Annotated in this window: 55 protein-coding genes and 2 pseudogenes (1 of these 57 only partly in view); 11 read left to right on the top strand and 46 right to left on the bottom strand. The window is 36.4% G+C overall.

Annotation, left to right across the window (positions count from 1 at the left end; all coding sequences use genetic code 11):
* The 15 genes from AC3WTA_RS20885 to AC3WTA_RS20815 form a co-directional block, all read right to left on the bottom strand.
* A protein-coding gene (locus AC3WTA_RS20885) for an acyltransferase (protein WP_001255051.1) crosses the window boundary here: on the bottom strand, positions 1-302 show its 5' portion. 205 nt of this gene lie to the left of the window's left edge; the window shows 302 of its 507 coding nt (coding positions 1-302); the start codon lies at positions 300-302; the stop codon falls past the left edge of the window.
* A gap of 75 nt (positions 303-377) precedes the next feature.
* The gene (ppaX, locus tag AC3WTA_RS20880; RefSeq protein WP_001222397.1) at positions 378-1028 is read right to left on the bottom strand and encodes a pyrophosphatase PpaX; all 651 of its coding nucleotides are present in this window, start codon (positions 1026-1028) and stop codon (positions 378-380) included.
* A gap of 67 nt (positions 1029-1095) precedes the next feature.
* Positions 1096-1908 (bottom strand): prolipoprotein diacylglyceryl transferase, encoded by an 813-nt coding sequence (gene lgt, locus AC3WTA_RS20875; RefSeq protein WP_000924235.1) that lies wholly within the window; start codon positions 1906-1908, stop codon positions 1096-1098.
* 24 nt (positions 1909-1932) lie between these two features.
* The gene (hprK, locus tag AC3WTA_RS20870) at positions 1933-2862 is read right to left on the bottom strand and encodes an HPr(Ser) kinase/phosphatase (protein ID WP_001127246.1); all 930 of its coding nucleotides are present in this window, start codon (positions 2860-2862) and stop codon (positions 1933-1935) included.
* Positions 2863-3018: 156 nt separating this feature from the next.
* Positions 3019-3399 (bottom strand): phage holin family protein, encoded by a 381-nt coding sequence (locus tag AC3WTA_RS20865; RefSeq protein ID WP_001267307.1) that lies wholly within the window; start codon positions 3397-3399, stop codon positions 3019-3021.
* Positions 3400-3514: 115 nt separating this feature from the next.
* Entirely contained in the window at positions 3515-3931 is a 417-nt protein-coding gene (locus AC3WTA_RS20860; protein WP_000868200.1) for a DUF4275 family protein, read from the bottom strand.
* 245 nt (positions 3932-4176) lie between these two features.
* The gene (gene uvrA / locus AC3WTA_RS20855; RefSeq protein ID WP_033657707.1) at positions 4177-7047 is read right to left on the bottom strand and encodes an excinuclease ABC subunit UvrA; all 2871 of its coding nucleotides are present in this window, start codon (positions 7045-7047) and stop codon (positions 4177-4179) included.
* Positions 7048-7058: 11 nt separating this feature from the next.
* Positions 7059-9035 (bottom strand): excinuclease ABC subunit B, encoded by a 1977-nt coding sequence (uvrB, locus tag AC3WTA_RS20850; protein ID WP_000400986.1) that lies wholly within the window; start codon positions 9033-9035, stop codon positions 7059-7061.
* Positions 9036-9186: 151 nt separating this feature from the next.
* Positions 9187-9615, bottom strand: coding sequence for a DUF4362 domain-containing protein (locus AC3WTA_RS20845; protein WP_098098433.1), 429 nt, complete (start codon positions 9613-9615; stop codon positions 9187-9189).
* A 46-nt stretch (positions 9616-9661) separates the two neighbouring features.
* Complete coding sequence (locus AC3WTA_RS20840) at positions 9662-10282, bottom strand: hypothetical protein (RefSeq protein ID WP_492333009.1); 621 nt, start codon at positions 10280-10282, stop codon at positions 9662-9664.
* Positions 10279-11040 (bottom strand): MerR family transcriptional regulator, encoded by a 762-nt coding sequence (locus AC3WTA_RS20835; protein WP_000260361.1) that lies wholly within the window; start codon positions 11038-11040, stop codon positions 10279-10281. The genes AC3WTA_RS20840 and AC3WTA_RS20835 overlap by 4 nt, the downstream gene beginning before the upstream one ends.
* 100 nt (positions 11041-11140) lie before the next feature.
* Positions 11141-11368 carry a hypothetical protein gene (locus AC3WTA_RS20830; protein ID WP_000524127.1) on the bottom strand — a complete coding sequence of 76 codons (228 nt, stop codon included), beginning with the start codon at positions 11366-11368 and terminating at the stop codon, positions 11141-11143.
* 16 nt (positions 11369-11384) lie between these two features.
* Positions 11385-11777 (bottom strand): hypothetical protein, encoded by a 393-nt coding sequence (locus AC3WTA_RS20825; RefSeq protein WP_001000172.1) that lies wholly within the window; start codon positions 11775-11777, stop codon positions 11385-11387.
* An 11-nt stretch (positions 11778-11788) separates the two neighbouring features.
* Positions 11789-11986 (bottom strand): helix-turn-helix transcriptional regulator, encoded by a 198-nt coding sequence (locus tag AC3WTA_RS20820; protein ID WP_033659222.1) that lies wholly within the window; start codon positions 11984-11986, stop codon positions 11789-11791.
* Positions 11987-12255: 269 nt separating this feature from the next.
* Entirely contained in the window at positions 12256-13278 is a 1023-nt protein-coding gene (locus tag AC3WTA_RS20815; RefSeq protein ID WP_492333008.1) for a YeiH family protein, read from the bottom strand.
* A gap of 151 nt (positions 13279-13429) precedes the next feature.
* Here AC3WTA_RS20815 and AC3WTA_RS20810 point away from each other — a divergent pair, with 151 nt between their 5' ends.
* The 4 genes from AC3WTA_RS20810 (at position 13430) to abc-f (ending at position 17195) form a co-directional block, all read left to right on the top strand.
* A complete protein-coding gene (locus AC3WTA_RS20810; protein WP_492333007.1) occupies positions 13430-14323 on the top strand; it encodes a LysR family transcriptional regulator in 894 nt (297 codons plus the stop codon).
* A gap of 51 nt (positions 14324-14374) precedes the next feature.
* Entirely contained in the window at positions 14375-14743 is a 369-nt protein-coding gene (locus AC3WTA_RS20805; protein WP_046955576.1) for a MerR family transcriptional regulator, read from the top strand.
* A 4-nt stretch (positions 14744-14747) separates the two neighbouring features.
* The gene (locus tag AC3WTA_RS20800; RefSeq protein WP_088107476.1) at positions 14748-15293 is read left to right on the top strand and encodes a flavodoxin family protein; all 546 of its coding nucleotides are present in this window, start codon (positions 14748-14750) and stop codon (positions 15291-15293) included.
* A gap of 267 nt (positions 15294-15560) precedes the next feature.
* Complete coding sequence (gene abc-f, locus AC3WTA_RS20795; protein ID WP_492333006.1) at positions 15561-17195, top strand: ribosomal protection-like ABC-F family protein; 1635 nt, start codon at positions 15561-15563, stop codon at positions 17193-17195.
* Between the two features lie 113 nt (positions 17196-17308).
* Here the strand turns inward: abc-f and AC3WTA_RS20790 are convergent, their stop codons facing one another.
* The 23 genes and pseudogenes from AC3WTA_RS20790 to AC3WTA_RS20680 form a co-directional block, all read right to left on the bottom strand.
* Positions 17309-17620 carry a heavy metal-binding domain-containing protein gene (locus AC3WTA_RS20790; protein ID WP_000637523.1) on the bottom strand — a complete coding sequence of 104 codons (312 nt, stop codon included), beginning with the start codon at positions 17618-17620 and terminating at the stop codon, positions 17309-17311.
* Between the two features lie 65 nt (positions 17621-17685).
* Positions 17686-19401: an ABC transporter ATP-binding protein gene (locus tag AC3WTA_RS20785; protein WP_000944610.1), complete on the bottom strand. Its 1716-nt coding sequence runs from the start codon at positions 19399-19401 to the stop codon at positions 17686-17688.
* Positions 19402-19631: 230 nt separating this feature from the next.
* Positions 19632-20816 (bottom strand): PDZ domain-containing protein, encoded by a 1185-nt coding sequence (locus AC3WTA_RS20780; protein ID WP_000388641.1) that lies wholly within the window; start codon positions 20814-20816, stop codon positions 19632-19634.
* A 109-nt stretch (positions 20817-20925) separates the two neighbouring features.
* A complete protein-coding gene (locus AC3WTA_RS20775; protein WP_000830303.1) occupies positions 20926-22362 on the bottom strand; it encodes a S41 family peptidase in 1437 nt (478 codons plus the stop codon).
* 118 nt (positions 22363-22480) lie between these two features.
* Complete coding sequence (gene ftsX, locus AC3WTA_RS20770; protein ID WP_000645023.1) at positions 22481-23374, bottom strand: permease-like cell division protein FtsX; 894 nt, start codon at positions 23372-23374, stop codon at positions 22481-22483.
* On the bottom strand, positions 23364-24050 hold the full coding sequence (ftsE, locus tag AC3WTA_RS20765; protein WP_000594325.1) for a cell division ATP-binding protein FtsE: 687 nt from the start codon (positions 24048-24050) through the stop codon (positions 23364-23366). The genes ftsX and ftsE overlap by 11 nt, the downstream gene beginning before the upstream one ends.
* Before the next feature lie 314 nt (positions 24051-24364).
* Positions 24365-24688, bottom strand: coding sequence for a cytochrome c551 (cccB, locus tag AC3WTA_RS20760; protein ID WP_000727965.1), 324 nt, complete (start codon positions 24686-24688; stop codon positions 24365-24367).
* Between the two features lie 438 nt (positions 24689-25126).
* Positions 25127-26225, bottom strand: a protein-coding gene (gene prfB, locus AC3WTA_RS20755; RefSeq protein WP_096001656.1) for a peptide chain release factor 2 whose coding sequence is annotated in 2 segments (ribosomal slippage) — positions 25127-26152 and positions 26154-26225 — 1098 coding nt in all. Because the reading frame shifts where the segments join, the coding sequence is not laid out codon by codon here.
* A gap of 144 nt (positions 26226-26369) precedes the next feature.
* Complete coding sequence (gene secA / locus AC3WTA_RS20750; protein ID WP_000579393.1) at positions 26370-28877, bottom strand: preprotein translocase subunit SecA; 2508 nt, start codon at positions 28875-28877, stop codon at positions 26370-26372.
* 505 nt (positions 28878-29382) lie between these two features.
* Positions 29383-29910 carry a hypothetical protein gene (locus AC3WTA_RS20745; protein WP_033657705.1) on the bottom strand — a complete coding sequence of 176 codons (528 nt, stop codon included), beginning with the start codon at positions 29908-29910 and terminating at the stop codon, positions 29383-29385.
* Between the two features lie 41 nt (positions 29911-29951).
* The gene (locus AC3WTA_RS20740; protein WP_000432939.1) at positions 29952-30590 is read right to left on the bottom strand and encodes an ATP-binding cassette domain-containing protein; all 639 of its coding nucleotides are present in this window, start codon (positions 30588-30590) and stop codon (positions 29952-29954) included.
* Between the two features lie 3 nt (positions 30591-30593).
* On the bottom strand, positions 30594-31358 hold the full coding sequence (locus tag AC3WTA_RS20735; RefSeq protein ID WP_002096202.1) for a hypothetical protein: 765 nt from the start codon (positions 31356-31358) through the stop codon (positions 30594-30596).
* A 71-nt stretch (positions 31359-31429) separates the two neighbouring features.
* On the bottom strand, positions 31430-32125 hold the full coding sequence (locus AC3WTA_RS20730; RefSeq protein ID WP_000466498.1) for a hypothetical protein: 696 nt from the start codon (positions 32123-32125) through the stop codon (positions 31430-31432).
* Positions 32112-32900, bottom strand: a complete 789-nt coding sequence (locus AC3WTA_RS20725; RefSeq protein ID WP_492333005.1) for a hypothetical protein — start codon at positions 32898-32900, stop codon at positions 32112-32114. Before AC3WTA_RS20725 ends, AC3WTA_RS20730 begins: the two co-directional genes overlap by 14 nt.
* Positions 32901-32931: 31 nt before the next feature.
* Positions 32932-33498, bottom strand: a complete 567-nt coding sequence (locus AC3WTA_RS20720; RefSeq protein WP_000864804.1) for a hypothetical protein — start codon at positions 33496-33498, stop codon at positions 32932-32934.
* Positions 33499-33615: 117 nt separating this feature from the next.
* A complete protein-coding gene (locus AC3WTA_RS20715; RefSeq protein WP_000023372.1) occupies positions 33616-34098 on the bottom strand; it encodes a DUF2712 domain-containing protein in 483 nt (160 codons plus the stop codon).
* 415 nt (positions 34099-34513) lie between these two features.
* Positions 34514-35056: a ribosome hibernation-promoting factor, HPF/YfiA family gene (gene hpf, locus AC3WTA_RS20710; RefSeq protein ID WP_000671193.1), complete on the bottom strand. Its 543-nt coding sequence runs from the start codon at positions 35054-35056 to the stop codon at positions 34514-34516.
* A 320-nt stretch (positions 35057-35376) separates the two neighbouring features.
* Entirely contained in the window at positions 35377-35574 is a 198-nt protein-coding gene (gene cspC / locus AC3WTA_RS20705) for a cold shock protein CspC (RefSeq protein WP_001990088.1), read from the bottom strand.
* A 126-nt stretch (positions 35575-35700) separates the two neighbouring features.
* Positions 35701-36405 carry a ComFC family protein gene (locus AC3WTA_RS20700; RefSeq protein ID WP_078183263.1) on the bottom strand — a complete coding sequence of 235 codons (705 nt, stop codon included), beginning with the start codon at positions 36403-36405 and terminating at the stop codon, positions 35701-35703.
* Positions 36405-37754 (bottom strand): ATP-dependent helicase ComFA, encoded by a 1350-nt coding sequence (gene comFA / locus AC3WTA_RS20695; RefSeq protein ID WP_000879432.1) that lies wholly within the window; start codon positions 37752-37754, stop codon positions 36405-36407. Before comFA ends, AC3WTA_RS20700 begins: the two co-directional genes overlap by 1 nt.
* Positions 37755-37881: 127 nt before the next feature.
* A pseudogene (locus AC3WTA_RS20690) lies at positions 37882-39292 on the bottom strand (C40 family peptidase).
* Positions 39293-39438: 146 nt separating this feature from the next.
* Positions 39439-39753 carry a winged helix-turn-helix transcriptional regulator gene (locus tag AC3WTA_RS20685; protein WP_000400858.1) on the bottom strand — a complete coding sequence of 105 codons (315 nt, stop codon included), beginning with the start codon at positions 39751-39753 and terminating at the stop codon, positions 39439-39441.
* A gap of 172 nt (positions 39754-39925) precedes the next feature.
* A complete protein-coding gene (locus AC3WTA_RS20680; RefSeq protein ID WP_000844761.1) occupies positions 39926-40768 on the bottom strand; it encodes a DegV family protein in 843 nt (280 codons plus the stop codon).
* Between the two features lie 239 nt (positions 40769-41007).
* Between AC3WTA_RS20680 and AC3WTA_RS20675 the strand changes: the two genes are divergently transcribed.
* Together AC3WTA_RS20675 and AC3WTA_RS20670 are read left to right on the top strand one after the other, a co-directional pair.
* The gene (locus AC3WTA_RS20675; protein WP_000926686.1) at positions 41008-41643 is read left to right on the top strand and encodes a YigZ family protein; all 636 of its coding nucleotides are present in this window, start codon (positions 41008-41010) and stop codon (positions 41641-41643) included.
* A 74-nt stretch (positions 41644-41717) separates the two neighbouring features.
* Positions 41718-42851 carry an LCP family protein gene (locus AC3WTA_RS20670; RefSeq protein ID WP_000392779.1) on the top strand — a complete coding sequence of 378 codons (1134 nt, stop codon included), beginning with the start codon at positions 41718-41720 and terminating at the stop codon, positions 42849-42851.
* Between the two features lie 40 nt (positions 42852-42891).
* Here the strand turns inward: AC3WTA_RS20670 and wecB are convergent, their stop codons facing one another.
* Together wecB and AC3WTA_RS20660 are read right to left on the bottom strand one after the other, a co-directional pair.
* Positions 42892-44007, bottom strand: a complete 1116-nt coding sequence (wecB, locus tag AC3WTA_RS20665; RefSeq protein ID WP_000140113.1) for a non-hydrolyzing UDP-N-acetylglucosamine 2-epimerase — start codon at positions 44005-44007, stop codon at positions 42892-42894.
* Between the two features lie 74 nt (positions 44008-44081).
* Positions 44082-45452 carry a UDP-glucose dehydrogenase family protein gene (locus AC3WTA_RS20660; protein WP_000287630.1) on the bottom strand — a complete coding sequence of 457 codons (1371 nt, stop codon included), beginning with the start codon at positions 45450-45452 and terminating at the stop codon, positions 44082-44084.
* A gap of 587 nt (positions 45453-46039) precedes the next feature.
* On the opposite strand from AC3WTA_RS20660, the gene tagO reads away from it, so the two are divergent.
* The 3 genes from tagO (at position 46040) to AC3WTA_RS20645 (ending at position 50838) form a co-directional block, all read left to right on the top strand.
* Positions 46040-47113 (top strand): UDP-N-acetylglucosamine--undecaprenyl-phosphate N-acetylglucosaminephosphotransferase TagO, encoded by a 1074-nt coding sequence (gene tagO, locus AC3WTA_RS20655; RefSeq protein ID WP_000378315.1) that lies wholly within the window; start codon positions 46040-46042, stop codon positions 47111-47113.
* Positions 47114-47320: 207 nt separating this feature from the next.
* The gene (locus AC3WTA_RS20650) at positions 47321-48058 is read left to right on the top strand and encodes a polysaccharide deacetylase family protein (RefSeq protein ID WP_000597166.1); all 738 of its coding nucleotides are present in this window, start codon (positions 47321-47323) and stop codon (positions 48056-48058) included.
* 104 nt (positions 48059-48162) lie between these two features.
* Positions 48163-50838 carry a sigma-54-dependent transcriptional regulator gene (locus tag AC3WTA_RS20645; RefSeq protein ID WP_097860406.1) on the top strand — a complete coding sequence of 892 codons (2676 nt, stop codon included), beginning with the start codon at positions 48163-48165 and terminating at the stop codon, positions 50836-50838.
* A 100-nt stretch (positions 50839-50938) separates the two neighbouring features.
* Here AC3WTA_RS20645 and exsM read toward each other — a convergent pair whose 3' ends face one another.
* The gene (gene exsM, locus AC3WTA_RS20640; protein ID WP_000207035.1) at positions 50939-51352 is read right to left on the bottom strand and encodes an exosporium regulatory protein ExsM; all 414 of its coding nucleotides are present in this window, start codon (positions 51350-51352) and stop codon (positions 50939-50941) included.
* A 189-nt stretch (positions 51353-51541) separates the two neighbouring features.
* On the opposite strand from exsM, the gene AC3WTA_RS20635 reads away from it, so the two are divergent.
* Positions 51542-52723 (top strand): chromate transporter, encoded by a 1182-nt coding sequence (locus tag AC3WTA_RS20635; protein ID WP_492333004.1) that lies wholly within the window; start codon positions 51542-51544, stop codon positions 52721-52723.
* A 39-nt stretch (positions 52724-52762) separates the two neighbouring features.
* On the opposite strand, the gene chbG is transcribed toward AC3WTA_RS20635, so the two are convergent.
* From chbG to AC3WTA_RS20610, 5 genes are all read right to left on the bottom strand, one after another.
* Positions 52763-53467 carry a chitin disaccharide deacetylase gene (gene chbG, locus AC3WTA_RS20630; protein ID WP_097860404.1) on the bottom strand — a complete coding sequence of 235 codons (705 nt, stop codon included), beginning with the start codon at positions 53465-53467 and terminating at the stop codon, positions 52763-52765.
* A gap of 48 nt (positions 53468-53515) precedes the next feature.
* A complete protein-coding gene (celF, locus tag AC3WTA_RS20625) occupies positions 53516-54841 on the bottom strand; it encodes a 6-phospho-beta-glucosidase (protein ID WP_000145765.1) in 1326 nt (441 codons plus the stop codon).
* 3 nt (positions 54842-54844) lie between these two features.
* Positions 54845-55168 carry a PTS lactose/cellobiose transporter subunit IIA gene (locus AC3WTA_RS20620; protein ID WP_000989050.1) on the bottom strand — a complete coding sequence of 108 codons (324 nt, stop codon included), beginning with the start codon at positions 55166-55168 and terminating at the stop codon, positions 54845-54847.
* A gap of 183 nt (positions 55169-55351) precedes the next feature.
* Positions 55352-56659, bottom strand: a complete 1308-nt coding sequence (celB, locus tag AC3WTA_RS20615) for a PTS cellobiose transporter subunit IIC (RefSeq protein WP_001168832.1) — start codon at positions 56657-56659, stop codon at positions 55352-55354.
* 16 nt (positions 56660-56675) lie between these two features.
* Positions 56676-56978, bottom strand: a complete 303-nt coding sequence (locus tag AC3WTA_RS20610) for a PTS sugar transporter subunit IIB (RefSeq protein ID WP_001023569.1) — start codon at positions 56976-56978, stop codon at positions 56676-56678.
* A gap of 397 nt (positions 56979-57375) precedes the next feature.
* Here AC3WTA_RS20610 and AC3WTA_RS20605 point away from each other — a divergent pair.
* A pseudogene (locus AC3WTA_RS20605) lies at positions 57376-57671 on the top strand (polyamine aminopropyltransferase); the annotation flags it as partial.

Below are 57671 nucleotides of genomic sequence, written 5' to 3'. Positions count from 1 at the left end.
TCGCGAATTAAATATTCATGTGCTAAAAGCGTTGTATTATAGCCGATAATCGAATTCTCTCCCACAGTTATTTTTTCTGGGAACATAATGTCTGGCATTACCATAAGCGCAAATGATGTTTTCTTTCCGACTTTCATCCGTAAAAATGTACGGTACAACCAATTCTTGACGGATAAAAATGGTGTATAACGCGCAATTTGGATAATAATAAAGTTTTTCATTACCTTCCAAAAAGAAACTGTTTTATACACATTCCATAATGAATTTTCTCCCGAAATAGGATAGCGCGTTGTCCGTCGCACTTAACTCGCTCCTCTACTAAAAAGTGAAACTGTAACTTAGTAGGGAAATACAACCCTACTAACTTACTCGGACCTTTATAAACGGTTCATATCAGACAAAATCGGTAGCAAATCACTCATTTTATCTAGCATAAAGTCCGGCTTGTAAGCCTCTAAATACGCTCTACCTTTCAACGTCCATGAGACAGCAGCTGTTTTCGTACCCGCATTTTGTCCACCAACAATATCATGATGGTTATCCCCAACCATCAATGCTTCTTCCGGTTTCGCATCTAATAACTCAAGCGCTTTTTGAAGTGGTTCTGGATGTGGTTTCACATGCTCTACATCATCAATTGTCACGACAACATCAAAAAATTCATCAAGCTTTGATAACCTTAATCCCATCTCAACTGTTTGTCTCGCTTTCGTTGTAACAATACCAACTTTATAGCCTTGCTTCTTCAACTCTTGAACTGTTTCATATACAGTTTCATATTCTTCCACTAATTCATCGTGATGATCATGGTTAAATTGACGATAACATGTAATCATCTCTTCAACCTTGTTGTCATCAATCTTGCTGAAAGTATCATGTAAAGAAGGGCCGATAAATGGCAATACATCTTCACGCTTATATTGATTTGGATAATATGTATGTAACGTATGTAAAAAAGAAGAAATAATAAGTTCGTTTGTATTAATTAAAGTTCCATCTAAATCAAATAACACTGTATTTATTCTCATTGCCTTAGTCCCTTCTCTTTCCTGAATATGAAAGAAGCAGCACCTTATAATAAGATGCTACTTTTCTCTAATTTTCCGAATATCTTTTATCAGCTTGCCCCATTTTTCGTCTCACAATAATGAAAATAATAGAAATAACAACAAGTCCAATTGACATTACTTGTGCGATACGAAGTGGTCCTAACATTAAACTATCTGTACGTAAGCCTTCTACGAAGAAGCGCCCTATTGAATACCAAATTAAATATGTGAAGAATAATTCCCCGCGTCGTAAATTCACTTTTCGTAATGAAAGTAATAAAATGACACCTGCAAAATTCCATAATGATTCATATAAAAACGTTGGGTGATAGTACACACCCTCAATATACATTTGATTAATAATAAAATCCGGTAAATGAAGTCCTTCTAAAAACTGTCTCGTTACTTCATCACCATGCGCCTCTTGGTTCATAAAGTTTCCCCATCGACCAATTGCTTGTCCTAGTAAAATACTTGGCGCAGCAATATCAGCCAACTTCCAGAATGAAACCCCGCGTCGTTTCGCAAAAAGAATCCCTGTAATAACAGCCCCGATTAAACCACCATGAATCGCCAAGCCACCTTGACGAATATTAATAATTTGACTCGGGTTTTGCGCGTAATATTCCCATTCAAAAATAACATAGTACATTCTCGCAAATAGAATAGCGATCGGTACTGCAATTAATACAAGGTCAACAAATGTATCTTTTGGAATACCTAGTCTTTCTCCCTCGCGAGTTGCTAGCCAAAGACCTAATAGCACACCTGTACCGATAATAATCCCGTACCAATAAACAGGAAACGGCCCAAGTTGGATCGCTACACGGTCAAGCTGTGGTACAGAACCTAACAGCATATGTATGACCTCCCTCTCCAAAGTTTACTCCTGATTTCCTAACTCAATCGCACTCATTAATCGTTCAGAGAACTGTTGTGCTGCATTGACTCCCATACGTTTTAAACGGAAGTTCATCGCTGCTACTTCAATAATAACAGCCAAGTTTCGACCAGGACGAACTGGAAGTGTAATCTTCGTAAGCTCTGTATCAATAATCTTCATCTTCTCTTCATCAAGACCTAAGCGATCGTAATTTTTCTTTTGATCCCAAATTTCAAGATTAATAACAAGCGTAATACGCTTATAATTTCGCACTGCCCCTGCACCGAATAACGTCATAACGTTAATGATGCCTAGACCACGAATTTCTAATAAATGCTCAATTAAATCTGGCGAGCTTCCGACTAACATGTCTTCATCTTCTTGGCGAATTTCTACACTATCATCCGCAACAAGACGGTGACCACGTTTTACAAGCTCAAGAGCTGTCTCACTTTTACCGACACCACTTTGACCTGTAATTAAAACACCAACACCGTAAATATCTACTAACACACCATGTACAGCTGTTGTTGGTGCTAACTTACCTTCTAAATAATTAGTTAAACGACTTGATAATCTTGTTGTCGTTTGAGAAGAACGTAATAAAGGCATACCTGATTCACGCGATGCGTGCAGTAACTCATCTGGTACATCTTGATTACGAGTTATAATAATACATGGCGTCTCCTCAGTACAAAGCGCTTTCATTCTCTCTTGCTTTTGCTCTGACGTTAATGTGTCAAAGAACGTAAGCTCCGTCTTTCCAAGAAGCTGCACGCGATCAGCTGGATAATATGTGAAAAATCCTGCCATTTCAATTCCAGGTCGTGATAAATCACTTGTATCAATCGGACGATGAATTCCTTCTTCACCACTTATTAACTCCAATTGAAATTGTTCAATTAAATCTTTTGTCCTTACTTTCGGCATATGTATAAACCTCCACTCCGCTGCGGGTTCAGTCTCATTTGATGTAAAATTCCATTCTACCGGATATTGTACCATTTTTTTCTGGAAACAAGAAATACGGTTTCTAATAAATAGAAAAAAACATTTCATATACATCATGAAATGTTTTTCTTTTTGTCATTTTCTCTTTTTTTCATATAGTGGCTCCACAATTGCCTTTTCAATAATCATATTAAAAATTGAAATACAAATTGCCGCAACGATTGCTACACCAAAACCTGATATATTAAACGCATCTCCTAATAATGAATCTGCTATTTTTAACGTAATCGCATTAATAACAATTAAGAAGAACCCGAAAGTTACAAGAGTAATCGGTAGCGTAATTAAAATTAAAAACGGTTTTACGAACACATTTAAAACAGCTAAGATAATACTCGCAATAATTGCAGTCTGTATATTTGCTACGTAAAACGCGTCTGGTGCAATCCCTTTTAAAAGTCCCGATACAGCGATTAACACAACGCTATTTACAAGAAGTGATACAATCCATCTCATTTCGTTACACATCCTTTTAAACATATATATTTCATCATACGCTAATAGATAAGAAACGCAAGTATCATACAAACACTTATATCAACTTATTCTACTCTTCATGCTTGTATACCTACTAACATTTCTTTGTAAAATAGGGACCACACCATCTATGTTCATGCGTTTTTACAAAAGTCCAAGTGAACTCTTTATCTACAATATAGATATCGCCTTTATACATATCGTCCCTCTCACACAATATATCCTCCGTATGTAATAAACTCGTATCTTTTATTAGCAGTACATCATCACAATGTTGATAGAATATATAGCAATCCTTTTTCACTACATTATGAAACGCGTTCTCCGCTTCTTCACCCTCTAAACACTTCTTTTTCTCATAACTAAATATGTGCCAAAGATACCCACATGCATACTTATCTCCATACAGGAAAATATCTTCTTTTTCCTCATCACTTAAATGGTTTGCAAAATGTTCCTCCCAGCGCTTGCGAAAATATACACCCCAATTTTGAAACTCTCTTACCTTCATATTTTTCTTTCTTAAAACATCTGTAAAGTGAAACTTTAATCAGTGGGGGTTTTGTTCATCCCCCACTGATTATTAGTTGAACCAATCGGGCTTTTACGGGCAGTTGATCTCCCACCTAACTTCTTGGCTTCCGCTGAATTTTGAGGTGGGGATCTTACTGCCCGTTAATGCGGGATAAACTCCATCTTCTCCCCCTATGAACGAAAAACCGAGTGTCATTTCCACTCGGTTTTTTAGTAATACCCTTATTGTGATAGCTCTACTTCTTTTATTTTCTCTTTCATTCTCGCTTTATCACGAACTAAAATATCTTTTAAATACTTACCTGTATACGAGCGTTCTTCTTTTACTACTTGCTCTGGCGTTCCTGAAGCAACGATTTGTCCACCCTTGTCTCCGCCCTCTGGTCCAAGGTCAACGATATAATCAGCTGTTTTAATTACATCTAAATTATGTTCAATAACAAGAACTGTCTCGCCACTTTCAACAAGGCGTTGCAGCACTTCTAGAAGACGCGCGATATCATGGGCATGCAAACCAGTCGTTGGCTCATCTAAAATATATAACGTACGCCCAGTAGAACGACGGTGTAATTCAGAAGCTAATTTCACGCGCTGTGCTTCTCCTCCAGATAACGTAGTAGCTGGCTGCCCTAATTTCATATAACCAAGCCCTACATCTACAAGCGTTTGAAGCTTACGCTTAATTTTTGGGATATTAGCGAAGAACTCTACTCCATCTTCAATCGTCATCCCTAACACTTCAGAAATGTTCTTATCTTTATACTTCACTTCTAACGTTTCGCGGTTATAACGTTTACCATGACAAACCTCACATGGAACGTATACGTCTGGTAAGAAGTGCATTTCGATTTTAATAATTCCATCACCACGGCACGCTTCACAACGTCCACCTTTTACATTAAAGCTGAAACGTCCTTTTTGATATCCACGCACTTTCGCTTCATTCGTTTGTGCAAACACATCACGAATATCATCGAATACACCTGTATACGTCGCTGGATTAGAACGTGGTGTACGCCCGATTGGCGATTGATCAATATCGATTACTTTATCTAAATGCTCAAGACCTTTAATTTCTTTATGAGTACCTGGCTTCGCTTTCGCTTTATATAACTTTTGCGCTAATGATTTATACAGTACTTCATTAATCATCGTACTTTTACCGGAACCAGATACACCGGTTATCGCTACAAACGTACCAAGCGGGAATGACATCTTTGCATTCTTTAAGTTATTCTCTTTTGCACCGATAATTTCCACTTTACGTCCGTCACCTTTACGTCTTTCAAGTGGAACCGGAATAAACTCTTTACCGCTTAAATACTTACCTGTTAGCGAATTTTCATCTCGCATCACTTCAGCTGGCGTCCCCGCTGATACAACTTGACCACCGTGAATACCTGCACCAGGTCCGATATCAAGTAAATAATCAGCAGCCATCATCGTATCTTCATCATGCTCAACGACAATTAACGTATTTCCTAAATCACGCATTTCTTGCAACGTACGAATAAGACGATCGTTATCGCGCTGATGTAAACCGATAGAAGGCTCATCAAGAATGTAAAGTACGCCAGTCAGACGAGAACCGATTTGCGTCGCTAAACGAATACGCTGCGCCTCACCACCTGATAAAGTTCCTGCGGCACGACTTAACGTTAAATAATCTAAACCGACGTTCACTAAGAACCCAACGCGCTCTTGGATTTCTCTTAAAATTAAATGAGCAATTTTTTGTTGTTTCTCCGTTAGCTCCACATTCGAGAAGAATTCCTGTACTTCTTGAACAGAATACTTCGTTACATCAGCAATCGTTTTATCACCAACGAAAACAGCTAAACTCTCAGGCTTTAAGCGTCCACCTTTACACTTCGGACAAGCTTGCTCTGCCATATACTTTTCCATTTGCTCACGAACATAATCAGAACTCGTTTCACGATAACGACGTTCGATATTTGGAATAACACCTTCAAATAAAATCTCATTTTCCTTTACTTGACCAAATTCATTTACATAGCGGAAATAAACTTTCTCTTCACCGCTTCCGTACAACACTTTATCAAATAAATCTTTCGGTATATCTTTCACAGGCATATCCATATCAACGCCGTAATGATTACATACAGATTGTAAAAGCTGTGGGTAATATTGTGAGCTTGTCGGTTCCCAAGGCGCAATCGCATGTTCATTTAATGATAAATCCCAATTCGGAATGACAAGTTCTAAATCCACCTCTAACTTTGAACCAAGTCCATCACAAGAAGGACACGCCCCGAATGGACTATTGAATGAGAACATGCGCGGCTCTAATTCTCCGATTGAAAAACCACAATGCGGACAAGCATGATGTTCACTAAATAGAAGTTCCTCTTCTCCCATTACATCAATTAACACTCGGCCCCCGCCAAGCTTTAATGCACTTTCAAGTGAATCCGCAAGACGGCTTGCAATCCCTTCTTTTACAACAATACGGTCAATTACAACTTCAATGGAATGCTTCTTATTTTTATCTAACTCAATATCTTCAGATACATCAAGCATTTCACCATCAACACGTACACGAACATATCCTTGCTTCTTAATGTCTTCAAGCACTTTCACATGTGCACCTTTACGCCCAGAAACGATAGGAGCTAACACTTGTAATTTCGTACGTTCAGGATATTCAAGTACACGGTCTACCATCTGCTCTACTGTTTGTGATGTAATTTCAATACCATGATTCGGACAAATTGGCGTACCAATTCGCGCAAATAATAAACGTAAATAATCATAAATCTCCGTGACCGTTCCAACTGTTGAACGTGGATTACGACTTGTCGTTTTTTGATCGATTGAAATCGCTGGAGATAAGCCTTCAATCGTATCCACGTCAGGTTTATCCATTTGTCCTAAAAACTGGCGCGCATACGCAGATAACGATTCTACATATCTGCGTTGCCCTTCTGCATAAATCGTATCAAACGCTAATGATGATTTCCCTGAACCAGACAATCCCGTCACAACAACAAGCTGATTTCTCGGAATGGTTACATCAATATTTTTTAAGTTATGTGCTCTAGCACCTTTTACGACAATAAAATCCTTGCTTATGCTCACTCTGTTCACCCTTCCGCTTTTAATTCTAATAGTAAATCTCTTAATTCAGCTGCACGCTCGAAATCTAACGCTTTTGCTGCTTCTTTCATCTCTGCTTCCATCTTCGCAATTGTCTTTTCACGCTCTTTTTTCGTCATCTTCTTAGCTGGTGCCGCTTCATACATTTCCGGTTCTTCAGCAGCTGTCGTTGCACGGATAACATCACGCACGCCTTTTTGAATCGTTTTCGGCGTAATACCATGCTCTTTATTGTAAGCTTCTTGTATAGTACGACGGCGCTGCGTTTCTTCAATCGCAATTCCCATTGACCTTGTTATACGATCTGCGTACATAATAACGCGGCCGTTTTCATTACGTGCAGCACGACCGATTGTTTGAATTAATGAACGCTCTGAACGCAAGAATCCTTCCTTATCAGCATCTAAAATAGCTACAAGTGATACTTCTGGAATATCTAATCCTTCTCGTAATAAGTTGATACCGACCAGTACATCAAACTTACCAAGGCGAAGGTCACGGATAATTTCAATACGTTCTAACGTTTTAATTTCAGAGTGGAGATAATTCACTTTAATTCCTACATCTTTTAAGTAGTCTGTTAAATCCTCTGACATTTTCTTCGTTAAAGTCGTAATTAATACACGTTCATTTTTGGCAATGCGATCTTGAATTTCTCCTAATAAATCATCAATTTGCCCTTCAATTGGTCGTATATCAATTGGTGGATCTAAAAGCCCTGTTGGACGAATAATTTGTTCTATTACTTCCGGTGCCTGCTCTAACTCGTACGGTCCTGGCGTTGCCGAAACGTAAATAACTTGATTCGTTTTTCCTTCAAACTCATCAAACGTAAGCGGTCTATTATCTAAAGCTGATGGCAAACGGAACCCATGATCCACAAGTACTTGCTTACGTGCTTGGTCCCCGTTATACATCGCTCTTACTTGTGGTACTGATACGTGTGACTCATCCATAACAATTAAGAAATCTTCCGGGAAATAGTCTATTAACGTATATGGCGTTGCACCCGCCGGACGAAGTGTTAAATGACGGGAATAATTTTCAATCCCTGAACAAAAGCCCATCTCACGCATCATTTCTAAATCATAACGTGTACGTTGCTCTATACGCTGCGCTTCTAACAACTTGCCATTATCATTTAATTCCTTTAAACGCTCTTCTAATTCTTTTTCGATATTTTCAATAGCGACCTTCATTTTTTCCTCACGTGTAACGAAGTGAGATGCTGGGAAGATTGCTACATGATCACGTTCTGCTAATACTTCACCTGTTAACGCATTTACTTCGCGAATACGATCGATTTCATCGCCGAAAAATTCAATTCGAATACAATGCTCATCAAGTGATGCTGGGAAGATTTCAACTACATCTCCGCGCACACGGAATGTACCGCGCTTGAAATCAATGTCATTACGTCCATACTGTACATCAACAAGTTCACGAAGCAATTGATTGCGGTCCTTTTCCATACCAACTCTAAGTGAAACAACTAACTCGCGGTATTCTTCTGGAGAACCTAAACCATATATACACGAAACACTCGCAACAATAATCACATCATCCCGTTCAAATAGTGCAGATGTTGCTGAGTGACGCAATTTATCGATTTCATCATTAATCTGCGCATCTTTTTCAATAAACGTATCTGTTTGCGGCACATACGCTTCTGGCTGATAATAATCGTAATAACTAACAAAATATTCAACTGCATTATTCGGAAAAAAATCTTTCAGCTCACTATATAACTGTCCTGCTAACGTTTTATTATGAGCCATGACAAGTGTTGGCTTCTGCACCTCTTTAATGACATTTGAAATCGTAAATGTCTTACCCGTTCCTGTCGCTCCAAGCAACACTTGCTTTTTCTTTCCACTCTTAATTCCCTCTACAAGCTTCTCTATAGCTACCGGCTGATCACCTTGCGGGGAATACGCTGAGATAATTTCAAATTGATGTTCCAAACAAAACCGACCTCCTCGTAAAAAATCTGTATTCCCATTTTACCACGAATGCTCATAAAAAAACCAAGAAAACGAACAGATATTCGGTAAAAATTTCGACAATATATACATAGAAAAAGGAAGGAGCCAAAACTTCCTTCCTCTACTAACTCTATTTTTTAGGTACATATAATAAATCATATCCATTGCGCCCATTTTCATTCACACAGTCTATTAACCTATAAGCCGTTTGTAATTCACGCTGCTCTTTAACAATCCTTTTACAGCTATCTTCATCTATATCTGTATGATTACCAGCAAACCGATCTTGCCTATTATCTAATATATGAATTATATCTGTCCCACTATACTCTAACGTTTGAAAAACCGGATCACCTTCATGTGTATAATGTACAATTCTTATTTTATAAACTTCCCCTTGTTCCACATTCAAAACGAACTTTTCAAATTTATCTAGATTAGAAATTTCTGTTCCCTTTACAACAACATCATTCTTCTTATCAATTGTAATGTTAGGTTGTGAGCATGCTACTAAACTAAAGAGAGATAAGCATATAAAACCTGTTTTTCCTATTGTTATCCTCTCCTATACAAACTATTGGTATACTAGAAAAAGCTACTTTCCTCTACGAAAATAGCTTCTCTTTTCCTTTCTCTTTCTTCGGAAAGATCACATATGAAAATGAAATAACTGTATCCACTAAAAATATAATCGCCCAAACTTGACTAACGCGACTAGCTGGTTCATTTAAAACAATCCCCGTCTCTAACCAATTATGCCATTGTTCAAACGGGACAAAACCGTACAGAAAGAAAAAGAAAATATGCACAACAACGAATAAAACAAGATGCAATACCCAATTTTTTATTTCCTGCTTCGCATAGGCCATACCTGTTAATTCTACCTGTTCTTCGATAATAGGCGCTGGTTCATTCCGCCATTTCGCAACTAGCTTTTGCGCAAATATATCAAGCTTCTTCAAATCCTTTTTCCCGTAGAAAACTGCATACAATAAAATAATTACAGTAATGATTTGAAAATTAGAGAACTTTCCTGTTTGATAATAGTCCACTACCCCTAAAGTTAAAATAAACACTTCATTTACGAGGAGTACAATCCCCATAATAAAACTTGCCTTTTTCAAACGGAATCCGTAACGAAGTAAAAAGAAACCGATAGCCGATAACCAAAATACAATCTCTGCCCCAATTAAAAAGTACCAACGATATTCTGCGAGTATACTCATTTATCCCTCTCCTTTTCATCATATATACGAAAAGCTTCATCCATATATAATAAAAATTCTTCTTCAATTGGATACATGCTCATTTTCTGTGAATCTTCCTTCGATTTTCTAACTTCCCATAACTTATCTAAAAACACTTCGTCACCATTGGCCATTTCTAAACACTTCTGCATTAACCTCTTCGTTGCCCCTTGTACCTCATCACTCGCGGCTTCTTTGCCGTCTTTCATAAAAGTACGTAATTGCTTTAATAAATCTACCCATTCTAAAACATTCGGATCTTCTTCACTCATATTTGGCAAGTTATGAAGCAATTTTTGTTCTTCCTTTGAAAATACTTCATTTTGAAATATTTCACGTATACGAGACGACTGTTTCGAAAGCTGAATCAGTTCAAACATAACTTTCCAATCAAGTTCTCCCTCCACATCTACCGAATAAACAACAGCTTGTAAAACACGCTCCATTCGATTAAATTTCTTTTGTTCTTCCTGTACAAACCGAAGTTGTTTCTCAAGAGAACCCTTTAAGTTAAGCTCACCTTTTACTAACATATTCGCAGCCTCTTTCAATGAAAAGCCCATTTCCTTTAAAAATAAAATTTGCTGCAGCCGTATTACGTCAGCTTCACTATATAAACGATGTCCACCTTCTGTTTTCCCGCTCGGCTTTAATAAATCTATTTGATCATAATAACGTAATGTACGTACCGTTACCCCTGTTTCTCTCGTCAATTGTTGTATTGAAATCACTACCATCACCTCTTCCCCTTCATTATAAAAGATGACGTTACGTAACTTTCAAGACTTTTGTAAAAAAAATACAAAAAGCTGTTTATACTCTTTGTATAAACAGCTTTTACGGAAATAATCCCTTTTGTATAGCGCGCCCACAAAATAAAATAAGTGCTCCAACAACAACACTCGTTGCTGTTTTATGATAATGAGCTGAAACTAATAAATAATATGATAAACCTACAGCGCCAATCATAATACAAATGCTTGGCACTGGATAACGAGAGAAGTTCTGCATTCCCCAAAACAAAGCAAAAATAGCCGTAGCGACACATAATACCGGTAATCCCATCCCAGTTCCCCTTTTTCTATCTATTCCTTGTTGCTAACACACTCGTCGATGCCATACTTATTAATAAACCAAAAATAGCAATATATAACAACTCATTTACATGTACTGCTTGCCTATCTAAATACTTATTTACACAAAGATACATAATGAACAGGAAAATGAAGCTTGTAATACAAATCGTAAAATACGACTTCATCTTATTCACAACTCGCTCATCTATATCTGGAAGTTCTTCTTTTTTGTACTTACGCTTTTTGTAATACGCATACACTATCAAAAATACAATTGCTAAAACGTTACTCACTACGAGCGGTAAAATTGGTATAGCCGGATTCATAATATGAACTACAATGTCTCCCAAAAACAATCCAAAAGTCGCACCGATAAATAACTTTTTAGTATCGTTCATTTTTTCTCCCCTTACTCTAGCGTAAATATTTCCTCCACCTTCACCCCAAAATATTTGGCGATTTTTAGGGATAACTCTAGACTCGGGTTATAATGCTGGTTTTCAATTGCCACAATCGTCTGCCGCGTCACCTGCATCGCCTTTGCCATTTCAACTTGCGTTATATGATGTTGCTTTCTTAACTCTTTTATTTTATTTTTCACACCCATAGGCTCCACCTTCGAAAGTAAAGATATCTTTACTTTAATTATGAATATTTTCCAGTTATAAGTAAAGATATCTTTACAAATTTTAGTAAAACATTTCACTGAGCACCTTCTCTCACACAGTACGATAGAAATTCAATTTATATCAGCGCAACTCCATTTTTATCGGCAATTTTTTAATATATCGACTTACCGAAAAATACCGACATCCGTAGCACTATAATCATAAGAAAAAGCTGCCCCAAAATACCTTTGGGAGCAGCTTCTTCCTACTACATAAATCCTAACGCATATACAAGAACGTAGCCAAGAATAGAAAGGCAAACCGAACCGATCAGCCCCGCCACGAATGCTTTACTTCCTAACTTACGGAACGTTTTAAACTCTACATTTAAACCAAGCCCCGCCATCGCCATTGCAATAAGCATGTAAGCAAGAACAACAATATATCCAGCAACAACTTCTGGTATAACCCCGAGCGAATGCACTGCACTCATCGCTAAAAATCCGAATATGAACCACGGAATTGGAAGGTCGCGCCACGATTTTTTTTCCTCGCTTCCTTCACTCTTACCAAACCATAGTCCAATTAAAATCGCTACTGGCACAAGCATTGCAACGCGCGTTAATTTCACGATAACTGCGATGTCTACAGCCGTACTTCCTCCTGGTGCCGCAGCTGCGATGACATGGGCGATCTCATGCAGCGTCGCACCTGAGAATACACCGTAACCGTACGGTGAGAAGCCAAGCACTGGGTATAATAACGTATAAATAAGTGTAAATATTGTACCTAAAATCGCAATAATTGCTGCCCCAACTGCCGTTTCTTCATCCTTCGCCTTCACTTGCGGTGCAATTGCCACGACCGCAGCCGCGCCGCAAATTGCTGTTCCGCACGCTGTTAAAATTCCAAGTTTCTTCTCTACTTTAAATACTTTCGTTAATCCATATACAACGAAAATCGTGAATGTAATAACAACCGCAGCGATGACCAATACTTTCGGCCCTGCCTTTGCAATATCAACAAGATTTAACCGCATTCCGAGTAAGATGATCCCAAAGCGCAGCAACTTCTTACTCGCAAAGTTCGTCCCTGCAATCGCATCTTGCGGAATTCCAATTGCCGCACGCCAAACCATCCCAATTAGAATAGCAATTACTAATTGTCCCATAATATTTAAAAACGGAAGCTCTGCTAAATATTTCGCAGCAATTGCGATTAATAGTGTAATCCCAATTCCTTGCGAAAATCCAAAGCCCTTCTTCTTTTGTATAACAAGTGTTTGTTCCACTTTGAACCACTCCAATAATCGTATTGGAACATGCATGTTCTTTCTACTTACATTATAAGAGAGTTTCTATAATAAGTTTAATATCAATATTGAATCTCTATCATCAGAAATACTTATGATAAGATGATAGAAAAAGAAAGGAGCCCATTACATGAACGTAGACATTTTAAAAATATTTGTTACTGTCGTTGAACAGAAACACTTCTCCCGTGCAGCAGAATTATTAAACATTTCACAACCTGGCGTAAGTATGCATATACGCAACTTAGAAAACGAATTTGACACCACTCTTATTCAGCGCTCACCAAAGCACGTCCAAGTGACGGAGGCTGGAAACATACTATATATACATGCAAAGCAAATGCTCTCTCTTTACGAAGAAGCCAAACAAGAAATTAACGAACTACATAACGTTGTAACAGGAACTCTTCGCATCGGTGCTAGTTTCACAATTGGCGAATACTTACTTCCAAAAATACTGGCTAACTATGCGAATGAAAATCCACACGTCGAAGTTCATACCTTTATCTCAAATACAGAAGACGTTTTACAAAGTCTTCGCTCTAATCAAATCGATATCGGCTTAGTGGAAGGGCAAGTCGTATACGCCGACGTTGACGTTGAAACGTTTATGCAAGATGAAATGAAGCTCGTCGTCCCTCCAAATCATCCACTGCTCCGCACAAATGAAATAAATGAAAGCACACTCCAAGATCAAGTATGGGTATTAAGAGAAAGTGGTTCTGGAACACGCGCTTATAGTGACCGCTTTATTCATCAACACCATTTGAAAATGAAACGATTCTTTACATTTAGTAGTATCCAAAGCGTAAAGGAAGCAGTTAGTGCCGGGCTTGGCATCGCTATACTTTCTGATTGGACTGTACGGAAAGAGTTACTGGCAAAAGAGCTATTCCACGTCGAAGTTCCAAATGAACAACTCATCCGTCCATTCTCCATCGTGCGCGGCAAATACTTCATCCCGTCTAAAGCTATTCAGGTGTTTTTAAATCATGTAGACTCTTTTGCGAAAAAACAGCATTGACCTTCACATTAGTGTGAAGGTTTACAATACATGTAGAAGGAGTGAAACGCATTGCGAATCGGGGAGTTATCAAAAGAAACTGGCGTTAGTGAAAGATCACTAAGACATTATGAAGAAAAGGGATTACTCCCTTCTAAGCGCCTCGCAAATGGCTACCGTGACTTTGATGAAAGTGCCATCGAAAAAGTGGAGCTTATTCAAATGTACTTACAAATTGGCTTAAATTTAGAAGAGACGGCAAGGATGCTGCGCTGCCTCGAAATAGAGCCGCACCTGTACGAAAATCCTTGCAGCAGTATCCTTACGCTGTATGAAGATAAACTCAATGAAGTAACGAAGCAAATCTCATTACTTTCTAGCATTCAAACGAATTTGCAAAAACACGTTTCACTCCTAAAGCAAACAAAAGAAAAGGGATGATTACATGTTTGTTATACATGGCAGTTCAAGACAAAACGGAAATACAGAAGCTTTAACACATAGGATGATCGATGGAATTGAAACAGAACAAATTTACTTGCGAGATCATATCGTCCACCCAATCATAGATCAGCGCCATGATGCAGAAGGATTCCAACCTTTAAATGATGACTACAAGCAGTTAATCGAGCGTATGTTAGAGCACGACACAATTATCTTTGCTACACCGCTATACTGGTATGGAATGAGCGGTCATATGAAAAACTTCGTCGATCGCTGGTCACAAAGCTTGCGTGATACATCTCTTCATTTCAAAGAAAAAATGAAAGGGAAAAAAATGTACGTTGTCATCGTTGGCGGAGACAATCCAAAGCTGAAAGCATTACCGCTTATTGCTCAGTTCCAATACATCTTTGATTTTGTTGGTTCATCATTTGAAGGGTATGTTATTGGGGATGCGAATGGATTGGATGAAATCAAAAATGATGTTGAAGCACTAGCAAAGGCACGACTGTATAATAACGAATTCAAAAATCACAAGCAAAAATAACTTTGACAAACCCTTTTGTATGCGCATACAATAAAAGTAACATTATGAAAGGAAGGTACTTTGACCAATGAAGTTCTAATTCTCTTATTTATTTCATCCATCACAAATAGTGAACAAAAAATGATGAAAACTAGCAGAGGATTAGTCTGTCCATTTGTCGATACTTTCTTTCGAAACGATCATGTAAAAAAATCGTTTATTTATGTACGATTTTTTACATGCAAGGGCGACGTTTATCCTCTCTAGTGAAACTAGGGAGGTTTTTTTATGACTATTTTATTCGCACGCAATATTGAAAAAAGCTTTGGTGATCGTACACTATTTACGTTACCGTCACTGGAAATTCAAGCACAGGATCGTATAGGAATTGTCGGAGTCAACGGAGCTGGTAAATCTACGTTATTACAAATATTAAGTAAAGAAATAGAAGCTGACAATGGCATAGTAACTCACCATAGTTCTATCAGCATCATTCCTCAGCTTAGCGAAGAACTACCGGAAACCGCTTCTTCTCTCGCAAAAGGAAAATGGAGTATTTCAAACGTTACAGATGCAATGAGCGGTGGTGAACGAATGCGACTAAAGATTGCCCATGCTCTCGAGCAAGATGCAGGCATTTTATTCGCTGATGAACCAACAAGCCACTTAGATATGGTCGGTACAGAGCAATTAGAAAAAGCACTTTTATCTTATAAAGGAGCACTTGTTTTAATATCGCACGATCGTGAATTTTTAGATAATATATGTACAAAAATCATTGAAATTGAAGACGGCATGATTCAAGAGTATAAAGGGAATTATTCCAACTATCGAAAGCAAAAAGAACGTGAACGAATACAACAACAAGCAGAGTATGAGCAATATATACAAGAAAAAAATCGTTTAGAGCAATCAATTTCACAAAAAAAGCAACGTGCTTCTCGCATGACAAAAATCCCAACTCGGTTCAGTTCATCTGAATCTAAACTTTATAAGTTAAGCGGGGCTCATGGGCAAGAACAGGTTAGCAAGGCAGCGAAAGCATTAGAAACACGTCTCGAAAAACTAGAAAAGAAAGAAAAGCCAAAAGATCTTTCTCAGGCTCAGTTTGACGTGCAATACCATACACCCATTCATAGTAAAGTGGCAGTACAGTTCAATAAAGCAACAAAGAAAATAGGCGACCGCACACTATTTAAAAATATGAATGGAACTATTGCCCCTGGCGCAAAACTTGCTATTTTAGGTGCAAACGGAAGCGGCAAAACAACTTTGTTCAACATGCTTCTCGCAAACGAGCGTGGCATTCAGCTTTCGAAAAGTTGTAAAATTGGATACTTTGAACAAACACTATCAATTTTAAAAACAGATAAAACCATTTTAGAGAACGTTCTAGAAGAAACCAACTATACAGAAGCATTCGTTCGAACAATACTTGCACGGCTTTTATTCCGCCGTGAAGATGTTCATAAACCTGTACATGCCTTAAGTGGCGGCGAACGAATGAAGGTTGCACTCGCAAAAGTATTTTTAGGAAACTATAATATGCTTCTGCTCGATGAACCGACAAACTATTTAGACTTAGCGACGCAAGAAGAATTAGAAATTATGTTACAAGAATACCCTGGCACAATACTTTTCATTAGCCATGACCGTGCCTTTATTCGCTCTGTTGCAGACCATATTCTACAAGTAGATGAGAGTGAACCAAGAATATTCCAAGGTAATTACGAGCAATACACAAAAAGAACAACCGGGGATTCTGTAAACGTTACTGAACAAGAATTATTACGATTACAAACAAAATTAACAGAAATCATCGGCCGAATTTCCATACCAAATCATCACGATGACATCACATCTCTCGAACAAGAATACGAAACATTATTAGTTCAAATCCGAAAATGTAAAGAAACGCTCTAATGTCTTCCCTATATATCGACAAGGCCTTCCGCATTTCCCAAGAAATATTGGAACTTCGACATAGAATAGCATTAATAAAAGTAAAAAGCCGTGCATCGGCACGGCTTTTTACTTTAAATACGGACAGCAGTTCCGCTCACTGCAACCATTAGCATTCCTTCGCGAACTACTTCGTAATCCACGTCGATACCAACAATTGCATTCGCATTTTTTTGTCTTGCGAAAGTTTTCATCTCTTCCATTGCAATGTCGCGCGCTTCTTTTAATTTACTTTCATAAGCGCCCGCACGACCGCCGACAACGTCACGGACAGAGGCGAAAAGGTCACGAACGATATTCGCGCCCATAATCGCTTCTCCATTGACGATATCGATATACTCAATAATTTCTTTTCCTTGAATTGTAGACGTTGTTGTTACAATCATGCTTCATAGCCTCCCATATAAGATTTTCACTTACTTATAGTGCACTAATTCAGCAGAAATTATCTTTACGAACTGAACTGAGCTTCGTATAAACGGCTATATCCTCCGCCTTGCTCAATTAGTTCCTCATGCGAACCTTGTTCTGCAATACCATCTTTATTTACAACGACGATACGATCTGCATTTTTAATCGTTGCAAGTCTGTGAGCGATAACTAATGTTGTACGGCCGACAGATAGTTCGGCAAGTGATTTTTGAATCGCTAGTTCCGTCTCTGTATCTAATGCGGAAGTCGCTTCATCTAATATTAAAATTGGCGGGTTTTTCAAGAACATACGAGCAATCGCTAGACGTTGCTTCTGTCCACCAGAAAGTTTCACACCACGCTCACCAATAACAGTATCTAAACCGTCTGGTTGTGAGTAAATTAAGTCTTCTAACTGCGCACGTTTTACTGCCTGCCAAATTTCAGCTTCTGACGCCTTTAAGTTTCCGTAAGCGATATTTTCACGAATTGTTCCTGAGAATAAGAACACATCTTGCTGCACAATTCCAATTTGCTTACGAAGTGAAGATAACGTCATATCTTTCGTATCAATACCATCAATTTGAATCGATCCAGACGATTGTTCATAAAAACGTGGTAATAGACTACATAACGTCGTTTTTCCAGCTCCTGATGGTCCTACGAAAGCAACTGTTTCACCTGCATGTATTTTCAAACTAATATCATTTAAAATTGGTTCTTTATTTTCATATCCGAATGTAATGTTGCTATATTGAATATCACCATGTACATGTTTAACTTCCATCGCATCTTTAGAGTCTACAATATCTGGCTCTGTTTCAAGAAGCTCTACATATCTCTTAAAACCAGCGATCCCTTTCGGATAGCTTTCGATTACCGCATTAATTTTTTCAATTGGGCGGAAGAAAATATTCGTTAATAGAACGAATCCGATAAATCCACCGTACGTTAATTCACCTTGCAGAACAAACCATGTACCGCATATTAAGACGAAGAGCGTTACGAGACGCATGAGCATATAACTAATCGATGAATTTAACGCCATAATTTTATACGCCATTAATTTCGTTGTACGGAAACGAGCATTATTTACAGCAAATTGCTCTTTCTCAAACTTTTCATTTCCGAATGCTTGTACAACACGGATACCGCCAACGTTGTTCTCAATACATGCATTAAAATCAGCAACGTCTGAGAATAAACGTCTAAACGTACCTGTCATTTTTTTATTGAAGTAAAGTGCCAACCACAATAGGAATGGAATAACGAAGAACGTTAATAACGCTAACTTCCAGTTGATCATCATCATAAATGAGAATGCCCCAACTAAAGTCATAACAGCGATAAATAAATCTTCTGGCCCATGGTGAGCAATTTCCCCAATTTCCATTAAGTCGTTTGTAAGACGTGAAATTAAATGACCTGTTTTATTATTGTCAAAAAATCTGAATGATAGCTTTTGAATGTGATCAAATAATTTCTGTCTCATATCCGTTTCAATGTTAACACCAAGCATATGTCCCCAATATGTAACGACGTATTGTAAGCCTGCATTTAATATATACACTGCAAGTAAACCGAAACAAGCCCATAAAATAAGCGTCCAGTTTTGTCCTGGCAATAACTTATCAATAAATTGATTTACGATAAGCGGGAAGCCAAGTTCTAGTAACCCTGCGACAACTGCGCAAGAAAAGTCGAGTATAAATAAACCTTTATACGGTTTATAGTAAGAAAAAAATTTACGTAGCATATCTTACCTCCATTTTCCAAAATTAAAAAGACTCCCTAAATGATAACCATTATCAAATAATTATTCAAGTTATCCGTCTATGAAACTTCAAAAGAAGGTTTGCGATAGTTGTCGTTTTTTGCCGGAAAGTCGATATATTTGAATAATCGCTGATACAAATCCTATTTACTACCAATCTCACCCCCCGCAACCAAAAAGGGTATCACCACAAGGTGATACCCTTTCTTCTATTACATCGCTTCCGAATCCCACTCATGCTCCTGCTGAACAAACACAATACCTAATTCGTGATGTCCTCCGGCGTATAATGCCGTTTGAGCAAGGCGAAGCTCTCCATTTGTATCTAATACTTCTAACTTGCAAAATGCTCCTGTCGTCTTCGTTTGAAGCGCATCATAAAATTCCTCAGCACTTCTTGGAATGACTCCATTTACTTTCGTAATCACTTCTCCAGGCAGTAAATTCAGCTCTGCCCCAATTGTATTCGGGATTGTATCTAATACAACAAGTCCATCATTACGTGCAGCGAAATACGCCGGTCTTGTCTCATCCGCAATTTTTTCTTGCATGGAAATTGTGAAACGCCCAAGCATTGCGACTCCCATTGCGATAATGGCAAGTACGTGCCACCAATAACTTGCCATTCCTAAAACAAGTACAATTCCTGCTAATCCGTAGACACGTCTTCCTGTAAATAATAAGGCTTCCGTTGGTTCATAACTTCTAATCTTTCTCATAAATCCAATTAAAAATGGAACGAGGAATAGAGAATAGGTATGTGAACCGATTGAAACGACAGGCCACCATGAAATAAACTGCGTTACTGCATCACCTGGTACAAGAATAAAAATAGGCACGATCCATAAACGCTTTGATTCGTGTAAACCAATCTTTAGCCCACGCTTCCCCTTCCTAATCTTCGGCGTAGAATATCCTACTGCATTTTTAGAAATCAACAAGCCCTCTACAACGAGCATGACGCCTAGTAAAATAGCAAGAGATACAATCGTACTCTCTTCCCCTTCTCCAAGCTGTAAGAAGGAAACTGGTAGCTTAGAAGATACTAGAACGCACACAATTGCGATACTAAATGTATAAGCTGCTGATAAATATCGATACATAGCAGTTAATCCAAATAATAACGTCCAAAGTAAGATGACCCATAAGCTCGCTTTAGAAACGACAAGGCCAAGTCCAATTGTAATAATAGATACGATTAATCCGTATCCAACTCCCGCAAATAGAGATGTTCGTAGTTCAAACCAAATATCATAAACTTTAAAGGAAAAATCCTTTCGTTCTCGTAACATACGTAAGTATCCAACGAAGATACTACTTATTAAAAATACATAGACAGCAGGGTGTAAGAAAAAACGTCCAACTGCCCGCATTATTTCAAAAATCCATGCCTCCACGAACCCATTCACCACCATTTATATCATTCTTTCTTTTTATATTATCATAACTGGACAAACGTTTGTTTAACACAAAAAAATACAGGCAGCAAACTGCCTGTATTTCTTTTTATTTCGCTATTAATTTTAATGCGGACTGTAATTGTAGATCATTTTCTCCAGAACGGATTTTTTCAATAATTTTAGTTTGAATCGCCTCAGCTGTCTTTTTATCCAGCTGCCCTGTCGCTTCCATCTCATTCGCATTTTGGAATGCTTTCAGCGCTGATTCTGTCTCTTTACTAAAGTATCCATCTTCACGCCCCGGTACATATCCTAAACTCTTAAGCATTTCTTGCGCGTGTTTTACTTGCACATCATTTGAATTGTATGAAAGTGTTTTTTCAATTTGAATTGGTGTCGCATGATAATAATCCGGTTGCTTCACTTCTACTGTTGGCGCGATTCCTTTTTTATGAATCCAGTTTCCATCCGGTGTTAACCATTTAAACATCGTTAATTTAATGTTGCTGCCATCTTTAAACGGAACGGCTTGCTGAACAGTACCTTTACCAAACGTTTTTTCACCAATTAAATCGTATCCTTCTCCCTCTTTTAGCGCACCCGCTAAAATCTCTGAAGCAGAAGCACTTCCGTTATCAATTAATACTGAAATTGGATATGGCTTTTTCTCTTTCAGTTCCGTAGAGAATTTCTTTTTCTCACCATTTCGTTGCTCTACTTGTAGCATCGGCTTTTTATCCGTCATAATTTCCCCTAGTATCTCTTCTACACTATTTAAGTAGCCACCAGGATTACCACGCACGTCAATAACTAAGCCTTTTATATTTTTCTTCTCTAACTCTTTTAACTGATCCTTAAATTCTTTCGCCGTATTTTCAGCAAAAGAAGTGATTTGCATATAACCGATATCTTTTCCACTCTCTTGTTTCACAGAACTAAACACTGTGAAGATTGGAATTTTTTCACGCTTAATTTTAAATACAATCGGATCAGCTACTCCTGCACGCTTAATTTCAATCGCGACAGTCGTTCCTTTTTTACCACGAATCTTTAATACTGCTTCTTCACGTGATAAATCTTTCACACTATTTCCATCTACAGATAAAATTTGGTCATTCGGTTTAATTCCAATCTTTTCTGCCGGTGAGCCTTTAATTGGAGATACGATAATAAGCTTACCGTCCGTTTTGTTCACCTCAGCCCCGATCCCCTCTAGCTCAGGATCAAGTGATTCACTAAACTGTTTAGCCGTTTCTTTATCCATATACGTGGAATAAGGGTCCTTCAGCGTAGACAACATGCCTTGTATTGCACCTTCGACTAACTTGTCATCCTTCACGTCTTCCACATAACGTGAATCAATTAGTGCATACGCCTCATTAATTTTTGCCAAATTCCCTTGCGCGGTGCTAACGTTTCCACTCGAAATTGTTTGCGTTACTTCTGCTGGGTTAACCCCAAATAAAGACATACCTGCAAACATTCCGCCAGCACCAATTAAAAATGCAACAACCATTCCAATAATTGCAACTCTACGTTTCAATGCGGAATTCCCCTTTCCAAAACACACAGGTGGTGTAGCAAAAGGCATCACACAGTGTGTGATGCCTTTACCTATTTCTACTATATGATAAGCTTGTACGAATTATGTTTGCAACTTTTTATACTTTTAAGAAGCGACGAATTGACATTACACTTCCCCACATACCGATTAAAGCCCCGATTAACACTAGTAAACCAGCTAATTGGAATACGAAAGGACTGTATGGTAGAAGTTCGAAAATTGTTCCGCCAAGTTTTTCGTTAAACACACTTTGTAGTGAATTATACGTAACTAGAATTAGGCCAATTGGAATAATTGATCCTAATACTCCTAGGAATAATCCCTCTAATAAGAACGGCCAACGAATAAACCAGTTTGTTGCACCTACTAGTTTCATAATTTCGATTTCTGTACTACGAGCATAAATTGTAATTTTAATTGTATTAGAGATTAAGAACATCGCTGTGAATAAAAGACCTGCAATTAACGCAATCCCGATATTACGTCCTGTTTTTACAGTATCAAATAATTTTTCAACTTGGCCTTTACCATATTGAACATTACTTACAAACTGCATTTTCTCAATCTTTTTCGCGATTGTCGCTGTATCTGTTGGTTCTTTTGCTTTTACAATGAATACGTTTTTAAGTGGGTTATCTTGTTCAAATAACTCAAACGTTTTTCCGCTATCACCTAAGCTTTTAATTAAGCGTTTTAGCTCTTCTTCTTTAGATGAATATTTAATAGAGTCTACTTTTGCAACCTTACTCATATCATCTTCTAATTTCTTTTGATCAGCTTCTTTTGCTGCTGGATCAATGTGTACACGAATCTCTACATCTTGCTCTACTTTCGTCGCAAAATGGTTCATATTCATAATCGCTGTTAAAAAGACACCTACAAGTAATAATGTAACTGTTACTGCACTAACAGAAGCAAACGTCATCCATCCGTTACGTGATAGATTCTTTACACCTTCTCGCAAATGTCGACTAAGGGTCTTAGCCTTCATATCCGTATCCTCCCTCAATCTCATCTCGAACAATTTTTCCGCCTTCAATCGCGATTACACGATGACGAATTGTATTTACGATATCTGAGTTATGTGTCGCCATAACAATCGTTGTACCACGCTCGTTAATACGCGTAAAAATCTTCATAATATCAAGAGCTGTTTCAATATCTAAGTTACCTGTTGGCTCATCGGCAATTACAACCTTTGGTCTATTAACAATTGCTCTCGCAATCGCAACACGTTGCTGCTCTCCGCCCGAAAGTTCACTTGGTAGTGCGTCTGCACGATCCTCAAGACCTACAAGACCTAAAACTTCTGTTACACGCTCACGAATGGCTTCTTTTTCTTCTTCAATTACTTCTAAGGCAAACGCAACATTCTCATATACCGTTAACTTAGGTAGTAATTTAAAATCTTGGAAAATTACGCCTAATTGACGACGGAAATATGGAACATCTCTTTCTGCTAATGTTTCAATAACAAGTCCATTTACATTAATTGATCCTGTAGATGGCTTCTCTTCACGATACATCATTTTAATAAATGTAGATTTCCCGGCTCCACTCGGTCCAACTACGTATACAAACTCACCTTGTTTAATGTTAACTGTGAGACCAGCAATGGCTTTCATACCATTCGGGTACTCCTTATAAACATTCGTCATTTTTATCATTATTTATCACCCAATACTTAATGATTTTTTTCGAAATACTTTTCTGTACATCTGAAAATAAAAACTTTATTCTCACTTAACCACTCTTGTTGAAGGTAGCTTCCATTCATGCTTTTTATTAGCAGCGCTACTCTATGTAATATATTTCAGCAAAATTCTACAAACCCCATTGTAACATCAAACGGTTTCCAGTTCGGATACATTTTTGTTACAGTTATGTTACACTCCAGAAAAAGGAAACGAGTCGTCATAGTTCTTACCCAAAATCATTTTGGGATAAGATTATATAACCAACTCGTCCATTTTATCCTTTTTTATTTATGTTCAGCTAACCACTCAGCTACTTTTTTCGCATCTTCACCTTGAATGATTCCTGGTGACATAGAACCGCGACCTTTTTCAATAATCTTTTCAATCTCTGCTGCATCATATTTCTGCCCCACTTTTCGTAAATCCGGTCCAGTTGCTCCCGATAAATCTTTCGCGTGACAGCCTATACAACTTTTTTGGTAAATTTGCTCTGCGCTATCTGTGCTTGCAGATTGTTTCGAAGGCTTACTCTCTTCTTTATTTCCACATGCTCCTAAAGCAAAAACGACTGATGTTCCTAACGCAATAGCCAACAATTTCTTTTTCACTTCTATCGCTCCCCATTGTTGATATTCTTTTCATTCCTAACACACTCATTTTCATTATAAGCATTATCTTTATATAGAAAAACTAAGGTATATTTCATATTTTTCAAAAACACAGTAAGAACCCTGATAATATAAAGCTTTCATAAGTTGTTTCAATTCTGTGAACAACGTAAAAACTTCTATAAAGAATTCTTGTTGAACAGAAAATCAGAAAAGTTCTGTTAAAGTCTTACTCTATTGCCGCTCTGTTTTACTATTCTCTACTTTTTACAATACAATATACAACATTGTATGCTACATATAATCCCATCAAAAAGAGAAGTTGTCGTTTCCAACTTCTCTTCCTCTCTACTTCATCTATAGAAATAAAATCAAATTCTTTATCTCCTCGACTATCCTCAGCATACGCCAACAACTTTGTTGGCTTTTTTTCGCTTATTAGATGCGAGAACGTAAGTAAGCATCAATAAATGGATCAATTTCTCCATCCATAACCGCTTGTACGTTACCAACCTCTGTATTTGTACGGTGGTCTTTCACAAGAGAATACGGGTGGAATACGTAAGAACGAATTTGGCTACCCCATCCGATTTCTTTTTGTTCACCGCGAATTTCATCTAACTCCGCTTGTTGCTCTTCTAGTTTCTTTTGATACAATTTCGCTTTTAACATTTTCATCGCGTGCTCACGGTTTTTAATTTGTGAACGCTCTGACTGACATGTTACAACTGTGTTTGTTGGTGTATGTGTAATACGAACTGCTGAGTCTGTCGTATTAATATGCTGTCCACCTGCACCACTTGCACGGTACGTATCAACTTTTAAGTCTTCTGAACGTATTTCGATTTCAACTTCATCATTGAACTCAGGTACAACTTCACAAGATACGAACGATGTATGACGACGGCCTGAAGAATCGAATGGCGAAATACGTACAAGACGATGTACACCTTTCTCTGCCTTTAAATAACCGTAAGCGTTATGACCTTTAATTAATAAAGTAACACTCTTAATACCAGCTTCATCACCTGGTAAGTAGTCAACCGTTTCTACTTTAAACCCACGTTTTTCAGCCCAACGTGTGTACATACGTAATAACATAGAACCCCAGTCTTGTGACTCTGTTCCACCAGCACCTGGGTGTAATTCTAAAATAGCGTTATTTTTATCATAAGGATCGCTTAGTAGTAACTGAAGCTCATACTCATTCATTTCTTGAATTAAGCCTTTCACTTCAGATTCAAGTTCCTCATGTAAATCTTCATCATACTCTTCTTTTAAAAGCTCATGCGTGATTTCTAAATTTTCGAATGTCTCATCTAACTGACGGAACTTTCCAACCATCTCTTTCAGTGCATTAGCTTCGTTAATTACAGCTTGTGCGCCTTGTTGGTCATCCCAAAATCCTGCACCCATCATTGTCTCTTCTAACTCTGCAATTTGTTTCTCCTTAGTAGGAAGGTCAAAGAGACCCCCTAAAAGCCGCTAATCTCTTAGCCATTTTCTCTAATTCTTGTCTAATTTCTACTAATTCCATTTCCTTCACCTCTATGTAATTGCTGTTACTTTCTTATGAAAACAAGGGAAACTCTCTCCACTTATGACGGAGAGAGTTTAATCTTTCTTAATTATACATTTTTGATGTAAAATTTTGCAAAGTAATCTGGGCTACCGCCCTGTATTACTTCCCGATACCACAGCAGTTTTTATATTTTTTACCGCTACCACATTTACATAAATCGTTGCGGCCTACTTGGTCTCCTTTTACAACTGGTTTTTTCTTCGCTTCTTCGCCATCGCTAGATGGATGAACAGCTTCACCTTGAACAACTTCTTGACGCTCTAAGTTTTGTTCAATTTCAGCTTTCATAATGTAACGAGAGATTTCCTCTTCAATAGAAGCAATCATTGACTCGAACATTGCGAATCCTTCCATTTGATACTCACGAAGTGGATCAATTTGACCGTAAGCACGTAAATGAATACCTTCACGAAGGTGATCCATCGCATCAATATGCTCTGTCCATTTCGTATCTACTACACGGAATACAACAACTTTTTCAAACTCACGCATTTGCTCTTCTGGCAGAAGCTTTTCTTTGTCGTTGTAACGCTCTATTAGTTTCGCGATAATTGGCTCGCTCATTTCCTCTGGAGCAAGACGACGTAACTCTTCTTCTTTTATATCGCCTTCTTGCAGAAGGTTTGTATTTAAGTAGTCAACAAGACCTTTAATGTTCCAATCTTCTTCAATTTCCTCTTGTGTATGAAGCGCAACAGCACGTTCTACTGTAGATTTCATCATACCTTCAATAATACTGCGTAAGTTCTCAGAATCCATTACTTCTTGACGCTGTTTGTAAATAACTTCACGTTGCTGACGAAGTACATCATCGTACTGCAGTAACTGCTTACGTGCATCATAGTTATTTCCTTCTACACGTTTTTGTGCAGATTCTACCGCACGAGAAACCATTTTACTTTCAATCGGCTGTGAATCATCCATACCAAGACGATCCATCATCGCTTTCATATTGTCAGAACCGAAGCGGCGCATTAGTTCATCTTCCATAGACAAGTAGAACTGCGTTACACCAGGGTCCCCTTGACGACCAGCACGACCACGTAACTGATTATCAATACGACGGCTTTCGTGACGCTCTGTACCGATAACTGCTAGACCAACGTTTTTAATATCGTCTCCAAGCTTAATATCCGTACCACGACCAGCCATATTCGTCGCAATCGTTACAGCACCTTTCATACCAGCTTCTGCAATGATATCTGCTTCTCGCGCATGGTTTTTCGCGTTTAAAATGTTATGGCGTACACCTTTACGTGTTAACATTTTTGAAATAAGCTCTGACGTTTCAATTGCAACTGTACCAACAAGAATAGGTTGCCCTTGTTTATGACGATTTACAATATCCTCAACAACTGCATTGAATTTGCCTTCCATTGATTTGAAGATTAAATCAGCACGGTCATCACGAATAATATCTTTGTTCGTTGGAATTACGATAACATTCATATTGTAAATACTACGGAATTCTTCTTCTTCCGTTTTCGCTGTACCAGTCATACCAGATAACTTTTCATACATACGGAAATAGTTCTGGAACGTAATTGTTGCGAGTGTCATACTTTCATTTTGAATTTCTACGCCTTCTTTTGCTTCAATAGCTTGGTGCAAACCTTCGCTATAACGACGACCTTTCATAAGACGACCAGTGAATTGGTCTACAATTACGATTTCGCCTTCTTGTACAACATAATCTGTATCAAGGTGCATAACAACGTGTGCACGAAGTGCCTGATTAATATGGTGAAGAAGTGCGACATGTTTTAAATCGAATAAGTTTTCAATATGGAAAGCTTTCTCTGCTTTCGTAATACCATCTTCAGTTAACATTACATTTTTCGTTTTCACATCAAATGAATACTCTTTTTCATTTTCTAATGTACGAACGAATGCATTTGCAAACATGTATAACTCTGTTGATTTTTGAGCTTGTCCCGAAATAATAAGCGGCGTACGTGCTTCATCGACTAAAATAGAATCGACTTCATCGATAATAGCAAAATGAAGTGGACGCTGAACGCACTGTTCTCTATATAAAACCATGTTGTCACGTAAGTAATCGAATCCAAGCTCATTATTTGTGCTATACGTAATATCAGCAGCATAAGCCTCTTGTTTCTCTTCGCGTGACATGCTGTTTAAGTTAATTCCTACCGTTAAGCCTAGGAACTCATGAAGTTGTCCCATTTCGCTCGCATCACGTTGTGCTAAGTATTCATTGACTGTAACAACGTGAACACCTTTTCCTGTTAAAGCATTTAAATATACAGGTAATGTAGATGTTAACGTTTTACCTTCACCCGTTTTCATCTCAGAGATATTTCCTTCATGTAAGGCAATACCACCCATTAACTGCACGCCATACGGACGCATTCCAAGAACACGAGTCGCAGCTTCGCGAACAACTGCAAAAGCTTCAGGAAGTAGATCATCTACTGTCTCACCTTTTGTTAAACGTTCTTTAAATTCAAGCGTCTTTCCTTTTAATTGCTCATCTGTTAATGGCTTAATAGATGATTCTAATGCATCAATTTGCTCAACTGTCTTCTGCATACGTTTAATTTGGCGTTGATTTACATCAAATACCTTTTTTAAAATACCGATCATAGGAAATACGCTCCTCTTTTTTATTAAAATAAAACTTCCGATTGTTTTTTCTTTTTCTATTACAATCAGTCGTTATAAAAATCAAATGTATGTTATGCCAATTTTTCTCCTAATTAAAAAAACTAAAATGTATATACCTAATGATAATTGTAACACTTGTCTTATAACTATGACAACAATCGGCCGAATGTCAGGCCTTATATTCAGAAAAAGTTTTTATTTCATTTGTTACGTTTCTTTTCTCTGTCTCATTATTTCAAGTTCACGTTACAAATTTCGTATTAAATCCAAGTCATTTTCCTTTCAAAAAAAATGACTTGAATATACTCCTTAATAAAATCTAAATCGATAATTACAAAAAGCCGAAGATTTCGTCGGTGCAGCATCCATAGATACTTACACCTGCGCAAAACCTCCGACTTTAAAAGATAATATTATGTTGCAAGATATACTCAACCACGGCACCCCTAAAGCACACTTAAAATATATCTGTATCAATCATGCATTAATTTATCGGTATTTCCAATTCATGATATTTCCCTTTCTTATCCTTCATAAAAGAAATGAATTTCACTTTAGTTGATTCATTTGAAAAGTTTTTATAATTTTTATAAAGGTCATCTCCTATAAAATAATTTGTCCCTATATATCCTCTTACTGTTTTACCAGCAGGTATTACAGGTTCAAACTGATATTTTTCAGGTAATTCCATTGAATAAGGAATCAAATTATAAAACTCGCCTATTTTAGAATAAAACATTGTACTGGAAATAGACTTATTACTAAGCAAATTAATATCCCGATTCGTTGTATTTGTAATATCTAAAGGTAACACATACGTCATTACTTCACGGTCTTCATAAGGATCATAAACTTTTGTAGGATCAAGAGGATCAAGTGCATGAAACGTAACTCCTTGTCTATCTTCAAAAGTTCTATTAGGTAAAAATTCATCTTTTACCACTTTATAAGATTCATTATTTAGATTTAATGTTTTAAATCTAAATAAACTAGCAAATATACATAGCAACACACACAACCCAATAATTATTAAGATATGTTTTTTTGTCACTCTTAATCTACCAACTTTCCATTATTAACATGTACAATACGATCTACTATTTCATTATCTAGAACATGCACATCATGACTAGCTACTATAATAGTCGTTCCCTTAGATTTTTCTACTTTCAAAATATCTAAAACATCTTTTATCCCATCAATATCTAAAGCATTAGTTGGCTCGTCTAATAGCAATAATTTTGGTTGTTCCATTAAAGCTTGCGCTATCCCTAAACGTTGTTTCATACCTAAAGAGTATCTTTTATACTTTCTCTTATCTGTTTTATCAAGTCCAACCCTTTGAATAATATTATAAATTTCCTCATCAGAAATTTTATTGTTAATCGATGATAAAAATTTCAAGTTCTGAAAACCAGTATACCCTGTAATAAAACTTGGATATTCAATCAATATTCCCATAGAATCAGGAAATTGCTTTTGTTTTCCAATCATTTCATTATCTACATAAACAACTCCAGAATTCAAACGCATTAACCCTGATATAGCGCGTAAAATCATCGTTTTACCAGAGCCATTATGCCCCTTCAAAACTAAAAATTCGCCTTTTTTTACTGACAAACTAATATTATCTAACACAATATTTCCTTTTAATCTTTTCGTCATACATTCACATTTAATATAATTTTCCATAAATTATTCACCTATCACATCTAGTTTTTTAAAACAAAAACTACCTAATAAAATCATTACAACAACAATTACTACTCCTATTAAAAGTAAATCATTCCATTGAATAGATTGATTATTACCTAAAGTCAATTGAATTGAACTGTGATCAACAAAATACCAACGATTTGGCATAACAAAAGAACCTAAAAAATAAATACTATGAAAGAAAATAGAAAAAAATAGGTACATCAACATCAGTATAAAAACAATAGTTATTGGTATATAAAGCGTTAAAAACTCAAAAATTAAAGCTAATAAAAAGCTTAGAATTATTTGAATTAGCATAGTACCTACTATCTTATAAGAAAATTGACTATATACATTTGAAAAATAATGCTCGCCAAAAGTAAGCAAATAATAAACAGTAAACCAAATCAAATACATAACAATCCAAATAGTAATTATGTAAAAAAACAAAGATAGTATTTTCGTTAACCAAAGAAAATGCTTCTTCTTAACACGAGGAAACAAATAAACACCATTCTGTTGAATATCTGAAAAAGCAAACTTCCCTACTAGCAACAAAGGAACAATTTGAAAGAATATCCAATAAAAAGGGATAGAAAATCGCCCCTCCTTATAAAAATAAGATAAATCTACAAAGTCTACTCCATGAAAAAATCGATAAAAGGTAACATCTAACAATGAGGGTTCTTTACCATTACTAAGAGGCTGATTGTATAAAAAAGTAACTACAATCATAGCGTAAATTAAGAATAAAAAAACCATTATCTTGATGGAATCTCTAAACCTTACATGTAAATCTCTTTTTAACAAATAATATAAAATCATAATGTAAACTAGATCACCTCTGTCTCATCATTCATAGAAATATAACTTTTTTTAGCTAAAATCCATACACTTATAAAAAAGATAAAAAAACATCCAAATAAGCGTATAAGTAAACCAGTGGCATCTTCAAACACATTTATATAAAAAACATTTGTAAATAAAAATCCATGTAATATAAATCTATCTAGTAAAACTGCAGTGATCATACATATTATTATAAGTAAACTAGGTAAAAATAATTGCAATAAAGCACTTATCATACATATAAAAATAGTCGCAAATAATTGAATGCAAAATAACAATGCATAATTCACATAAATACTATTTACAACCATCATATTTGCCATCAAAAATAACTGTAAAATCATACTCCCAGCAAAAAAGCAAACAAAAACGAATAGTTTCAAATAATATATTGAAACTAATTTCAATGCATTATTCACTCGGTAAACTACATAAATACTAAAAAAATTCGACATAGAATATACAGAAAAAACGATAGTTAAAGGAATAAATATAGTCGATAAATTATAAAACGACATAACCTTATACAAAGCTTCCAATTCGTTCATTTTCTCTTTTACAATTCCATGTTCAAAATAATTGAACAAACAACCAATGATACTGACGTTAAGTAAGAAGAGAACACTTAACCAAACATATTTCATCCCTATAGTTTCTTTCATTACATTATAAAAGAACATGCTTCCTACTCCCCCGTAAATAAAGAACTACAGAACAAAACCAAATACATAACAACACACTAAGAAAAATTTGTAATTCAAAAAAACCGGAGTCTTTAATTAAATAATCTTTAGGATTGAGAATCCCCTTTCCAATACCAAGCCAAAAAATATGTAAAATAAATGGAACTAAATAAATAAAATAAACTCGTCTTATAAAAAACGAAACTGATAAAGCCAAACTTGAAAAAACCGCACCGTATAAACCATTTAAAAATACATACATAAGAAAATATAAAGTAGGATACTCATAATAAACCGTATTAAATTGAGCTGTTGGTGAAACAGTAGCAGCCATATAATTTAATATCGGATGCGGAGCAACTGTTGGATAAGTCATCGCATATAAATAAAAATGAAATAGTAAAGGGACACTTATAATAAAAAAAGATACAATAAAATTAATAAAATAAAGTAACCTAAAATAATGACATGTTCCCATCTTAGAAATAACAGGATAAATAAACCCATAATTTTTATCAATTCTATAAATTCCTGCTACAGCCATTGCAGAAATCATAGGAAATATTAATAGATAAAATTCACTATAAAATGGTAATCTATTAAAATGTAAAATGTTAGATAAATATGGAGATACCTTTATAATCCCAGCATCGTTAAATCCTTTCGTTGTTACAAACATAGCAATATATTGAGCAATGACAATTACTAACATAATAAATAAAGATACCCAAAATATCCTATCTTTTAAAATCCGTCCTAAAAAGTAACTCATCTACAACTCCTCCATAAACCATTATTGAAATTTAAATCTTTTTTAATATGAAGAATTGATCTGCAACACCATAACATTTATTTTCTTTATTTATCCAAATGTAACGAAAAGAAACATGTGCTTTCTCCCCCTCAAACTTAGGAAATTCAACTTCATACTGATAAACATTATCTGTACCTTTTCTTTTTACACTCTTAACTTCTTGTTTCCACTGAATTACTTTTCCATCAGTTTGTTCAATCCGCCCCAAAAGATACGTTGGTTTTTTCTTATTCGTCACACCCGTTAAAAAAACATAATAATTTTCCGGTATAACTCCCAACTTTAAATTTTCATCTAAAAGCTTATCTTCTATTCCAATATCATTTCTATCTGTTTGACCTTGAAAGAAATCCTCACCATTTTCATTCTCAAAAAATACTTGTTCAAAAATAGTATTTTTCTTAATTTCTTGTAACTGAATACTTTTTAAATTATCTTTTTCCGTTAAAGTATCTTCAATATTTACAATAGGTTCATCCATTTCCTTTTGACAAGAAGCTAAGAAACAAATACTCAATAAAAAAAAAACTAAAACATACTTGGAAATAACCTTCATTACAGCTCCTCCTATTTTTAAAATTACATAGCAGAAAAAGTCGTATAATCCAGATTCGGAACTATACGACTTTTTCTAGCACTACAAAATAAATAATTTCAATTTATAATTTCTAAATCAATATTCAGTGTAAGGTCCACCAGGTCTTACACTATCAGGACTCCAAGCAGTAGGATAAGCATTATTTTCTCTAGAATAACCACCAAATCTCACAGGTACATTTTTTCCATATCTTTCATATGCGTAATTTTGGAAAAGATACGTTTTACCTGGTTGCACCGTTCCTTCATGCTTACCTGACTCACCTGAAACATTTACCCAATCTCTATCACCTTTATTTTTATTTTTATCTGCTTCTGTCCAAACGTTAAAAGAACCACCGCCCTTCTCACTACTCTTCACACGCATATACATAGAAGTAGGTGTCCCTTTAGGACGTGCATTAGTAAAATCATATGCACTCCAAAGTCTAAAGGTAAATTCTACATGATCATCTCTTGTATCAGCCTTAGCAGGTTCGGTTAAAGCAAAAGTACTAGCTAAAATACCTAAAGATAAAATAGCCCCAAACATAAAACGACTTTTTTTCTTTATACTCAATAAAAACACCTCCGATAATTTATAGCATTATATTGATTTTATTTTTTCACTGAAGGAATAAACTAAATCTATATAATGCAATATTATAGTAACAACAACTTGATATACCTTCAATGGATTTTAGAATATTTAATATTATTTTTACACTTACGAACATTTCGTTAAATTTTAAAAAACAATAATATATCCCTAGCAAAGAATCACTTGTAAAGTTAACTGCTTACCTACGCCTGTTCCAAATAATAAAGAGTAACTCACCTTTCCAAGTTTTTAATTTCCCCGTACTGTTTTGACGAAACACTGTCCAAAAATCAATTCTTAATGAAATTGGCTACTTATAAATTTTTTCACCTCTCGAAAAGAAAAAGCTAAAACATAAAAAAAGCGCAGCCATTTCGGCTGCGCTTTTGAATTATTATTTAGTTTCGATTAAACCATATTTCCCATCTTTACGGCCGTATACAACATTAGTTTCATTTGTATCAGCGTTTGTGAAGACGAAGAAATTATGTCCTAGCATATCCATTTGTAGGATCGCTTCTTCAACGTCCATCGGTTTTAAATCAAATCGTTTTGTACGTACAAGTTCTAATTCATCCTCTTCTACCGCATCCAGAACAGCTACTGCTTCTGGAAGGATAAAGTTCGTTTTCACAGAACCTTTCTCACGTAACTTACGATTTACCTTTGTTTTATGTTTACGAATTTGTCGCTCAAGTTTATCAACTACTAAATCGATAGCAGCGTACATATCGCTATTAGTTTCTTCTGCACGAAGTAATAAATCAGTAAATGGAATTGTTACCTCGACACGTTGCTTGTCAGAGTATACTTTTAAATTAACTTTAATCTCTGGGAATGTATCAAAATAACGCTCTAACTTACTTAGTTTTTTCTCTACATATTCCTTTAATGCTGGAGTTACTTCAATATTTTCACCACGAATGTTGAATTTCATAGATGAATTCCTCCTTTCAAGCCTATGTACTATAATTTCGACACTGGCTTAAAAACTCCTTCTAACTTTTTTAAAAAAATTAGTGGAATTGCGATTTTTTTATCGTTTTTTGTTGAAATGAAAAGATGCATCGTTTCTATCTTTATTTTATCCTATTAACATCGTGAATAACGAATATAACTGTGGACAATTCGTTACAGAAAAGAAACAACTTTTTGACAACTTGATTCATAACAAAAACCCCTTGCAAAAAACAAGAGGTTCTACCATATATATAACGTTGCCACAAACGCAGCTTTCTCTTCCCAAAAACAATATTCCTACAGTTTTACAACATTAGCTGCTTGTGGTCCACGTGCTCCATCTACAATGTCAAACTCAACTTGTTGCCCTTCTTCTAATGACTTATATCCATCTTGTTGAATAGCAGAAAAATGAACAAACACATCATCACCATCTTCACGCTCAATAAACCCAAATCCCTTTTCTGCATTGAACCATTTCACTCTTCCTTGCATGTTCATTCCATTCCCTTCGCTCTAAAAATCAGGGCATTCACCCCATACTTTGACTATAACGAATGACAACTTACGAAGTCAAAGAAGACTTATCGTCTTTTTATTATCCCTTTCGACAGTTACAGATCAACTTCTACAGAGCGTCAAACTAGAAACTTCCCTTGCTCCTCTATTGTATAAAAGACTTCCAATTTGTCTAACTGTAATTCCTGTCGTATATACATCATCAACGAGTAAGATATGTTGATCATGAAACATATCTTCTCCCTGAAAATAAAAAGGATTACTTCCCGAAAGCCTTTCGTTACGTGTCTTCTTACTTTGCTTTTCTGTTTCCCTTCTTCTTAATGAGGGATAAGAAATTTTGACAGGTAAGCATGCTGCTAATAACTCTGCCTGATTAAAACCACGTTCATATTCCCGTTCCCTACTAAGTGGAACAGCAATAACACTTGAAATGCTCGTAAAATGCTTTTGAAACAGCTCCCGAAAGGATCGATAAAAAATATGAACTAACTCCGCATCCCCCCGAAACTTAAACTGTGCTAATATTTCTTTCATCTCATCATCGTACACGTGCAAAGAACGATTTTTAAAAGGACGATAATTCTCCTCATTTATCCACCTTACGCAATCCATACAAATATCATTTTCTTTATATTCGGAAGGCAAGTCCTCTAAAGGTCGCCCACACTCCATGCAAATCTCTCCTATAATATAGGAAAGTTTCCGCTCACACCTGTCACATATATATTTTGTGTGAGACTTTACAAAGAAGGTGTACCAACTAACTGTTTCCAACATATACTCATCGCAAAGTAGACAATGCATTAATCGATTAACCCTTGTTCTTTCGCCTTTTTGTTCATACTTTGAATATGCCTTTTCGCGCGTACCATCGCCTCTGTCTTACCGCAATGAAAATAAACGACCTCACCATAAGGTTCTTCAAAACTACGACCTGCTCGGCCTGCAATTTGTACGAGCGCACTTTCTGAAAAGATTTCTTCTTCCGCCCCTAACACCGCAACTTGTAAATTCTTCACAGTTACTCCTCTCTCTAAAATTGTCGTTGTAACTAATAAAGGAATTTCTCCCTTTCTGAAAGCTGCTACTTTTTCTTTTCTCATCGGATCTTCTGCATGTACACCATCGATTCTAGGATCCAACGTTTTCAATATCAGGCTCAATTCTTCTATATATCGCACATGAGGAACAAATAAAAAAATAGGATGTTTTTTGTTTACGTACATTTCTAACCATTGTAGTAACACTCGAGGAATTCTTTTATGATGGAGGCTTTTCTTCCAATTTCCGCACCAGCAAAATAGAGGAACTGGTAACGGATGACGATGGTATCGTCCAGGGACAATGATACCTTTTTGTTTACCACTTCTGAAATTATGTTTCCACTTTTCATCGGGAGTTGCCGTTAAATAAATACGCGCCGCTTTCTCTTTCATCGCTTGTTGCACTGCATACTGTAACATTTGATCCGCATAATACGGGAAGGCATCTATCTCATCTACAACCATGACATGAAACGCTCTATAGTAACGTAACAGTTGATGAGTCGTTGCAACGACTAACGCTGCATCTTTGTCCCTATCTTCACTTCCTCCGTATAAGGACGCTACATTTACATTTGGAAACACTTTTTGTAATCTCGGCGCTAATTCTAGTACAACGTCTGTTCTTGGCGTTGCGATACAAATTCTTTCTCCTTTTTGAAGTGCCTCTGCAATACCGTAAAACAGCATTTCAGTTTTTCCAGCCCCGCACACAGCCCAAATAAAAAACGATTCTTTCTGCTTAATAGCTTCTATAACACCTTGCGCCGCCAACTCCTGACCGGTAGACAAAGTCCCGTTCCACTGTAAAGAATTTAAACCTTTTTCTCCTTTTCTTTCAGCGATCCCACGAACAAGTACAGCACATTCACTAACTCTCCCCATCGTTATACACTTTCGGCAATACGTACATACTTTACTGCACCTTTTACATGAAAATGACGCAAATAGCCGCTGCTCTATATTTCCGCAGCGCTGACATATATATTTAGAAGCCTTCTTTATTACGCCTTGTACATATACGACCTTCCTCTTCTTTTTCAAATCATGTAATGTATCCCGTAAATCTGAAGAGAGTTCCTCTAATAGTAACTGTTTCCCTGCTAACATCAGCAACCACCTCCAGCACTACTATAAACCTTTTTCATAATCTCGTAAAAACTCAAAAAAGCCGATAACCTACTTATAAAATAGTAAGCTATCGACTTTATACACATGTTTTATTCGTTTATAAATCCTAGAATCTACCGTATCCTAAGAAATGTTTTTGGTTGTAGCTACTGCTTAAGCTAGCATAAGCAATCCCTTTATCACCAGCATGAATCATTTGGCCATTACCAACGTAAATACCGATGTGAGATGGACCTGGTTTATAAGTACCTTGGAAGAATACTAAATCTCCAGGTTGTGGGCTACTTACTTTAGAAACTGAGTTCCAGTAACCTGCAACGTCTTGACGACCTACGCCGAAGATGTAAGAAATGAATCCACTACAGTCAAAACCACCGTTTGATGGAGATGCACTTCCCCAAACATATGGTAAGCCTAAGTAACCTTGTGCTTTACCAATTACGCCACCCGCATTTGAAGCTGGTGCTGGCTCTGCTTGTTTCTTTTCTTGCTTAGGTGCTTCTTTTTTAGGCTCTTCTTTTTTAGGTTCCTCTTTTTGAGCTTGTCCACCATTGTTTGCTGGTGCAGTTTGTGCTGCAGGTGCTTGTGCTGTAGGCGCTTGCGCAGCTTTAGCAGCTTGTTCTGCTTGTTTTTGAGCAGCCGCTTCTTGTGCAGCTTTTTCTTGTGCTTCTTGTTCAGCAATACGTTGTAATTGCAGTGCTTGTTTTTCAAGATCTTTCAATTGACTCTCCGTACTTGTCATTGAAGTTACAACTGTATCCATTTTACCGCTTAAATCATTTACTGCTGTTGATTTTTTCGCTTTTTCAGCGTCAAGTTCTTTCTTAGCAGTTTCAATTTGAGCTTGTGCTTCTTTTAATTCTTTTTGCTTTGTTTTTACCGTTTCAACATCTTTTTTCACGTTCGCTTGATCTTCTTGTTGTGTTTTCATGATATCTTCATCAGACGCAAGAATTTTAGAAACAGAATTTAAACGATCAACTAAATCTGCAACATTTTTAGAGTTTACAAGAACTTCTGTTACAACATTTGTGTTTGGTTGTTCTTGAAGTGCAACTAAACGTTTTCTTAATAACTCTTCACGTTTTGCAATTTTCGTTTGTAGTTCTGCAATATCTTTATTTTTATTTTCGATTAATCGCTCAGTATCCGCAACTTTTTTCGTTGTTTCATCAAGTTTTGAAGCATTCTCTTGAACAGATTTATCCAAACCTTGAATTGTTTTGTTTAAGTCATTCATTTGCTTTTGTAATACATCACGTTCTTGTTGTTGTTTATGTAAAGTGTCATTTTGTGTATTAATTTGTGATTTCACGTCAGAAATTTTATCTTCTGCAAATACATTTGGTGTTAGTCCTGAAAACATTAACCCTGCAACTAATGCGCAAGATGCCATTTTTAGCTTTTTCATTTTATTTTTTACACCGCTTTCTTTTGTCTTTTTTCCGTATATAACCTATAAAATTTATACCATAATTCGGGATTTTTTTTGCTAATGTTACGCTATTGTAAAACAAATGTAATATTATATGTAACTCTATCGCAAAATATGCATATTTTTGTATATATGTGTAGAATTTTAAAAGCTTTTTATAAGCAAAGAAAAAACGCAAGGTTTCCCTTACGTTTTGTTAAATACACTAATACGAATGAAATCAAAACGTTATTTCATCCATTTCTCAGCCCAATTTTGGACTTCATCCATAACACTTTCTAATGCTTTCCCTTTTTCAGTTAAGCCGTACTCGATTCGAACTGGTACTTCTGGATAAACATTACGAACTACAATGCCTTCGCTTTCCAATTCCTTTAAACGCTCTGATAACATACGATCGCTCATATTCGGTATAATATCTGCGATTTCTCTAAAACGTTTTGACTCTTCAAGCAAAGATTTAATAATTAAGCCAGTCCATTTTTTACTAAGCAAAGTAAAAGCTGACTCAAACTTTGGACATAAACAAGAATTATGCTCCATATGTTTCACCTCTCTTCCATTATAATATAGTTTCTTGTAAAAAGTAAGTTATAAAACTTTCCTCATTATTTTATTTTACGTACATTTTACCATTTCCAAATATTAACTTGTCAACTACACGTAAAATATCCGTAAAAAAACCCTCTTCAAAAAGAGAGCTTTTTATATCTTATTACTTCGTATACCATCCAAGACCTAGTGCACCTTCACCTAAATGCGTACCAATTACAGCACCGAAATAACCTGTGCGGATTGTAACATGAGGATATTTTGCTTCTAATTCTGCCTTCCATTCATTCGCTTCCTCTTCACGTTGTGCATGAATGATAACTGCTTCCATAGGTACACCTTGACTTGCTTGCTCATCAAAAATTTCAACAATTCGTTTTAACGCTTTTTTACGTGTACGAATCTTTTCAAATGGAATAATGATTTTATCTCTAAAATATAAAACGGGCTTCACTTGTAACAAACTACCAATGAAGGCTTGCGCACTATTTAATCGTCCTCCACGTTGTAAATGATGTAAATCATCCACTACAAAATAAGCGTCCATCGTTTTCTTCATTTCATCAAAACGGGCAACGATCTCTTTCGGATCCTTTCCTTCGCTTGCTAATTTTGCCCCTTCACGCACATAGAATCCTTGTACTTCACAACTAATTTCAGAGTCGTACGTATATACATCAATACCCTCTACCATCTGTCCAGCTGCCGTTGCTGTTTGATATGTACCACTAATTCCACTTGAAAGATGAATACTAATAACTGCATCATAATCCTTAGATAATTCTTCATATAGCTCAACAAACTTTCCAATTGCTGGCTGAGAAGTTTTCGGAAGTTCTTCTTGCTCACGTACTTTTACATAAAAATCATCTGCTGAAATTTCAGCCTCTTCTTGATAAGATTCCGTTCCAAACACAACGTTTAATGGAATCATATATATATTGAGTTCATCACGAATATGCTTCGGTATATATGCTGTACTATCAGTAACAATAGCTGTTTTCATTTGCGTACCTGCCTTATAAAAAAGTTTTTATTCCCTAAGTTTACACGAAAACTAAAAATGGTGCATCCATACATGAAAATGCCGATTTGAAATTATACTCACCATCTCGACAAATTACAACAAAAAGGTGAAATACTCACCAAAAATTTCAACTTATTTATAAAAAATGTTTGAATATAAAAACGCTCGCTTTTAAAATGTAAAGTACTAGTCATTTTGGCAGATAGGGGCGTATACGAGTGTTATTACAATATTTAACAATCAAAGAATACGGTGAGCACGAAATTGTCATTCAAAAATCGAGATTTATCTGTTATATTAGCCGAGCTACAACCGAAGAAGAAGCTCAAGAATTTATACAAAAAATAAAAAAACAAAATTGGAATGCCACACATAATTGTTCTGCTTATTTGATTGGCGAACAAGATCAAATTCAAAAAGCAAATGATGATGGAGAACCTAGCGGTACAGCTGGCGTACCTATGTTAGAGGTACTAAAAAAACGCGGTTTAAAGGATACCGTCGTTGTCGTTACACGCTATTTTGGTGGCATCAAACTTGGCGCAGGCGGATTAATTCGCGCATATGGAAAATGTACAAGCGAAGGCATTAATCATGTCGGTGTTGTCGAGCGAAAACTAATGCGTGTTATGCAGACCGAAATTGATTACACATTACTTGGCAAAATTGAAAATGAATTACGTAATTCAAAATATGCCATTAAAGATATACATTATCTAGAAAATGTCACATTTGATACGTATGTAGAAGAAGACGGAAAACAAGCATTCACAGATTGGATGATTGAATTAACAAATGGGAAATGTACAATTAAAGAAGGAGATATGTTGTACTTAGAACAAGATGTTATCTAAGAATAACTACACCCTCATCTTTAAAGATTAATGTAGTGAATTCCTTCCCTACAAATGAACTAAGGAGATTATATATGGAAGAACGTTATTATCATCTCCAAAATAGCAGAATAAAAAAGAAACGAAGAAGAAAGTTTTTCTACTTCCTTATTTTCGTATTTTTATTTGGTGGTGTAGGACTTTATATATTAAATTCCTACTCTTCTCTCATGGGGATGTATAGTGGTTTTACTCGTCAAAAATCGGACTTGAGAACCGAAGATGTAGAAATTACAAAGGAGCCTTTTACACTCCTTATTATGGGTATAGAAGATTATGCAACGGACGGTCAAAACGGTCGTACAGATTCATTAATGTTTGCGACAGTCAATCCGAAAACTAAAAAGATTTCGCTTATGAGTATCCCTCGTGATAGTCGCATTCCAATTGCTGGAAAGAACAAAGAAGACAAAATTAACGCTGCGCACGCTTACGGCGGAGAAGAAATGGCAATCAAAACGGTCGAAGGTTTTCTAAAAGTTCCTGTAGACCATTATATTAAAATTGATTTCCAAGGCTTTAAAGGTATTGTTGATGCTGTTGGCGGTGTTACTGTTGATGTCCCATTCGATTTTTGGGAGCGTTCGGACGTGGATTACTACAAAAAAATCGAATTTAAGCAAGGACAACAAGACTTAAATGGGGAAGAAGCACTCGCATACGTACGTATGCGAAAGCAGGATCCAAACGGCGATTACGGTCGGGCCGCTAGACAAAGACAATTACTAGCCGCTGTTGCTCAAAAACTAAATTCAGCCTCTACCGTATTTAAAATTAAAGATTTAACAGCAGTCGTTGGAAAATATATAAAAACTGACATTCCTATTTCTGACGGACTTGCACTTTACAATAAACTATCTGGGTTTGATCCTTCTACAATACAAACGTTCAAACTCGAAGGAGAAGACAAAAAAATAGGTGGTATTTATTACTTCCTTCCAGATCCAATCGGTGTAGAGACAGTACGTAACGAAATTAAAAAAGAATTAGGAGAAACAGCAAACACTCAAGAAAATCCAACTACAAAAACCGAATCAAATCCTTCTTCAAATTCTAACTCTGACGAAAAAGCAAAGAAAGAAACGAATCAGAATCAGAACAAAACACCAACTGAACCACCTCCTTCTACGAATGCTCATGCAGAGTGGATTATGAGAAATCAGCAATAACAAAAAGAGCCAAATCGCACATGATTTGGCTCTTTTTTATTTACTTATTAAAGTGTTGCAAAATTGCTTCTACAATGCGCTCTGATGCACGGCCATCACCGTAAGGATTAGATGCTTTTGACATCTTATCATGAGCTTCTTTATCTGATAACAACTCATCAGCAAGACCAAAGATTGTCTCTTCGTCTGTTCCTGCTAATTTCAACGTACCTGCTTCAATACCTTCTGGGCGCTCTGTTGTATCACGAAGAACAAGAACTGGTACACCAAGTGACGGCGCTTCCTCTTGTACACCACCAGAATCAGTTAACATTAAGTATGAACGAGCTGCAACATTGTGGAAATCAATTACATCTAGCGGCTCAATTAAATGAATGCGGCTGTGATCGCCTAAAATATCATTCGCTGTTTCACGAACAACAGGGTTCATATGAACAGGATACACAACTTGTACGTCTTCATGCTTATCAACAAGACGTTTAATTGCACGGAACATGTTACGCATTGGCTCTCCTAAGTTTTCACGACGGTGAGCTGTCATAAGTACAAGACGATCGTTTCCAAGTTTCTCTAGTACAGGATGACTATATGTTTCTTTTACAGTCGTTTTTAGTGCGTCAATTGCTGTATTTCCTGTTATGAAAATGCGTGACTCATCTTTATTTTCTTTCTGTAAGTTCGTTGCTGATTTTGTTGTAGGTGAGAAATGAAGATCTGCCATAACGCCTGTTAATTGGCGATTCATCTCTTCTGGGTATGGAGAATATTTATCCCATGTACGAAGTCCTGCTTCAACATGCCCTACTGGAATTTGATTGTAGAAAGCAGCTAAACTTGCAATAAATGTTGTCGTTGTATCACCATGTACAAGTACAATATCCGGCTTTGCTTCTTTCATTACTTTATCCAAACCTTCTAAACCACGCGTTGTAATATCAATTAAAGTTTGGCGGTCTTTCATAATATTCAAATCGAAATCTGGCGTAATTCCAAAGATACTTAATACTTGGTCTAACATTTGACGATGTTGTGCTGTTACAGTCACAATCGATTCAATTTTGTCTGGATGCTTTTGCAACTCTAACACAAGAGGTGCCATTTTAATTGCTTCTGGACGTGTCCCGAAAATTGTCATTACTTTTAAACGTTCAGTCATTTCATTGCCTCTTTTCTTTCACTAGTTACAAATTCTATTATGACATATAAGAATATACATGAATACATGCCTTTTTAACGAATAACGGAAAAGTCCCTCTTACAAATACTTTCTCTTCCAACCGAATAATAATCTATCTCTTGCTTCTTGACATCCTCAATAGTATAACAATTTCTTCCATCTAATAAAATAGGCTCTCTCATAAGTTGTGCGTACTTTTCTAACGGATAAGCTCGGATAGCCTCCCATTCTGTCATGATAAAAGCCGCACTCGCTCCTCTAATCGATTCATCTATACATTCGCTATATTGTATAGTCTCTCCAAAGAGATTTTTCATATTTGGAATCGCTTTTGGGTCATATAGAACTACATCCGCACCTATATGAATTAATTCTTGTATCATAATAAGGGACGGTGCGTCTCTTATATCATCAGTATTCGGTTTAAATGCCGCTCCCAGCACCGCAATCCGCTTCTTGTTCATATTTAATACTTTCTTCGCTTTCTCAATCAATAACAACTGTTGTTTATTATTCACTTCAATGACTGCTTTTAACAAGCGAAAATCATGCGCCACATTCCCCGCAATTTGCACAAGGGCTTTCGTATCTTTCGGAAAACAAGATCCCCCATAACCAATGCCCGCATTTAAAAAAGACGTCCCAATTCTCTTATCCATTCCCATCCCTTGTGCAACGTCTAATACATTGGCTCCTACCTTCTCACATATATTTGAAATTTCATTGATAAAACTAATTTTTGTCGCTAAAAAAGCATTCGATGCATATTTAATCATCTCTGCACTTTTTATATCTGTAACATACGTTTTTAAGCGTAATTCACTATACAAATTCTCCACTTTTCGTGCCGCTTCCTCATTATCTGCTCCAATTACAATACGATCTCCCTGAAAAAAATCGTAAATCCCTGAACCTTCCCGTAAAAATTCCGGATTCGATACGATATGTAATTCATATCTATTTTGTAATTTCTCCTCAATCCATCCCCTCATAACATCATTTGTACCTACAGGAACCGTACTTTTCGTAACGACAATAATGTCGTTCGTCGCATATGTTCCGATATCGTCACAAGCACTTCGAATATATGTTAAATCCGCTGTCCCATCTAATAAAGATGGCGTTCCAACTGCAATAAATATAAATTCTGCATCGTAAAATGCTTTCGCTCTACTTGTTGTAAAAGTTAAACAATCATTCTCACATGCATCATTTATTAATTCATATAAACCCGCTTCATAAATAGGCAGATTTCCTTGCTTTATCCGTTCAATTTTCTCATCATTTATATCAAAACATGTGACTGAATGGCCCAACATTGCCAACCCTACTCCTGTAATTAATCCAACGTATCCGGTACCTATTATCGTAATTTTCATTTCCTTTTCGCACAGGAATATACAATAGAAAATATACGAATACATAGAATGCTCCCTGTGCTTCCCCCTCTCACATTAAAAATGAGAAAACTCTTTTACTTCTTTATTATATGAATTACTTTTTCCATTCTTTTTTAAGTTTTTGTAAAATTACATGCAAGAATATAAAATGAAACTTTATTCAGTGAGGGGCATCCATCCCCGGCTAATTATTAGTTAAACCAATCGAGATTTTACAGGAATTAAGGTTCCCACCTAAATTCTTTGCCTCAACTAAATTTTGAGGCGGAAGCCTTACTGCCCGTTCATGCGGATAAATTCCCACATTTTAACACGGAACTTACTCATTTCTAGGTGTAACACTTATAATACTGAAATAAAAATATTCATTATCGAAAAAAGAGAAAATGTCATATTCTAAAGTTCAATACAATTAACCTTCTCAAACGATTCAACATTCTGTATACAATTGTCATATATTCTATCTGCTTCCATTTGCCGTACAAAGAAAAAAAGATTGAATTCTAATCTTTTTGTGATACCATATGTTATGAGCCTGTAAATAAACATCATAATTTTCAGATAAATATATTAAAAAAAATTACGTTAGACTATAAAAGGGTGGGGTATTAATGGACTCACAAGTGATTTATGCCATTTTGGCATCTTTCATCACTGTACTCGTCGTTACTCCTTTAGTTATTAAGTTAGCTTTTAAAATAGGAGCAACAGATAAGCCAAACGCTCGTAAAGTACACCAAAAGATTATGCCTCGTCTTGGCGGATTAGCGATATTTATTGGTGTAGCTGTAGGATTTGTTGTCGGCGGCTTATATGAACAAAGAATGTTATCGATAACGCTAGGTGCGATTATCATTGTAATCATCGGTATTTTAGATGATATGTACGAGTTATCTGCGAAGGTAAAATTCGGTGGACAACTATTAGTTGCCATGATGATTGTAAAAAGTGGATTATTAGTGCAAGTATTATATATTCCAATCCTCGGGGATACTGAACTTGGATGGCTTGCTTATCCAATTACAGTATTTTGGATTGTAGGTATTACAAATGCAATCAATTTAATTGATGGCTTAGATGGGTTATCTGCTGGTATTTCATCTATCGTACTTGCTACGCTAGCATATATGGCCTTCACTAGCCCATGGGGCACTGGAGCCGCTATTATCTTACCACTAGCATTAATTACATTAGCAAGTACAATTGGATTTTTATTCTACAACTTCCATCCAGCAAAAATTTTCATGGGAGATACAGGCGCACTATTTTTAGGATACTGTATTTCTGTTATATCGTTACTTGGATTATACAAAAGTGTAACGTTATTCAGCTTTATCGTTCCAGTTATCATTTTAGGCGTACCTGTATTTGATACGACATTTGCAATTATCCGTCGTGTCGTAAATAAAAAACCTATTTCAGCACCAGATAAATCGCATTTACATCACCGTTTACTTGCAATGGGCTTCTCTCATCGTAAAACGGTACTAATTATATACGCATTCGGTATTTTCTTTAGTGTAAATGCAATCATTTTCTCTAGTGCGACATTATGGTTATCCATTATTCTTCTTTTCGTTTTAATCTTCTTTACAGAAATCATTGCTGAAGTAATCGGGCTTGTACATGAACGTTACAAACCACTTATTTCCTTTTATAAAAAAGTGAAAAAACGCGAAGACTAATTGTAGTATAGCCTTTACAATTATGAAATATTCAAATAGCATCCTCTTTCTTATAAGAGGATGCTATTTTTTATTTTTTATTCCCCATTTCATATTTCCAAAATATAGTTTGTTTGAGAGTCCCGCTATTGGAGAAAGATATACATAATAAGAAAAGGATTATATTTTCTTTTTTACATCTTGATTGTCAAACTGAGGGTGAATGTTATGATCAAGCGAGTATTTCAATACATTATTTTATTTTTAACGATTACTATGTACGCGTCATCTCATGCAGGAGCAACTACAATGACCCCTGCTGAACATCATCCAAATACTGAAACTACCTCTCCTATCCAAAAAATCGCGTACTTAACATTTGATGACGGACCAAACAAATATACTACGCAAATTTTAAACATCTTAAAGGAAAAGAACGGAAAAGCAACTTTCTTTGTTATTGGTGGAAAAGTGCCACATTATAAAAAAACAATGCAACGATTAATTAAAGAGGGACATTATATCGGACTTCACAGTATGTCACACGATGTAAAACGCCTTTACACTGGTGATCCATCCGCTTTAATTACAGAAATGGAACAAACACAAAATATTGTTCAGCAAGTTACAAAATTAAATACACATCTCGTTCGTGTCCCGTATGGTAGCATGCCTTACTTAAAAAAGAATTACCGTGATGCACTTGTATCCGCCCAGTATAAAATGTGGGATTGGACAATCGATACATATGACTGGAAAAGCTATGACAATCCTTCTGCCATACTAGAAAGAGTACGTAATCAGAGCGATGAACAAGTCGAAGTGATTTTAATGCATGATTCGAGTGTAACCGTACAAATACTGCCTAAAGTAATTGATTACTTACAGTCACAAGGATACAAACTTCTTCCCTATAATCCATCTTCTCACCTCGAAGTGAACTTTTGGAAAGACACAAGATTGTAACAGCTTTAGTGCCTATTTGCTAAAGCTGTTTTATTTTTCTCTTCCCACCCTTCCCATTTTTGTGTAAAATTTTAAATAGTGATGAAGTTTCGAGGTGAATAGAAATGAAACGAATAGATCTCATTTTTAACGCAATACAAGAAGGGAATTATATAGAAGGTGTAACCGCATCAGAACTCGCTACCCTGTTGCAACTAGATCGTGCCAATGTAAGTAGCGACTTAAACAAACTTGTAAAAGATAAACGTTTATTAAAAACAAATACGCGTCCTGTTCGTTTTTATATAGAAACGAACGCTTCGTTGGAAACGCATTCAAAGGAAATGACTTCATTAGATACATTTGCAATTGAAAATACAAGCCTTAAAATCGCAATCGAAAAAGCAAAAGCTTCTATTCTCTATCCTCCAAACGGTATGCATACTTTACTGCTAGGAGAAACAGGAGTCGGAAAATCTATGTTTGCTTCTTTAATGCACGAATATGCAATTGAAGTTGAACAGCTTCCTAAAAATGCACCATTTATCGTCTTTAACTGTGCCGATTACGCAAATAATCCACAGCTACTACTGGGGCAGTTATTTGGGATTAAAAAAGGAGCTTATACAGGGGCAAGTGATCAAAAAGGGTTAATTGAAAAAGCACATGAGGGGATCCTTTTCTTAGATGAAGTACATCGCCTTCCTCCAGAGGGACAAGAAATGCTTTTCACCTTTATTGACCGCGGGGTATACCGCCGCCTTGGAGAAACAGAAAACGAGCGTAAAGCACAAGTATTAATCATTACTGCAACAACAGAAGAACCAAATTCATTTTTATTAAAAACATTTACAAGACGTATACCAATGACTGTTACGCTGCCACCACTTCGTGAGCGTACACATAAAGAACGATTTGCTTTACTGCAACTATTTTTCACAAATGAAGCAATCCGTCTGCGAAAAGAAATTCACGTTAGTCCGAATGCAATGCGCGCTTTCGTCTTTTACAATTGTCCCAATAACATCGGGCAATTAAAAACGGATGTACAAATTGCCTGTGCGAAAGCCTATTCTGACTTTGTGACAAAGAAACGTGATTCTGTCTATGTTTCAAGTACAGATTTACCTTGGTATATGAAAGAAGGGCTATTCATTGAAAGAAAGAGCCGTCATCTATACCAAATACCAAATGAAACATTTATATTTACAGGTGATGAAGGTTGGAGTAATCATAAAATAGAGAATGAAAAACGGTCTTCTATTTACGATTATATTGACTATAAATACGAAGAACTTCAAGCTCGCGGTATTGAAGAGGACGAATTAGAATTACTAATAGAAAATGATATTCAAAGCTTTTTCGTACAATATTTTAACCAAATATCTAAAAAAACAAGTCATGAAAATGTTTTTAAAATTGTGGATCGTAATATCGTTTCCGTATGTGAAAGAATTGCGGAACTTGCTGAAAAGCATTTATCTAAGACGTTTGATGAAAAAGTATTTCTCGCTTTAAGCTTACATGTACAGACAACTCTACAACGTTTGCAAGCTGGGAAACAAATTCATCACCCACAATTAAATCAAATTCGTACGAAATATAAAGACGCTTTTTCCGTAGCTATGCAATGCATTCAACTACTGGAGGACGAATTACAAATAACAATGCCTATTGATGAAGCAGGCTTTTTAACAATGTTCTTCGTTGTTGATCCAATTCCTGCCTCGCAAACAGAAGTAAAAGTATTAATATTAGCGCACGGCAACGGCATCGCAACAGAAATGGCAAACGTCGCAAACGAACTGCTCGGCATTGAGGAAGTAACCGGCATCGATATGCCGTTACATGAATCGCCGAAAGATTTCTTAGAGCGTGTGAAAGTGTATATGAAAACACTCCAAAATGTAAATGGACTTCTCTTACTCGTCGATATGGGCTCGCTCGCTTATATTGGTGATATATTAGAAACTGAGTTCAAAATCCCGGTACGTGTTCTTTCCATGACAAGCACTCCACATGCACTAGAAGCAGCTCGAAAAGCTCAACTTGGCTACTCGTTAGATGCATTATATGAAACAGTGAAGAACTTAACACCGTTTTACTTAAACGTACAAGAAGAAAAGAAAAAGCCACTATCACCAATGAAGTCTGTTATTTTAACAGCTTGTTTAACTGGGGAAGGCAGTGCTTTAGCTATTCAAAAAATGTTAGAGAACTATTTGCGATTTGACAAAGACTTAATTGAAATTATTCCGATTAGTATCGTCCATGAAAAAGATTTAACGAAAATGATTGAGAACATAAAAATAGAGCGAAATATCATTTGTATCGTCACAAATTTCGATGTGCAGGTGCCATGCTTAACATACCATTTCCAAGACATTGTAAACTACACAGCGATTCAGCCAATTCAAGAATTAATTACGTATGAAGAAACATATGCAAAAATGGCTGATATTCTGGAACAACAAATGCAGCGGAACGACGGAGCATTACTTATTAAAACAATTCGTTACGCATTAAATACAATTCAAGAATTAATTTCCTTACAGCTAACTCCTGACAGCTTAATGGGTGTGATTCTGCATATGAGCTGTATGGTTGACCGTCTTCAAAAAGGAGAAAGCCTCCTCCCTCATCCAGATAAAGAGAAACGAAGACAAGATGAGTACTGGATGTATATGAAAGTGAAAAAAGCATTACAACCAATTGAAAATACATTTGAAATACAAATACCTGATGATGAAGTGTTTTATATCATGGACTTCTTCATTAAAAATCAGCCTGTAAAAATTTAATCGAAGCAGTTTTTTAAATATATCGATTTACCGACAATAACCACTAAAATTTGTACCTTATAGAAAAAAAGGCTGTTCCAAAATATGGACAGCCTTTTTTCTACTTCTTTACTTTTCTGATTCTCCCCCTGATTTCGCCCTTCTTATTAGACTTTGTATAAACATTTACATATACATTCGCCTGAATGATTTCTTGAAGTAAGCTATCAAACGCTCTCCCCTGTAAAGGCCCTTCAAAATCCTCCACATTGACTACACCGGTCACGACTCCTTCATTTACACTAATACCTTGCTTTATTGGACCAAACAAATTTAAAACCACTGGACCTATTTGATCCGCTTTTCCTAAATGAATTTGGCATGATGTAACTTTTTCGATGTTTTTCAATATGATCCGATATTGTAATTTCTTTAAATCATCACTAAATATAAACTCTGTTACACCATAAGCTTCTGTATTTACAGGAGGTATTTCCCTCTTCCCTGTTAACCTCGCAAAGAAATGTGTTGTCATACAGGCATTCTCCTTATATAAATTTCCCAGCACTACTTCTACTACTTTATGGTTTATACATAATCATTTATGACTTTTTCAAGTTTTAATTACGAAGAAAAGATTCACACAATCTTTACATTAGAATCGTTCCTTTTTCTTTACTATCTCTTGTATAATGCACGTAGAAAAGCATTCTAGGAGGTCGTTTTGAAAAATAACAAATATACTTTTCATACATTATTAGAGATTTTTCTCGTCTCATTTAAATTAGGACTTACTTCATTTGGTGGTCCTGTCGCCCATCTTGGCTATTTCCACCACGAATACATACAAAAAAGAAAATGGATGGATGAACGAAGCTATGGAGATTTAGTAGCACTATGCCAATTCCTTCCTGGTCCTGCTAGCAGTCAAGTCGGTATGGGAGTTGGATTATTAAGAGGTGGATTATTAGGAGCTATTATTTCATGGATTGGATTCACTCTACCTTCTGTGCTTGTTTTAGTTTTCTTCGCCTCGTTCCTTAATCAGTTCGACCTTGGAAGTGCTGGCTGGATTCATGGACTAAAACTTGTAGCAGTCGCCATTGTTGCTCATGCCATATGGGGAATGGCGCAAAAATTAACGCCAGACCGAAATCGTGCGACGATTGCTATTGTAACTGCTGCAATCGCCTTATTATGGCCAAGTAGCTGGACACAAGTCATTCTCATTATAGTATCTGGCTTTATCGGCTGGTTTTTATATTGCAACCATGCAATTAACCAATCTCAAAATATAAAAGTACCTATTTCAAAAACGATAGCGGTTTCTTGCCTCGTCTTATTCTTCGGACTATTAATAGTGCTACCAATATTAAGACCATTCTCTTATTACATCGCTTTATTCGATAGTTTCTATCGCTCTGGTGCACTTGTATTTGGAGGCGGACACGTCGTGCTGCCCCTTCTTGAAGGTGAATTTGTACAAAACGGAATGATGACGAAAGAACAGTTCCTAGCTGGATACGGATTAACACAAGCGGTACCAGGCCCACTATTTACATTCGCCTCTTATATAGGAGCAGTGTTAAACGGGATGCTTGGGGCAATACTCGCAACAATTGCGATCTTTCTTCCTGCTTTCTTGCTCGTTATTGGTGTTTTACCATTTTGGGACAGTGTGAGAAAAATCTCTTACATACAAGGCGCACTACTTGGAATCAATGCAGCCGTTGTCGGTATTTTATTAGCAGCTTTTTATGATCCTATTTGGACGAGCACAATTATGAACGCTGTAGATTTTGTTTTTGCGTCTCTTCTATTTTGCTTGCTCGCTTTTTGGAAAACACCACCTTGGGTTATCGTTATACTCGGAGCCTTTGGTGGATATACCCTATCCATTTTGTAAATAAAAAAACGACGGCATTATGTAGCCGTCGTTTTTCTATTAAAACTTCACAAGTTCTATTCCTTCCGGCAACTCGCTCCCTGTTAAAATACGCAATTCTTTCACACGATCCATTACGTAAGAAGAACGCTTCACAAGCTCTGGATCAATATAAGCTGGATGAACCATAATTTCTACCGTTTGTTCATCTTGTACTCTTTCTTTTAACTTCACAAAGTAATCTTCCGTCACACCATCCGCGTAAAAGTCACTGTAAAACACGTCAGAAAACGGGCGTACTGCTCGCTCTTCCTCACAACGACGAATTGGAACATTATATGTAGCTGCCAATCTCTCAAGAACATCATGCAAAATCGGTAATCCATGCACGTGATGATGACTATCTAAATGCGTTGGTTTCAATCCATAAGCTAAGAATTTCTCAATTTGAGCAGTCCATTCTCTCTCAACTTCTTCTGCATTTAGCTTCCCTTCCCATACGACGCTTTGTTTATGAAACAATCCATCGCTATTTACAAGTGAAGGTACGTCTCCAAGAAGAGGTTCCCCTGCCGTTAATACGAGATGTACGCCTACTCCGAGTAGGTTATATTCTTTTGCTAAGCGTACCGCATGCTCTGTTCCTGGCATATTCATCATCATCGTCGTTGAATTTACAAGTCCATTTATATGTCCATCAATAATACCGTAATTTGTACCTTCTGTAAGACCGAAATCATCTGCGTTTACAATTAACTTAATCATCGTAATACCTCCTAATAGAATAAAAAAAGCGGGCTAAATAGCGCCGCTTTATTTCTCTACCTTTTTGAAGAACTGCGGAAGATATTCTTTATGTGCTTCCAACATTTCATCTAAAATTTGTTTTGCAACTTTATCTGATGGTACAAGTGGATTAATTGTCATAGCAAGCAGCGCTTTATGATAATCCCCTGTAACAGCAGCTTCAATTGTTGTGCGCTCAAATGATTTAATTTGCTGTACTAAACCGCGAACTGGTACGGGAAGATCTCCAACTGCAATTGGTTTTGGACCTTCTTTCGTAATAATACAGTTCACTTCAACAGCAGAGTCATGTGGCAAGCTTGCAATTGTTCCGTTGTTTCGTGTATTAACAGGCTGGATATCACCTTTATTATTGTAAATAGACGTAATTAAGCTACATGCTGCGTCACTATAATAAGCGCCGCCACGTTTTTCTAATTGTGGTGGTTTAATATCTAAGTTCGGGTCTTTATATAGCTCGAATAAATCATCTTCTAACTGTTTCACTACCTCTGCACGTGTACCTTTTTCAATCGAAGCTTCTTTCTCTTCTTCTAACATTTCACGTGTTTTGTAGTAATAGCGATGGTATGGACATGGAATTGCACGAAGGCCGCGAATAAAGTCTGGCTCCCAGTTAAGCGCTGCAATATTTTCCATCGTAATTTGCTTTTCTGGATCTGTTACAAGCTCTAACACACGATCCATTACACTTACGCCATCTAAATATACGTCTAGTCCGTATACCATATGATTTAAACCTGCAAAATCAACGTGTACACGACTTGCATCTACTTCAAGTAATCTTGCAAGACCCATGCGGATTCCGATTGGAACGTTACATAGACCAACTACTCTTTGAATATTTGTATAACGAAGGACAGCTTCTGTTACCATACCAGCTGGGTTCGCGAAGTTAATTAACCATGCATTCGGACAAAGCTCCTCCATATCCTTACAAATATCTAAAATAACAGGAATCGTTCTCAGCGCTTTAAATAAACCACCAGGACCATTCGTTTCCTGACCGATTACATCATATTTTAATGGGATTGCTTCATCTTTTGCACGAGCTTCTAATAAACCTACGCGAAGCTGCGTTGTTACGAAGTCAGCACCTTTTAACGCTTCACGACGATCAAGTGTTAAATGTACCTCGATTGGTAAACCAGATTTTTTCACCATACGTTTCGCTAAGTTACCAACGATTTCTAACTTTTCTTTTCCTGCCTCAATATCTACTAACCAAATTTCACGAACAGGAAGCTCATCATAACGCTTAATAAATCCTTCAATTAACTCTGGTGTATAACTAGATCCACCGCCGATTGTAGCAATTTTAATTCCAGTCATGCTTTATTCCCCTTTCGCTTCTAACTTTTTATAAAGGTCAATAAATTCTGCTGCTAATTCTTTTACTGTAATCGCATTCATTAAATGATCCTGTGCATGAATTAAAAGAACACTAATCTCTGTTTTTTCTCCTCTTGCTTCTGATTGTATGAGCTCTGTTTGGAAATGATGCGCTTCATTAATCGCTTCTTTCGCCTTTACCATCGCTTCATCAGCCTCTGCCATTTTCCCCTGTTTGGCAAATTGAAGTGCCTCCATCGCAAAGCTTCGTGCATTACCACTATTTAAAATTAATTGGAATGGAATTTGTTCTGCTGTAGTCATCATAATTACCGCCCTCTCTATTATGGTTCAACCGATTTAAATACCCCTTCAGTTTGAACATTTCTATTAAATTATTATTTTATTAATGATAGTTTGGTGTTCTTGTAGATGGGTCTCATCTTTCTGAACATGATATAAAGGTGATTGTTCTCACAGATAATGTTATCTGTGAGAACAATTACTATGTTACATAGGTACAGAGTTGTTATTTCCTTGTGCTGCTGCTTTTTCAGTACGAACAACAGAACGGTCAGATAATACAACGAATGGATAGTAGATTACCATCGCAATTACAAAGTTGAATAACTGTAGAATTGCACCTGAAAGATGTCCACCTGTTACAAGATAACCACTAATAATTGGTGGTGTTGCCCATGGAATCATCACAACTGTTTTTGGTACCCACCCAATAGATATAGCTGTATAAGAAGTAATTACTAATACAATTGGTGTTAGGATAAACGGTAAGAATAAAATTGGATTTAAAATAATTGGTGTACCAAAGATTACTGGTTCGTTAATATTGAATGCACCTGGTCCAATTGATAAGCGAGATACACCGCGTAATTGTGCACTTTTTGCTACAAGTAATACGACCACTAAGAACGCTAATGTTGCACCAGAACCACCAAGATATACGAAAGTATCAAAGAATGGTTTTGTAATAATGTTTGGAACATCAAATGCAGATGTACCACCTTGGAATAACTTCATATTTTTCTCTAATGCCGGTAAGTATAATGGCTCAATAATACCACCAACGATATTTGGCCCATGTAAACCGAAGAACCAAAGAAGATGAACAAGGAGTACAATGACAATTGCACTTGGTAATGTCCCTGCTAAACTTTGCAGTGGTGATTGAATCGTATTAAAGATAAATTCATGAACACTTGTACCAGCTAATTTCACTGCTAATTGAATACCTGCAACTACTGTTAAGATAACAAATGCTGGAACTATAGCTGCGAAAGATCTTAAAACTGCTGGCGGTACTCCATCAGGCATTTTAAAAGTAATGTTTCTTTGTACAAAGAAACGGAATACCTCAGTAACAAGGAGTGCCACGATAATCGCTACGAATAGCCCTTGTGCCCCTGTCCAAGCTAAGTTCAATCCGCCTTCTTTCGGTGTTGTTGGCGTAAGAATAATTAACGCACCAAATGAAATAATACCTGCTGACAAACCATCAACGCCGTAAGATTTTGCTAAGTTATAACTTGTTGTAAATGCTATGATTAGTGCTAGAATTGCGAAAGAACCAGTCCACATTCCACCGCCAACTTGTTTCCACGTTTCACCAAACAAACCTTTCATGAACTCTTGGAAAGCTTCAGACGGAAAACCATTAATTAGTGATGCCAGTGCACCAACTAAAATAAGTGGCATAACTGCAATAAATCCATCACGGATCGCAGCTAAGTGACGTTGCGATCCGATTTTACCAGCGACAGGAACAATATACTTCTCCATAAACGCAATAAACTTTTGCATTTCGCTTCCCCCCTAATTATTTTTTAAGTGTTAACGCGTGATCTAAAACTGCTTCTCCATTCATCATGCCGTAGTGCATTGGATTGATAACGTCGATTCCAACGTTTCTCTCATCAGCAAGCGTTTTCATTGAAGAAAGCATGTAACGAACTTGTGGTCCTAGTAATAATACATCTGCTTGATCGATATTTGTTTTTACTGCATCCCCAGATACAGCCCAAATCTTTCCTTCTAGACCGCGAGCTTTTGCAGCCGCTTCCATTTTTGTAACTAGTAAACTTGTAGACATCCCTGCTGAGCAACATAATAAAATATTCATTTGAAAATCCCCCTTGTGTAGTATAAAAAATTTATGTTTATTTATTTTTCTTTACGCTATTTATTAATGCAATTAGCGTGCCAACTTTTTAAAACCACTAAAATCAGCACTTTTTCGACTGTTTTCTTTGTGTGTTAACGCTTTCAATTAGTGTGTCACCCAAAAAACACACAGTGTGTTATAAAACAACACGCTTTTAACACATAACTGTATGAAAATAGATTAGTGTTTAGTTGTCTAGTTGTATTCAAAACAAAAAAACACTAAATTTTTTTAGCGTGAAAATCTAGTGAAAAAATAAACCTCTCTTAAACACATTCTTCTATCTATTGTCCAAGCCACCTCTACTAAATTACATAGAATAGAATAAAATAACAAAATTCGAAAGGGGATTCCTATGCCAAAACATAGAAAACAGAACAAAATAAAGATTTATAGAATAACAAGCTATAAAAAAGACAAGCGTTCTGAATTAGACTCTGACAAATTTGAACTAGAACAACAGGAAATAGAAAATAAGCAGGATAAACAAAACAAACAAGACAAACAAGACAAACAAGACAAGCAAAATAAACAAGACAAACAGGACAAGCAAAATAAACAAGACAAACAGGACAAACAGGACAAACAGGACAAACAGGACAAACAGGACAAACAGGACAAACAGGACAAACAGGACAAACAGGACAAACA

It is taken from the genome of Bacillus sp. EB106-07-01-XG149 (genome assembly GCF_058791555.1).
This window is presented reverse-complemented; position numbering and strand designations above follow the sequence as displayed.

Coding starts and splice junctions, on each gene's coding strand:
- AC3WTA_RS20610 (WP_001023569.1), bottom strand. CDS start 56,978: ATGAATATTTTATTATGTTGCTCAGCAGGGATGTCTACAAGTTTACTA.
- AC3WTA_RS20865 (WP_001267307.1), bottom strand. CDS start 3,399: ATGAGATGGATTGTATCACTTCTTGTAAATAGCGTTGTGTTAATCGCT.
- wecB (WP_000140113.1), bottom strand. CDS start 44,007: ATGACTGAACGTTTAAAAGTAATGACAATTTTCGGGACACGTCCAGAA.
- AC3WTA_RS20790 (WP_000637523.1), bottom strand. CDS start 17,620: ATGATTGTAACAACAACGTCTACAATTCAAGGAAAAGAAATTATTGAG.
- celB (WP_001168832.1), bottom strand. CDS start 56,659: ATGCAAAAGTTTATTGCGTTTATGGAGAAGTATATTGTTCCTGTCGCT.
- AC3WTA_RS20825 (WP_001000172.1), bottom strand. CDS start 11,777: ATGAACGATACTAAAAAGTTATTTATCGGTGCGACTTTTGGATTGTTT.
- celF (WP_000145765.1), bottom strand. CDS start 54,841: ATGACTGGAATTAAAATTGCTACAATCGGCGGTGGATCTAGTTATACA.
- exsM (WP_000207035.1), bottom strand. CDS start 51,352: ATGACAACACATTTCTTTGCGAGGTTAACAGGGAAGAGGGAAATACCT.
- AC3WTA_RS20730 (WP_000466498.1), bottom strand. CDS start 32,125: ATGTTCTTTTATAATGTAATGAAAGAAACTATAGGGATGAAATATGTT.
- AC3WTA_RS20725 (WP_492333005.1), bottom strand. CDS start 32,900: ATGAGTTACTTTTTAGGACGGATTTTAAAAGATAGGATATTTTGGGTA.
- AC3WTA_RS20820 (WP_033659222.1), bottom strand. CDS start 11,986: ATGGGTGTGAAAAATAAAATAAAAGAGTTAAGAAAGCAACATCATATA.
- AC3WTA_RS20645 (WP_097860406.1), top strand. CDS start 48,163: ATGAAACGAATAGATCTCATTTTTAACGCAATACAAGAAGGGAATTAT.
- AC3WTA_RS20835 (WP_000260361.1), bottom strand. CDS start 11,040: ATGGTAGTGATTTCAATACAACAATTGACGAGAGAAACAGGGGTAACG.
- tagO (WP_000378315.1), top strand. CDS start 46,040: ATGGACTCACAAGTGATTTATGCCATTTTGGCATCTTTCATCACTGTA.
- AC3WTA_RS20810 (WP_492333007.1), top strand. CDS start 13,430: ATGAACGTAGACATTTTAAAAATATTTGTTACTGTCGTTGAACAGAAA.
- AC3WTA_RS20620 (WP_000989050.1), bottom strand. CDS start 55,168: ATGATGACTACAGCAGAACAAATTCCATTCCAATTAATTTTAAATAGT.
- AC3WTA_RS20670 (WP_000392779.1), top strand. CDS start 41,718: ATGGAAGAACGTTATTATCATCTCCAAAATAGCAGAATAAAAAAGAAA.
- AC3WTA_RS20840 (WP_492333009.1), bottom strand. CDS start 10,282: ATGAGTATACTCGCAGAATATCGTTGGTACTTTTTAATTGGGGCAGAG.
- cspC (WP_001990088.1), bottom strand. CDS start 35,574: ATGCAAGGAAGAGTGAAATGGTTCAATGCAGAAAAGGGATTTGGGTTT.
- AC3WTA_RS20830 (WP_000524127.1), bottom strand. CDS start 11,368: ATGGGATTACCGGTATTATGTGTCGCTACGGCTATTTTTGCTTTGTTT.
- AC3WTA_RS20720 (WP_000864804.1), bottom strand. CDS start 33,498: ATGAAGGTTATTTCCAAGTATGTTTTAGTTTTTTTTTTATTGAGTATT.
- AC3WTA_RS20650 (WP_000597166.1), top strand. CDS start 47,321: ATGATCAAGCGAGTATTTCAATACATTATTTTATTTTTAACGATTACT.
- AC3WTA_RS20685 (WP_000400858.1), bottom strand. CDS start 39,753: ATGGAGCATAATTCTTGTTTATGTCCAAAGTTTGAGTCAGCTTTTACT.
- ppaX (WP_001222397.1), bottom strand. CDS start 1,028: ATGAGAATAAATACAGTGTTATTTGATTTAGATGGAACTTTAATTAAT.
- secA (WP_000579393.1), bottom strand. CDS start 28,877: ATGATCGGTATTTTAAAAAAGGTATTTGATGTAAATCAACGCCAAATT.
- AC3WTA_RS20680 (WP_000844761.1), bottom strand. CDS start 40,768: ATGAAAACAGCTATTGTTACTGATAGTACAGCATATATACCGAAGCAT.
- AC3WTA_RS20700 (WP_078183263.1), bottom strand. CDS start 36,405: ATGCATTGTCTACTTTGCGATGAGTATATGTTGGAAACAGTTAGTTGG.
- AC3WTA_RS20800 (WP_088107476.1), top strand. CDS start 14,748: ATGTTTGTTATACATGGCAGTTCAAGACAAAACGGAAATACAGAAGCT.
- AC3WTA_RS20740 (WP_000432939.1), bottom strand. CDS start 30,590: ATGGAAAATTATATTAAATGTGAATGTATGACGAAAAGATTAAAAGGA.
- abc-f (WP_492333006.1), top strand. CDS start 15,561: ATGACTATTTTATTCGCACGCAATATTGAAAAAAGCTTTGGTGATCGT.
- ftsX (WP_000645023.1), bottom strand. CDS start 23,374: ATGAAGGCTAAGACCCTTAGTCGACATTTGCGAGAAGGTGTAAAGAAT.
- chbG (WP_097860404.1), bottom strand. CDS start 53,467: ATGATTAAGTTAATTGTAAACGCAGATGATTTCGGTCTTACAGAAGGT.
- lgt (WP_000924235.1), bottom strand. CDS start 1,908: ATGCTGTTAGGTTCTGTACCACAGCTTGACCGTGTAGCGATCCAACTT.
- hpf (WP_000671193.1), bottom strand. CDS start 35,056: ATGAAATTCAACATTCGTGGTGAAAATATTGAAGTAACTCCAGCATTA.
- ftsE (WP_000594325.1), bottom strand. CDS start 24,050: ATGATAAAAATGACGAATGTTTATAAGGAGTACCCGAATGGTATGAAA.
- AC3WTA_RS20735 (WP_002096202.1), bottom strand. CDS start 31,358: ATGGTTTTTTTATTCTTAATTTACGCTATGATTGTAGTTACTTTTTTA.
- AC3WTA_RS20860 (WP_000868200.1), bottom strand. CDS start 3,931: ATGAAGGTAAGAGAGTTTCAAAATTGGGGTGTATATTTTCGCAAGCGC.
- hprK (WP_001127246.1), bottom strand. CDS start 2,862: ATGCCGAAAGTAAGGACAAAAGATTTAATTGAACAATTTCAATTGGAG.
- AC3WTA_RS20785 (WP_000944610.1), bottom strand. CDS start 19,401: ATGCTACGTAAATTTTTTTCTTACTATAAACCGTATAAAGGTTTATTT.
- AC3WTA_RS20660 (WP_000287630.1), bottom strand. CDS start 45,452: ATGTATTCGTATATTTTCTATTGTATATTCCTGTGCGAAAAGGAAATG.
- comFA (WP_000879432.1), bottom strand. CDS start 37,754: ATGTTAGCAGGGAAACAGTTACTATTAGAGGAACTCTCTTCAGATTTA.